The 52,422-nt window shown below is 67.7% G+C and carries 56 protein-coding genes and 1 tRNA gene; 29 read left to right on the top strand and 28 right to left on the bottom strand.

Annotation, left to right across the window (positions count from 1 at the left end; translation table 11 throughout):
- Positions 1 to 204: 204 nt before the first annotated feature.
- Positions 205 to 696 (top strand): hypothetical protein, encoded by a 492-nt coding sequence (locus tag ACFVVI_RS35135; RefSeq protein WP_387449250.1) that lies wholly within the window; start codon positions 205 to 207, stop codon positions 694 to 696.
- Positions 697 to 762: 66 nt separating this feature from the next.
- On the opposite strand, the gene pabB is transcribed toward ACFVVI_RS35135, so the two are convergent.
- Positions 763 to 2,823 (bottom strand): aminodeoxychorismate synthase component I, encoded by a 2,061-nt coding sequence (gene pabB / locus ACFVVI_RS35130; RefSeq protein WP_387449247.1) that lies wholly within the window; start codon positions 2,821 to 2,823, stop codon positions 763 to 765.
- Positions 2,824 to 2,893: 70 nt separating this feature from the next.
- Here pabB and ACFVVI_RS35125 point away from each other — a divergent pair, with 70 nt between their 5' ends.
- The 3 genes from ACFVVI_RS35125 (at position 2,894) to ACFVVI_RS35115 (ending at position 5,788) form a co-directional block, all read left to right on the top strand.
- Entirely contained in the window at positions 2,894 to 3,958 is a 1,065-nt protein-coding gene (locus tag ACFVVI_RS35125; RefSeq protein WP_387449244.1) for a phosphotransferase family protein, read from the top strand.
- Between the two features lie 70 nt (positions 3,959 to 4,028).
- A complete protein-coding gene (locus ACFVVI_RS35120; RefSeq protein WP_387449241.1) occupies positions 4,029 to 4,553 on the top strand; it encodes a DinB family protein in 525 nt (174 codons plus the stop codon).
- Between the two features lie 104 nt (positions 4,554 to 4,657).
- A complete protein-coding gene (locus ACFVVI_RS35115) occupies positions 4,658 to 5,788 on the top strand; it encodes an NDMA-dependent alcohol dehydrogenase (RefSeq protein WP_378996349.1) in 1,131 nt (376 codons plus the stop codon).
- On the opposite strand, the gene ACFVVI_RS35110 is transcribed toward ACFVVI_RS35115, so the two are convergent.
- The gene (locus tag ACFVVI_RS35110; protein WP_387449237.1) at positions 5,789 to 6,145 is read right to left on the bottom strand and encodes an iron chaperone; all 357 of its coding nucleotides are present in this window, start codon (positions 6,143 to 6,145) and stop codon (positions 5,789 to 5,791) included.
- A 10-nt stretch (positions 6,146 to 6,155) separates the two neighbouring features.
- Positions 6,156 to 6,833, bottom strand: a complete 678-nt coding sequence (gene aztA, locus ACFVVI_RS35105; RefSeq protein WP_387449234.1) for a zinc ABC transporter ATP-binding protein AztA — start codon at positions 6,831 to 6,833, stop codon at positions 6,156 to 6,158.
- Between aztA and aztB the strand changes: the two genes are divergently transcribed.
- The 3 genes from aztB (at position 6,825) to aztD (ending at position 11,196) form a co-directional block, all read left to right on the top strand.
- The gene (gene aztB, locus ACFVVI_RS35100) at positions 6,825 to 8,984 is read left to right on the top strand and encodes a zinc ABC transporter permease AztB (RefSeq protein ID WP_387449231.1); all 2,160 of its coding nucleotides are present in this window, start codon (positions 6,825 to 6,827) and stop codon (positions 8,982 to 8,984) included. The genes aztA and aztB overlap by 9 nt on opposite strands.
- Before the next feature lie 152 nt (positions 8,985 to 9,136).
- On the top strand, positions 9,137 to 10,009 hold the full coding sequence (gene aztC, locus ACFVVI_RS35095; protein ID WP_387449256.1) for a zinc ABC transporter substrate-binding protein AztC: 873 nt from the start codon (positions 9,137 to 9,139) through the stop codon (positions 10,007 to 10,009).
- Between the two features lie 26 nt (positions 10,010 to 10,035).
- Positions 10,036 to 11,196 (top strand): zinc metallochaperone AztD, encoded by a 1,161-nt coding sequence (aztD, locus tag ACFVVI_RS35090; protein WP_387449228.1) that lies wholly within the window; start codon positions 10,036 to 10,038, stop codon positions 11,194 to 11,196.
- A gap of 77 nt (positions 11,197 to 11,273) precedes the next feature.
- Here aztD and ACFVVI_RS35085 read toward each other — a convergent pair whose 3' ends face one another.
- On the bottom strand, positions 11,274 to 12,470 hold the full coding sequence (locus ACFVVI_RS35085; protein ID WP_387449225.1) for a serine hydrolase domain-containing protein: 1,197 nt from the start codon (positions 12,468 to 12,470) through the stop codon (positions 11,274 to 11,276).
- Between the two features lie 39 nt (positions 12,471 to 12,509).
- On the opposite strand from ACFVVI_RS35085, the gene ACFVVI_RS35080 reads away from it, so the two are divergent.
- Together ACFVVI_RS35080 and ACFVVI_RS35075 are read left to right on the top strand one after the other, a co-directional pair.
- Positions 12,510 to 13,325 carry a serine hydrolase domain-containing protein gene (locus ACFVVI_RS35080; RefSeq protein WP_378996333.1) on the top strand — a complete coding sequence of 272 codons (816 nt, stop codon included), beginning with the start codon at positions 12,510 to 12,512 and terminating at the stop codon, positions 13,323 to 13,325.
- 103 nt (positions 13,326 to 13,428) lie between these two features.
- Complete coding sequence (locus tag ACFVVI_RS35075) at positions 13,429 to 13,965, top strand: DUF3145 domain-containing protein (RefSeq protein ID WP_378996331.1); 537 nt, start codon at positions 13,429 to 13,431, stop codon at positions 13,963 to 13,965.
- A gap of 47 nt (positions 13,966 to 14,012) precedes the next feature.
- On the opposite strand, the gene ACFVVI_RS35070 is transcribed toward ACFVVI_RS35075, so the two are convergent.
- A complete protein-coding gene (locus ACFVVI_RS35070; protein ID WP_387449221.1) occupies positions 14,013 to 14,384 on the bottom strand; it encodes a nitroreductase family deazaflavin-dependent oxidoreductase in 372 nt (123 codons plus the stop codon).
- Between the two features lie 93 nt (positions 14,385 to 14,477).
- Here ACFVVI_RS35070 and ACFVVI_RS35065 point away from each other — a divergent pair, with 93 nt between their 5' ends.
- The gene (locus tag ACFVVI_RS35065; RefSeq protein WP_387449218.1) at positions 14,478 to 15,131 is read left to right on the top strand and encodes a TetR/AcrR family transcriptional regulator; all 654 of its coding nucleotides are present in this window, start codon (positions 14,478 to 14,480) and stop codon (positions 15,129 to 15,131) included.
- 74 nt (positions 15,132 to 15,205) lie between these two features.
- Positions 15,206 to 15,616, top strand: coding sequence for a hypothetical protein (locus ACFVVI_RS35060; RefSeq protein WP_387449215.1), 411 nt, complete (start codon positions 15,206 to 15,208; stop codon positions 15,614 to 15,616).
- 38 nt (positions 15,617 to 15,654) lie between these two features.
- Here the strand turns inward: ACFVVI_RS35060 and ACFVVI_RS35055 are convergent, their stop codons facing one another.
- Positions 15,655 to 16,545, bottom strand: coding sequence for a ribonuclease Z (locus ACFVVI_RS35055; RefSeq protein WP_387449212.1), 891 nt, complete (start codon positions 16,543 to 16,545; stop codon positions 15,655 to 15,657).
- 153 nt (positions 16,546 to 16,698) lie between these two features.
- Here ACFVVI_RS35055 and ACFVVI_RS35050 point away from each other — a divergent pair, with 153 nt between their 5' ends.
- From ACFVVI_RS35050 to ACFVVI_RS35040, 3 genes are all read left to right on the top strand, one after another.
- Positions 16,699 to 17,460, top strand: coding sequence for a class I SAM-dependent methyltransferase (locus ACFVVI_RS35050; RefSeq protein ID WP_387449210.1), 762 nt, complete (start codon positions 16,699 to 16,701; stop codon positions 17,458 to 17,460).
- Positions 17,461 to 17,758: 298 nt separating this feature from the next.
- Entirely contained in the window at positions 17,759 to 18,325 is a 567-nt protein-coding gene (locus tag ACFVVI_RS35045) for an RNA polymerase sigma factor (RefSeq protein WP_387449207.1), read from the top strand.
- Complete coding sequence (locus ACFVVI_RS35040; RefSeq protein WP_378996315.1) at positions 18,315 to 18,587, top strand: hypothetical protein; 273 nt, start codon at positions 18,315 to 18,317, stop codon at positions 18,585 to 18,587. The genes ACFVVI_RS35045 and ACFVVI_RS35040 overlap by 11 nt, the downstream gene beginning before the upstream one ends.
- Before the next feature lie 50 nt (positions 18,588 to 18,637).
- Here ACFVVI_RS35040 and ACFVVI_RS35035 read toward each other — a convergent pair whose 3' ends face one another.
- Entirely contained in the window at positions 18,638 to 19,282 is a 645-nt protein-coding gene (locus tag ACFVVI_RS35035) for a GNAT family N-acetyltransferase (RefSeq protein WP_387449204.1), read from the bottom strand.
- Positions 19,283 to 19,469: 187 nt separating this feature from the next.
- On the opposite strand from ACFVVI_RS35035, the gene ACFVVI_RS35030 reads away from it, so the two are divergent.
- Positions 19,470 to 20,612 (top strand): serine hydrolase domain-containing protein, encoded by a 1,143-nt coding sequence (locus ACFVVI_RS35030; RefSeq protein ID WP_387449201.1) that lies wholly within the window; start codon positions 19,470 to 19,472, stop codon positions 20,610 to 20,612.
- 5 nt (positions 20,613 to 20,617) lie between these two features.
- Here the strand turns inward: ACFVVI_RS35030 and ACFVVI_RS35025 are convergent, their stop codons facing one another.
- The 5 genes from ACFVVI_RS35025 to ACFVVI_RS35005 all read right to left on the bottom strand — a co-directional run bounded on the left by ACFVVI_RS35025 (position 20,618) and on the right by ACFVVI_RS35005 (position 24,829).
- Positions 20,618 to 21,946, bottom strand: coding sequence for a hypothetical protein (locus tag ACFVVI_RS35025; protein ID WP_387449198.1), 1,329 nt, complete (start codon positions 21,944 to 21,946; stop codon positions 20,618 to 20,620).
- Positions 21,943 to 22,320 (bottom strand): hypothetical protein, encoded by a 378-nt coding sequence (locus ACFVVI_RS35020; protein WP_387449196.1) that lies wholly within the window; start codon positions 22,318 to 22,320, stop codon positions 21,943 to 21,945. Before ACFVVI_RS35020 ends, ACFVVI_RS35025 begins: the two co-directional genes overlap by 4 nt.
- The gene (locus ACFVVI_RS35015) at positions 22,317 to 22,511 is read right to left on the bottom strand and encodes a hypothetical protein (RefSeq protein ID WP_387449193.1); all 195 of its coding nucleotides are present in this window, start codon (positions 22,509 to 22,511) and stop codon (positions 22,317 to 22,319) included. The genes ACFVVI_RS35020 and ACFVVI_RS35015 overlap by 4 nt, the downstream gene beginning before the upstream one ends.
- Positions 22,508 to 24,280: a hypothetical protein gene (locus tag ACFVVI_RS35010; RefSeq protein WP_387449253.1), complete on the bottom strand. Its 1,773-nt coding sequence runs from the start codon at positions 24,278 to 24,280 to the stop codon at positions 22,508 to 22,510. Before ACFVVI_RS35010 ends, ACFVVI_RS35015 begins: the two co-directional genes overlap by 4 nt.
- Positions 24,281 to 24,487: 207 nt before the next feature.
- Positions 24,488 to 24,829: a winged helix-turn-helix transcriptional regulator gene (locus ACFVVI_RS35005; RefSeq protein WP_378996302.1), complete on the bottom strand. Its 342-nt coding sequence runs from the start codon at positions 24,827 to 24,829 to the stop codon at positions 24,488 to 24,490.
- Between the two features lie 133 nt (positions 24,830 to 24,962).
- Between ACFVVI_RS35005 and ACFVVI_RS35000 the strand changes: the two genes are divergently transcribed.
- On the top strand, positions 24,963 to 25,616 hold the full coding sequence (locus ACFVVI_RS35000) for an FMN-dependent NADH-azoreductase (protein WP_387449188.1): 654 nt from the start codon (positions 24,963 to 24,965) through the stop codon (positions 25,614 to 25,616).
- 69 nt (positions 25,617 to 25,685) lie between these two features.
- Here ACFVVI_RS35000 and ACFVVI_RS34995 read toward each other — a convergent pair whose 3' ends face one another.
- Both ACFVVI_RS34995 and ACFVVI_RS34990 read right to left on the bottom strand, forming a co-directional pair.
- A complete protein-coding gene (locus ACFVVI_RS34995; RefSeq protein WP_387449185.1) occupies positions 25,686 to 26,888 on the bottom strand; it encodes a lipid-transfer protein in 1,203 nt (400 codons plus the stop codon).
- A complete protein-coding gene (locus tag ACFVVI_RS34990) occupies positions 26,881 to 27,327 on the bottom strand; it encodes a Zn-ribbon domain-containing OB-fold protein (protein WP_378996296.1) in 447 nt (148 codons plus the stop codon). The genes ACFVVI_RS34995 and ACFVVI_RS34990 overlap by 8 nt, the downstream gene beginning before the upstream one ends.
- Before the next feature lie 119 nt (positions 27,328 to 27,446).
- On the opposite strand from ACFVVI_RS34990, the gene ACFVVI_RS34985 reads away from it, so the two are divergent.
- On the top strand, positions 27,447 to 28,196 hold the full coding sequence (locus ACFVVI_RS34985) for a GTP-binding protein (protein ID WP_387449182.1): 750 nt from the start codon (positions 27,447 to 27,449) through the stop codon (positions 28,194 to 28,196).
- A gap of 86 nt (positions 28,197 to 28,282) precedes the next feature.
- Complete coding sequence (locus tag ACFVVI_RS34980; RefSeq protein ID WP_378996292.1) at positions 28,283 to 28,495, top strand: hypothetical protein; 213 nt, start codon at positions 28,283 to 28,285, stop codon at positions 28,493 to 28,495.
- A gap of 103 nt (positions 28,496 to 28,598) precedes the next feature.
- On the opposite strand, the gene ACFVVI_RS34975 is transcribed toward ACFVVI_RS34980, so the two are convergent.
- The 5 genes from ACFVVI_RS34975 to ACFVVI_RS34955 form a co-directional block, all read right to left on the bottom strand.
- Positions 28,599 to 28,817 (bottom strand): hypothetical protein, encoded by a 219-nt coding sequence (locus ACFVVI_RS34975; protein ID WP_378996290.1) that lies wholly within the window; start codon positions 28,815 to 28,817, stop codon positions 28,599 to 28,601.
- A gap of 98 nt (positions 28,818 to 28,915) precedes the next feature.
- Positions 28,916 to 28,987: transfer RNA gene (locus ACFVVI_RS34970), tRNA-Val, on the bottom strand.
- 32 nt (positions 28,988 to 29,019) lie between these two features.
- Positions 29,020 to 29,484 (bottom strand): peroxiredoxin, encoded by a 465-nt coding sequence (locus tag ACFVVI_RS34965; protein ID WP_067456651.1) that lies wholly within the window; start codon positions 29,482 to 29,484, stop codon positions 29,020 to 29,022.
- Between the two features lie 73 nt (positions 29,485 to 29,557).
- Positions 29,558 to 29,980, bottom strand: a complete 423-nt coding sequence (locus ACFVVI_RS34960) for a DUF3052 domain-containing protein (protein ID WP_101469203.1) — start codon at positions 29,978 to 29,980, stop codon at positions 29,558 to 29,560.
- A 127-nt stretch (positions 29,981 to 30,107) separates the two neighbouring features.
- Entirely contained in the window at positions 30,108 to 30,656 is a 549-nt protein-coding gene (locus tag ACFVVI_RS34955) for a hypothetical protein (protein WP_378996285.1), read from the bottom strand.
- Between the two features lie 216 nt (positions 30,657 to 30,872).
- On the opposite strand from ACFVVI_RS34955, the gene aceE reads away from it, so the two are divergent.
- The 6 genes from aceE to ACFVVI_RS34925 all read left to right on the top strand — a co-directional run bounded on the left by aceE (position 30,873) and on the right by ACFVVI_RS34925 (position 39,343).
- Positions 30,873 to 33,755, top strand: coding sequence for a pyruvate dehydrogenase (acetyl-transferring), homodimeric type (gene aceE, locus ACFVVI_RS34950; protein ID WP_378996283.1), 2,883 nt, complete (start codon positions 30,873 to 30,875; stop codon positions 33,753 to 33,755).
- Between the two features lie 44 nt (positions 33,756 to 33,799).
- Positions 33,800 to 35,101, top strand: coding sequence for a PucR family transcriptional regulator (locus tag ACFVVI_RS34945; protein WP_378996361.1), 1,302 nt, complete (start codon positions 33,800 to 33,802; stop codon positions 35,099 to 35,101).
- A 127-nt stretch (positions 35,102 to 35,228) separates the two neighbouring features.
- Positions 35,229 to 36,143, top strand: coding sequence for an ACP S-malonyltransferase (locus ACFVVI_RS34940; protein ID WP_387449178.1), 915 nt, complete (start codon positions 35,229 to 35,231; stop codon positions 36,141 to 36,143).
- A gap of 80 nt (positions 36,144 to 36,223) precedes the next feature.
- Complete coding sequence (acpM, locus tag ACFVVI_RS34935) at positions 36,224 to 36,529, top strand: meromycolate extension acyl carrier protein AcpM (protein WP_056821158.1); 306 nt, start codon at positions 36,224 to 36,226, stop codon at positions 36,527 to 36,529.
- 9 nt (positions 36,530 to 36,538) lie between these two features.
- Positions 36,539 to 37,795: a KasA/KasB family beta-ketoacyl-ACP synthase gene (locus ACFVVI_RS34930; RefSeq protein ID WP_266299014.1), complete on the top strand. Its 1,257-nt coding sequence runs from the start codon at positions 36,539 to 36,541 to the stop codon at positions 37,793 to 37,795.
- A 117-nt stretch (positions 37,796 to 37,912) separates the two neighbouring features.
- On the top strand, positions 37,913 to 39,343 hold the full coding sequence (locus ACFVVI_RS34925) for an acyl-CoA carboxylase subunit beta (protein WP_378996281.1): 1,431 nt from the start codon (positions 37,913 to 37,915) through the stop codon (positions 39,341 to 39,343).
- 44 nt (positions 39,344 to 39,387) lie between these two features.
- Here ACFVVI_RS34925 and ACFVVI_RS34920 read toward each other — a convergent pair whose 3' ends face one another.
- Positions 39,388 to 39,864 (bottom strand): DUF4279 domain-containing protein, encoded by a 477-nt coding sequence (locus ACFVVI_RS34920; RefSeq protein WP_378996279.1) that lies wholly within the window; start codon positions 39,862 to 39,864, stop codon positions 39,388 to 39,390.
- A gap of 198 nt (positions 39,865 to 40,062) precedes the next feature.
- Between ACFVVI_RS34920 and ACFVVI_RS34915 the strand changes: the two genes are divergently transcribed.
- Positions 40,063 to 40,527, top strand: coding sequence for a winged helix-turn-helix transcriptional regulator (locus tag ACFVVI_RS34915; protein ID WP_379318687.1), 465 nt, complete (start codon positions 40,063 to 40,065; stop codon positions 40,525 to 40,527).
- A gap of 76 nt (positions 40,528 to 40,603) precedes the next feature.
- On the opposite strand, the gene ACFVVI_RS34910 is transcribed toward ACFVVI_RS34915, so the two are convergent.
- The gene (locus tag ACFVVI_RS34910; protein ID WP_387449173.1) at positions 40,604 to 41,299 is read right to left on the bottom strand and encodes a nitroreductase; all 696 of its coding nucleotides are present in this window, start codon (positions 41,297 to 41,299) and stop codon (positions 40,604 to 40,606) included.
- A gap of 114 nt (positions 41,300 to 41,413) precedes the next feature.
- Positions 41,414 to 43,237: a VWA domain-containing protein gene (locus ACFVVI_RS34905; RefSeq protein WP_387449170.1), complete on the bottom strand. Its 1,824-nt coding sequence runs from the start codon at positions 43,235 to 43,237 to the stop codon at positions 41,414 to 41,416.
- A gap of 193 nt (positions 43,238 to 43,430) precedes the next feature.
- On the opposite strand from ACFVVI_RS34905, the gene ACFVVI_RS34900 reads away from it, so the two are divergent.
- On the top strand, positions 43,431 to 45,233 hold the full coding sequence (locus ACFVVI_RS34900) for an Eco57I restriction-modification methylase domain-containing protein (protein WP_387449168.1): 1,803 nt from the start codon (positions 43,431 to 43,433) through the stop codon (positions 45,231 to 45,233).
- Here ACFVVI_RS34900 and ACFVVI_RS34895 read toward each other — a convergent pair.
- The 4 genes from ACFVVI_RS34895 to ACFVVI_RS34880 all read right to left on the bottom strand — a co-directional run bounded on the left by ACFVVI_RS34895 (position 45,201) and on the right by ACFVVI_RS34880 (position 47,616).
- On the bottom strand, positions 45,201 to 45,824 hold the full coding sequence (locus ACFVVI_RS34895) for a TetR/AcrR family transcriptional regulator (protein WP_379313214.1): 624 nt from the start codon (positions 45,822 to 45,824) through the stop codon (positions 45,201 to 45,203). The genes ACFVVI_RS34900 and ACFVVI_RS34895 overlap by 33 nt on opposite strands.
- A 7-nt stretch (positions 45,825 to 45,831) precedes the next feature.
- A complete protein-coding gene (locus ACFVVI_RS34890) occupies positions 45,832 to 46,020 on the bottom strand; it encodes a hypothetical protein (RefSeq protein ID WP_378639113.1) in 189 nt (62 codons plus the stop codon).
- Positions 46,021 to 46,135: 115 nt separating this feature from the next.
- Positions 46,136 to 46,651, bottom strand: a complete 516-nt coding sequence (locus tag ACFVVI_RS34885) for a gamma carbonic anhydrase family protein (RefSeq protein WP_101469311.1) — start codon at positions 46,649 to 46,651, stop codon at positions 46,136 to 46,138.
- Between the two features lie 8 nt (positions 46,652 to 46,659).
- The gene (locus ACFVVI_RS34880) at positions 46,660 to 47,616 is read right to left on the bottom strand and encodes a GlxA family transcriptional regulator (RefSeq protein WP_378996267.1); all 957 of its coding nucleotides are present in this window, start codon (positions 47,614 to 47,616) and stop codon (positions 46,660 to 46,662) included.
- 71 nt (positions 47,617 to 47,687) lie between these two features.
- On the opposite strand from ACFVVI_RS34880, the gene ACFVVI_RS34875 reads away from it, so the two are divergent.
- Positions 47,688 to 48,458: an MBL fold metallo-hydrolase gene (locus tag ACFVVI_RS34875; RefSeq protein ID WP_379313215.1), complete on the top strand. Its 771-nt coding sequence runs from the start codon at positions 47,688 to 47,690 to the stop codon at positions 48,456 to 48,458.
- An 8-nt stretch (positions 48,459 to 48,466) separates the two neighbouring features.
- Here ACFVVI_RS34875 and ACFVVI_RS34870 read toward each other — a convergent pair whose 3' ends face one another.
- Positions 48,467 to 48,745, bottom strand: a complete 279-nt coding sequence (locus ACFVVI_RS34870) for a hypothetical protein (RefSeq protein WP_387449161.1) — start codon at positions 48,743 to 48,745, stop codon at positions 48,467 to 48,469.
- Positions 48,746 to 49,202: 457 nt separating this feature from the next.
- Here ACFVVI_RS34870 and ald point away from each other — a divergent pair, with 457 nt between their 5' ends.
- Positions 49,203 to 50,315 carry an alanine dehydrogenase gene (gene ald / locus ACFVVI_RS34865; protein WP_379313216.1) on the top strand — a complete coding sequence of 371 codons (1,113 nt, stop codon included), beginning with the start codon at positions 49,203 to 49,205 and terminating at the stop codon, positions 50,313 to 50,315.
- 16 nt (positions 50,316 to 50,331) lie between these two features.
- On the opposite strand, the gene sigJ is transcribed toward ald, so the two are convergent.
- Positions 50,332 to 51,258 (bottom strand): RNA polymerase sigma factor SigJ, encoded by a 927-nt coding sequence (gene sigJ, locus ACFVVI_RS34860; RefSeq protein ID WP_378996260.1) that lies wholly within the window; start codon positions 51,256 to 51,258, stop codon positions 50,332 to 50,334.
- A gap of 117 nt (positions 51,259 to 51,375) precedes the next feature.
- On the opposite strand from sigJ, the gene ACFVVI_RS34855 reads away from it, so the two are divergent.
- Positions 51,376 to 52,326 (top strand): cobalamin biosynthesis protein, encoded by a 951-nt coding sequence (locus ACFVVI_RS34855; RefSeq protein ID WP_387449158.1) that lies wholly within the window; start codon positions 51,376 to 51,378, stop codon positions 52,324 to 52,326.
- The last annotated feature ends 96 nt before the right edge of the window (positions 52,327 to 52,422 follow it).

Below are 52,422 nucleotides of genomic sequence, written 5' to 3'. Positions count from 1 at the left end.
CCCGGGTTTCCGGGGGCGTTTGTTTGCCCTTTCGCCCCATACGCAACGGCACCTGAACAGCGGGACGGCCGCGAACCGCCGCTGCGCGGCGGACCCTCCTCGAGGTCGGGTCGTGCGGGGCTGGGAGTGTTCTGCCGCCGGACACGGAGGTGAGCGAGGGTGCGGTTCCCTGCGTCTGTGGCGTCCTTGGGGCACAGTGGTGTCATGACGAACCCGAGGAAGCGGGGGCGCGCGGAGGAGCCTGCTCCGGCGCAGGCGCGGAAGGTGCCGGGGGCGGAACTGCTGTCGGCGGCGCAGGCGGCGGTGGGGGCGGCGCAGACTGCGGCGGGACAGGCTATCGATGCTGCTCAGCAGACTGCGGGGTACGCCTTCGATGCGGCGGTTCGGTTGCCGCCCGCGTCGGCGCAGCTGGCCGCGCAGTTGCCGGATCTGGTGGAGAACCTGTCGATCGCGGTCGATCGGCTCAACAGCACGATCGATCGGCTCGATCGGACGTTGGCGCTGGCCGATCCGGTGTTCGCGACCTATGACCGGCTGTTGCCACGGCTCGAGGCGATGATCTCCCTGGGCGAGGACGTGTTCGGCGCGGTGGCGAAGCTGCCCGGTGTCGGATTGCTCGGGCGGATCACGGGGCGTGGGGGCGAGGAACCCGCACCGGAACCGGAGTCGGACAAGCGCGGCCGTCGGCGGCGCTGATTCCTCGAACGCCGTCCGCTCCGGCGGCGAGGTGGCCCGACCGGTGTTGCCGCGTGCGCGTCGAACTCACCTTTCGGGAGTCAGCGCCCGGAATGTCGCCGCCGCCTTGAGTACCATCTCCGCGTACTCGTCCTCGGGATCGGAATCGAGGACGATCGCGCCGCCCGCGCCGATCCGCCACTCGTCGTCGTAGCGGACGGCGGTGCGGATGACGATGTTGAGGTCGGCGGTGCCGTTCAGGCCGAGGAAACCGATGGTGCCCGAATAGATGCCGCGCGCTTGGGTTTCCAGTTCGTCGAGGATTTCCATGGTCCGCAGCTTCGGCGCGCCGGTCATCGAACCGCCGGGGAAGCACGCGCGCAGGCAGTCGATCACCCCGGCGTCGGGGAGCAGCGTGCCACGCACGGTCGACACCAATTGGTGCAGGGTGGAGTAGGTTTCGGTGTCCATCAGCTTCGGGACGTGCACCGAACCCACTTCGCAGACGCGGCCGAGGTCGTTGCGCAGCAGGTCGACGATCATCAGGTTCTCGGCCCGGGTCTTCGGGTCGTCGGCCAGCGCGCGACGCAGGCGCTCGTCCTCGTCGGTGGTCCGTCCGCGCGGGGCGGTGCCCTTGATCGGCTTGCTCTCGACCACCCGATCCCGGTCGATCTTCAGGAACCGTTCCGGCGAGGAACACGCCACGTCCAGACCGTCGAAGCGCAGGTAGGCGGCGTACGGTGCCGGATTGCAGCGGCGTAGTCGCCGGTAGAAGGCGAATCCGTCCCCGGGCGCCGCGGCGACGGCGACCGCGTCGGTCAGGCAGATCTCGTAGGACTCGCCCGCGTGCAGCCGGTCCTGACACACCGCGATGTCGGCGAGGTAGCGGTCGCGGCCACGTACCAGATGCGCCTGCACGGCGCCGGGATCGGCGGCCACGGGCAGGTCGGCGGGATTGACCCAGGTGGGGAGATCGTCGAGGGAGTCGGAAGTCTCGCGCAGCCACTGCTCGGCGTCGCTCGCGGTGGCGGGTTCGCACAGGGCGAGCAGGTGGGTTCGCCCGGCCTCGTGGTCGACGACGATCAGCCGGTCGGCGAAGATCCACTGGGCATCGGGGGTGGGGGAGCGGTGCGCGATGTTCGCACCACAGTCGGCCTTCACCTCGTAACCGAGATAGCCGACGTAGCCGCCCGCGAAATCGAAAGGCAGCGGCGGGGTTTCGCAGTGCCGCGCCCGGAGTTCGCGATCGAGATAGTCCAGGACCGTGCCCGCGACGGTACGGGTGCCTTCGATGTCCGTCACGGTGACGCGGGCGTCGCCGACCCGATAGCCGACGATTTCGGCATGCGGCCCGCTCGCGTCGCCGAGGAAGGAGAACCGGTCCAGGCCGGGTTCGACGTGCTCGCTGTCGAGCCAGAACGCGTTCGGAGCGTCGGCGCAACGGCGCAGGAAGATCGCTTCGGTGTCGATCGCGCGTTCGATCACCTTGTGCCGCAGGCTGAATGAGCGTTCATGGGAAACGGGCGCCACGACACTGGGTCCGCGCACGACCACCGGTGCGGCTACCCGCGTACGCGCTTTGGTGAGATCGGCGAAGTTGCGCAGCAGCGCGGCGCCGAATTCGCTCGACACCGACTCGGGGTGGAACTGCACACCCCACTGTGGCCGCTCGCGATGGCGCACCCCCATGATCACCCCATCGCTGGTCGACGCGGTCACCTCGAGCGAGGCGGGCAGCGGCTCCCGCGCCGCGAGCGAGTGGTAGCGCACCACGGTGAAGCCCTGCGGTAGACCGGCGAACAGATCCCGATCGTCGTGGGTCACCTGATCGAGGAAACCGTGCCTGGCCTGTGGCGCGCGCTCCACCGTTCCGCCCGCGCCGAGCACGATTCCCTGATGGCCCAGGCATACGCCCAGCAGCGGCAGATCGGTCTGCGCGATCAGCGCTGTCGACGCCCCCATGTCGCGGGCGCGGTCCGGGCGGCCGGGTCCGGGCGAGATCACCACATTGTCGAACTGATCGAGGTCGAGGGAGCTGTCGGCCTCGTCGTTGTGCACGACGGTCGGCTCGCTCCCGTTGACCTCGCTGATCAGCTGATAGAGGTTGTAGGTGAACGAGTCGTAGTTGTCGATCAAGAGCGTGCGCATCGTGGCAGAAACATTACGCCGGGCGTGCGCGTGCGCATTCCCGCGCAGTCCCCGCCGATCTCCGGGCACAATGTGCGGCATGGCTGTTTCTCAACCTGTCGATGTTGACCCGGCGATCGCCGATTTCGCGGCGATCGGGCGGTGGATGGACGAACAGGGCTTGCCCGGGACGGAATTCGATGCGGTCACCGCTCTGGGCGGCGGCACGCAGAACGTGATGCTGCGCTTCACCCGGGGCGAGCGCGAGTACGTGCTGCGGCGCGGGCCCAAGCATCTGCGTGCCAAGAGCAATGAGGTGATCGGCCGGGAATCACGACTGCTGCGCGCGATCGCCGGCACCGAGGTGCGCTCGCCCCGGGTGATCGCGGCCTGCGACGACGAGTCGGTGATCGGTGCGGTGTTCTATCTGATGGAGCCCATCCGCGGCTTCAACCCGCAGACGGAACTGCCTGAACTGCACGCCGGTGATCCCGAGGTCCGGCGCCAGATGGGTCTGTCCGCGGTCGAGGCCATCGCCCGGCTCGGCTCCCTCGACTATCAGGCGCTCGGCCTCGGCGACTACGGACGTCCCGCGGGTTTCCTCGAGCGGCAGGTCCCGCGCTGGCTGCGCGAACTCGACTCCTACAACGCCAACGAGGGCTACCCCGGCCCGCAGATCCCCGGTCTCGAGCGGATCGGTGACTGGCTCGAGCGGCACCGGCCGGCGGACTGGCTGCCCGGCATCATGCACGGCGACTGTCACCTGGCGAACATGATGTTCGACTACGACGGCCCCGAGGTGGCGGCGATGGTCGACTGGGAGATGTCGACGATCGGCGATCCGCTGCTCGACCTGGGCTGGCAGCTGGCGACCAGGCCCGAGCCCGGCACCGTCGGGGCGGGTCTGATGGGCACCCTCGGCACCGTCGGCGGTCTGCCGACCGAGGCGGAGATGATCGAGCACTACGGCAAGTTCTCCGATCGCGATCTCAGTGCCGTCACCTGGTACACCGTGCTGGCCTGCTTCAAGCTGGGCATCGTCCTCGAGGGCACGTACGCGCGGGCCTTCGCGGGCAAGGCGCCCAAGCCGGTCGGCGACTTCCTGCACGCGGTGACGCTGGAACTCTTCGAGCAAGCGAATCAGCTCGCCGAATAATGCCGGATCTCGCCGATAGTTGGCTGAATATTGATGGAGCATAAAAAGAGGACAATTTAGGCTGACTTCCATGATCGTCCCCGACACCAAGAACTGGACCTGGGTCCTCGAACGCGCCTGCTCCGAGTGCGGATTCGATGCCGAGGCCACCGCGTACTCGGCCGTCCCCGAGCTCGTGCTCGACAGTGCCACCCGCATCGGTGCGGCGCTCGAACGCGACGACGCACGAGTGCGTCCCGACGAGCTGACCTGGTCGGTCCTCGAATACGGCGCTCACGTGCGCGATGTGTGCCGGATCTTCGATACCAGGCTCGCGCTGATGCTCGACGGTGACGGGGTCGAGGCGCCGCGGTTCGAGAACTGGGATCAGGACGCGACCGCCGTCGCCGATCGCTACGACCGGCAGGACCCCGCCGTAGTGGCCCGGGGGCTGGCGCTCGCCGCCGATCGGGTGGCTGCCGCGTTCGGCGCGGTGCCCGCCGATCGGCTCGATCTGCGGGGCGCGCGCAGTGACGGTTCACTGTTCACGGTCACCTCGCTGGGCCGGTACTTCGTGCACGACGTCGTGCACCACGTCCATGACGTGCGCGGATAGAAATCTCTCGAATATTTTCTAGAACGTGTTTCAGAAACCGGTGATTTGTGGCTAGGGTGAGTGCAGTCACAACGAGGCACGAGCTTGGCGAGAGGTCTACCGGCATGAAGACGAAGGGCGCGATCCTGTGGGGCACCGACCAGGAATGGTCGGTCGAGGAGATCGAGGTCGGCGACCCCGTCGCCGGTGAAGTGCAGATCCGGATGGAAACGGCGGGCATGTGCCACTCCGACCATCACATCGTCACCGGCGCGACGCCGATGCCGGCCTACCCGGTGATGGGTGGGCACGAGGGCGCGGGTGTGATCACCAAGCTCGGCCCGAACTGTCCGGCCGACCTGGCCGTGGGTGACCACGTCATCCTGTCGTTCATCCCCGCGTGCGGCCGCTGTCCCTCGTGCGTCGCCGGCAACATGGCGCTGTGCGACCTGGGCGCCGGACTGCTGATGGGGCAGGCCATTTCGGACGGCACGTACCGCATCCAGGCGCGTGGCGAGAATGTCATCCCGATGTGCCTGCTCGGCACGTTCTCCCCGTACATGACGGTGCACCACACGTCCGTGGTGAAGATCGATCCCACCATCCCGTTCGAGGTGGCGTGCCTCGTCGGCTGCGGCGTGCCGACCGGGTTCGGATCGTCGACCCACGTGGCACAGGTGCAGCCGGGTGAGACCGTGGTGATCGCGGGTATCGGCGGCGTCGGCATGAGCGCGCTGCAAGGGGCTGTGCTCTCCGGTGCGTCGAAGGTCATCGCCATCGACCCGAATCCGTGGAAGCGTGAACAGGCGCAGAAGTTCGGCGCCACCCACACCTACGAGAGCATGGCCGCCGCGATCATGCCGATGATCGAGGCCACCGAGGGTCGGATGGCCGAGAAGGTCATCCTCACCATGGGTGAGATGCACGGCGACTACGTCGAGGAGGGCCTGATCCTCACCGGCAAGGCGGGCACTCTCGTCGTCACCTCGATGGGGCGCATGGACGCCGGCGACGTCAAGATGAACAGCTTCCTGCTGTCGATGTTGCAGAAGACGGTGAAGGGCACGATCTTCGGCGGCGGCAACGCTCGCCAGGACGCGCCGCGCCTGCTCTCGCTCTACAAGGCGGGCCAGCTCAATCTCGACGACATGGTCACGCGCACCTACTCGCTCGAAGAGATCAACCAGGGCTACCAGGACATGCTGGACGGCAAGAACATCCGCGGCATCATCCGCTTCACCGAAGCCGACTGGTAGTCAGCTCTTGCCCGCCCGCTCGGCGAGGCGGACCGCGACCTGGGCGATCAGGTCGTACGGAATCGGTTCGCCGAGTGGGAATTTCAAGGTGCCACGGCCCGAGTTGTAGGGCTCGACGGCTTTCTCGAGCGCCTCGTCCCCCTCGGGGACGGGGTACACGCTCACGTGGGACTTCCAGCCCGCGAAGAAGATGAACACCCGGCCGTCGATGGTGGCGGCCGGGATGGCGTAGCTGATCTTTTCGCCCGTGTCGGGCACCGCGCGGTGGATCGTTTCGCGGATCCGCTGCAGGACAGCGCGCTCCGACGGCGGTTGGGCCGCCAGATAGGCGTCGACGGAGTCGGGTTTCTCGGTCATGTCCTCGACTCTAGGCTCTGACCAGCACTTTCTCCGGATGACCCGCGGCCTTCAGTCGCCCGTCCCGCAGCAGCAGACAGTGGTCTGCCCGGCTCGCCTCGTCCAGGTCGTGGGTGGCCTGGACGACAGTCACGCCTTCCGTGCTGATCTGCGCCAGAACCCGGGAGATCTCGGTCTGAGACGCCTCGTCCAAGCCTGCCGCCGGCTCGTCCAGCAGTAGTAGATCGGACTCCTGCGCCAAAGCCTGTGCGAGCAAGGCGCGTTGGCGCTGACCGCCCGAGAGGGTGTCGAGCCGCCGGGTCGCCAGGTCGGCGAGCTCCATTCGTTCCAGGCAGGTGCGCGCGATCTCGCGATCCGCACGGGTCAGACGCCGCCACGGTCCGCGGTGTGCCCAGCGCCCCATCGCGACCACTTCTCGCACCGTGATCGGCAGCGTCGGCGGAATGGCCGTGTGTTGCACCACGAAGGCGGGTCGCCGGGTGGTGGACCGGTGCACCGTCCCCTCCTGTGCCGCCACGGTGCCGGCGAGAACGCCGAGCAGGGTCGATTTCCCCGAGCCGTTGGGTCCGACGATCGCGGTCACCTGCCCCCGCGGGATCGTGGCCGTCACCTCGTGGAGTACGGGCCGCCGGGCGTAACCGGCGGTCAGCCGCTCGATCCGGATTGCTGCGTCATCTGTGTGCTGCATCTCACCTCAATTGAAACGATAATCATTTTCAGTATATCGTCTCGCGCTATGGATTGGCTGTTCGCCCCGTTCGAGGTGGCTTTCGTGCAACGCGCGCTGTGGGGTGGGCTGCTCGTGTCGTGCGTGTGCGCCCTCGCCGGGACCTGGGTGGTGGTGCGCGGCATGGCATTTCTCGGCGACGCGATGGCGCACGGGATGCTGCCCGGCGTCGCGGTCGCCGCCTTGCTCGGCGGGAACCTGATGATCGGCGCCGCGATCAGTTGCACCGCGATGGCCGCCGGAGTGTCGCTGCTCAGCCGTGGCAAGCGGTTCGCGCCGGATACCGCGATCGGGCTGTTGTTCGTCGGGATGCTCGCGACCGGGGTGATCATCGTGTCGCGGTCGCAGTCCTTCGCGGTGGATCTGACCGGGTTCCTGTTCGGTGATGTGCTCGCCGTGCGTGCCGTCGACCTGTGGTATCTCGTTGCGGCCCTTGGCGTCGCGCTGGTGGTGGCGGTGCTCGGACATCGCGCGTTCGTCGCGCTGACCTTCGATGCACGTAAGGCACACACCCTCGGCCTGCGTCCGAAGCCGGCGCACGCGGCGCTGGTGGGGTTGGTGACCCTGGCGATCGTGGCGTCGTTTCATGTCGTGGGGACGCTGCTGGTCTTCGGATTGCTGATCGCACCGCCCGCCGCCGCGGTGTTCTGGTCGAACCGGGTGCCGGTGGTGATGGCGATTGCCGCGTTGATCGGTGGGCTGTCCACCGTGGGGGGACTGGTCATTTCGTGGCACGCGGGAACCGCGGCGGGGGCCACCATCGCGGCGGTGGCCGTCGGCGCGTTCTTCGTGTCCGCGCTCGTTTCCGCGGTGCGGGAACGGGTCGGTCGGGTGGGCGTGGTCGCGCTCGCCGCTGTGCCGTTGGTCGGCTGCGGGGCAACGGAGGTGCCGATCGTCGAGGAGACGGCGCCGCACGGGTTCGTCGCGGGCGCGGAGGAGATGAGCGAGGCTCAGACACGCGTGGTTGTCACCGACGGGGCCGGGGCTGTACGGGTGATCGATCTGTCGAGTGGGGAGGTCACGACAGTTGCCGTCGGTTCATCGGAAAGTGCTCGAGCGCAACCGCATTCGAGCGCACCAGGTGGTGCTGCGCCGTCACCGAGCAGTGGCGACCAGAAGGCGTCGACCGTGGGAGTGGTGGGGGATGGGCGTTTCGCGTACCTGAGTTCAGGTGGGTCTATCCAGGTCGTGGACAGCGGGGCGTGGACCGTCGACCACGGTGACCACCGGCACTACTACAAGGCCCCCGTGCGGGAGATCGGTGCGATTGCCGCGACCGACAGTGGTGCGACTACCGGGCCTGGCGCCGCAAGTGTTTCTCCCGCACCGGAAGGCGCCCGCGGGGTTGTCGGGGCGTACAGCGATGCTGCCGTCGCGTCGGTGGTGCTGGACTCCGGCGCGTCGATCTTGTTCGACCGTCCGGCGCTGGACGGCGGCGTCGTCCAGACGCAACGCCGCATCGAGGGCATCGCGGTGCCGTATGCCGAGCGGATCGTGGTGGCTGACAGCTCGGGTCGAGTCGAGGTGCGCGGGCGTGACGGCGCGGCCGGGCGAGTGCAGGCTGCCACGTGTCCGCAGCTGAGAGGGCAGGCCGTAACCAGGCGCGGAGTAGTTTTCGGCTGTGCCGACGGCGCGGTCGTGGTGGCACAGCGCGAGGGCGAGGTCGTCGCCGAGAAGATTCCCTATCCGGCCCAGACCTCGGACCGGGCGAGCGCCTTCACCCACCGCCCCGGCAGCACCACCCTGACCGCGCTCGCGGGCCGCGATGGTGTGTGGACGCTCGACATCAGGAAGAAGACCTGGGCTCGTGTCGCGATCTCCGGCGCGGTCGCGGTGAACACCGCCGGTGAGGGATCGCCGCTGCTGGTGCTCACCCGCGATGGCGTGCTGCACGGCATCGACCCCGGCACCGGCACGGAGACGACGCGGACCGCGCTCATCGCCGGACCCGTCGAAGGAGACCCGGTGATCAGTGTCGACCCGGAGCGCGCCTACATCAACGACTCTCGGGCGCGCACCGTCCACGAGATCGCCTACAACGACAATCTTCGCGTCGCGCGCACGTTCTCGCTGGACATCGCGCCCTCGCTGATGGTGGAGACCGGCCTGTGAAGCGCGCGCACATCTCTCACGTTCTGCCCTCGAGCCGACGGCGGGCAACTGCCGTGCCGTCGATACCGCTTCGCCGCTACGACATTGGTCGAATCACGGGGACGATCCGCCGCGCAGTCCCGCTCCTGTTCGCGGCTGCGCTGCTCGTGCCGCTGGTGAGTGCGTGCAGCAGCGCGACCGAGCGGTCCGGGATCGTGGTGACCACCAACATCCTCGGCGATCTGACCCGGGCCGTCGTCGGTGACACGGTGCCGGTGACGGTGCTGATGCAGGCGGGGGCCGATCCGCATTCGTTCGGTATTTCCGCACGTCAAGCAGCCGAGATCGAGCGAGCGGCGCTGGTGGTGCACAACGGGCTCGGGCTCGAGGAAGGTGTGGCCCGGCACGTGGGGGCTGCCGCCGGTGCCGGGGTTCCCACCCTCGCCGTGGCCGAGCGGGTGGATCCGATCACCTACACCTCCGATGAGTCGGCGGGACAACCCGATCCGCACTTCTGGACCGATCCGCGCCGGGTGCGCACGGCTGTCGAGGTGATCAGTACCGAGGTGCTCGCCCGGGTCGACGGCATCGACGCCGACGCGGTGCGGGCGAACACGCAGCGCTACCTCGGCGAGGTCGACGAGCTGGACCGGTGGATGACCGATCGGTTCGCCGCCGTCCCGGCCGAGCGCAGGCAGCTGGTGACCGACCATCACGTCTTCGGGTATCTCGCACAGCGATTCGGATTCCGGGTGATCGGCGCGGTGATCCCCAGCGGCACCACCCTGGCCTCGCCGAGCGCCTCCGATCTCGACGACCTCGCGACCGCGATCAGGACCGCGGGTGTGCGCGCGATCTTCGCCGACTCCGCACAGCCCGATCGGCTGTCGCGCGTCCTCGCCGAACACACCGGGCTACAGGTGCAGGTGATCGCCCTGCACACCGAGTCGCTCACCGCGCCCGGTGACGGCGCGGCCACCTATCTGGAGATGGCTCGCGCCAACACCGAGGCCATCGCCCGTGGTCTATCCGGGCCAAGCACGTAATGCACGCACAAGAGATGGAGCACTACATGAACAGGTCACGGACCACCACCATGGTGGCCCTGTCCGCGGCACTCGCCTCGGCGATGGCGCTGAGCGGTTGCGGCACAGCGGATTCCGGTCACGACCACCCGCACACGCCCGGTGCCGAACCGATCGCCCTCACCTATGACGGCGGCATCTACGTCCTCGACGGCGCGTCACTGGCCCAGCGGGGCGAGGTGAAGATCGACGGCTACAACCGGCTCAACCCGGTCGGGGACGACGACCATCTGATGGTGTCGACCAAGGACGGCTTCCGCGTCCTCGACGCCTATGAGGCCGCGTTCACCGGAACCCAGTTCCCGGCAGCCAAGCCGGGCCACGTCGTCCGGCACGCGGGTAAGACGGTGCTGTTCGCCGACGGCTCCGGTGAGGTCACCGTCCTCGACACCGCGCAGGTCGACAGCGGTAAGCCGACGGAGGTCTACAAGGCCGCCGCCCCGCACCACGGTGTCGCGATCGAGTTGAGCAACGGGAACATGGTGCTCACCCTCGGCACCGAGGACAAGCGGGTCGGCGTCGTCGCGCTCGACAAGGACCGCAAGGAGCTCACCCGCAACGAGGACTGCCCCGGCGTACACGGCGAAGCGGCGGCCCAGGGCGAGGCGGTCGTGATCGGCTGCCAGACCGGCGCCCTCGTCTACCGCGACGGCAAGATCACCAAGGTCACCAGCCCCACCGCTTACGGGCGGATCGGCAACATGTCCGGCAGCGACGCGTCGCCGATCGTGCTCGGTGACTACAAGCAGGACAAAGACGCCGAACTCGAACGCCCGCAGCAGATTTCGCTGGTGAACACCGTCGACGGCACGCTGCGACTGGTCGACATCGGCACCAGCTACACCTTCCGTTCGCTGGCCCGCGGCCCGCAGGGTGAGGCGCTGGTGCTGGGCACCGACGGCAAGATCCACGTCATCGACCCCGTCGCGGGTGCGGTGGTTCGCACCATTCCCGTGATCGGCAGCTGGCAGGAGCCGCTCGACTGGCAGGTCGCCCGCCCGAACCTGTTCGTTCGCGACGGCGTCGCCTACGTGAGCGACCCCGCGTCCAAGCAGGTGCACCGTGTCGACCTGGCCGCCGGAAACATCACCGCCAGCGCCACTCTGGCCGCCACGCCGAACGAGCTGACCGGCGTCACCGCGCACTGATCGAGGTCACCACGCTCGCCCGTGTTCGTTTCGGGGACACCGGGCGAGCGTGGTGCTCGTCGGTTCGGATCGTGGACTCAGGCGGCGCACCGCACGACGACCTCGCGCAGGTTGCGGCTGCGCACATCGTCGAGAATCGCCATACCGAGGCGATTCATGCTGTAGCCGAAGCCCACTCCGGTTGCCGGGTCGGCGAATCCGAAGGAGCCGCCCAAACCGGTGGTGCCGTACGCGCGCTTGTCCGAGCCGAAGCGGAACGTGCCGCGCGACTTGCGGAAACCGAGGTGGTAGCGGCTCTTGGTGTGCAGCACCAGATCGTCGGCGGGCACATCGTCGGCGGTGTCGGCGGCGGCCAGCAGGTCGAGAACGTCCTCGCTGATCGGCAGCACACCGGTGCGGCCCGCGGCGGCGCCGTAGACCTTCGCCAGCGCGCGGGCATTACCGACGCCGTTCATGCCGGGCCATTCGATGTCTAGGAACTCCCGTCGCGCGGCGCGGGCGGGAGCGCCGGGGCGCGGATTGGTCAGGGCCGCGTAGGAGTATCCGCGCTTGGCATAGACCTCACCGCCGATGCGCAGCGGCAGATCGCGCCACTCATAGCGCCAGATGTCCCAGCCCTTGGTCGCCGAGAGCTGGGCGACCCGGTCCATCGACTCGGTCTCGGGCAGTCCGATGAACAGATCGGCGCCGACCGGGGCGGCGATCTCCTCGGCGAAGAATCGCCCGAGACTTCGGCCCGCCGGATCCACCCGCCGCAGCAGTTCGCTCTGATACAGCCCCAGCGTGAGCGCGTGATAACCGTGCCGAGTGCCCGGCTCCCAGGCCGGCTTCTGCGCGGCCAGCAGCTCGCCGAGGGCATCGCGGTCGACCAGTTCGCGCAGTTTCACGATCCGGTCCAGTCCCGACAGCCCGGCCTGATGGTCGATCAGCTGACGCACCGTGATGCGCTCTTTGCCGTGCGCGGCGAACTCCGGCCAGTACTTCGCCACCGGGGCCTCGTAGTCGAGCAGCCCCCGCGATACCGCCGTCGCGAGGGTGAACGCCGACATTCCCTTCGACGAGGAGAACACCGGCACGATCGTGTCGCGCTCCCAGGCCACCTCGCGCTTGCGGTCGCGATGGCCTGCCCACAGGTCGACCAGGGGTTGGTCACCGGAGTAGACGGCGACGGCGGCGCCGATCTCGCCGTGCTCGGTGAAGTTGCGGCGGAAGGCGTCGGCGACGGGGCCGAAACCGGCCGCCACGTCGCCGTGGATCGATGGTGCGGGACTCATGGTGTCCACGATCGTAGCCGCGTCTCGTACGCTGCCGATATGCGATCGTTGCAGCAGGTTCAGCACTGGCCGGTCGAGAACGCCGCCGCCGCCGTCGTCACCGCAGGCACGGTGTCGAGCATCGGCGACACCGAACGGGTGTTCCGGCTGGCCTCGGTCACCAAACCGCTCGTCGCCTACGCCACCCTCGTGGCGCTCGAGGAAGGCGCGGTCGAACTCGACCAACCGGCGGGTCCGCCCGGTTCGACCGTGCGGCATCTGCTGGCCCACACCTCGGGCGTCGCGTTCGCCACTCCCGAAGTTCTCGCCGCACCAGGGGCCCGGCGTATCTACTCGAGCGCGGGCTTCGAACTGCTCGCCGATTTCCTCACCGAGCACACCGGGATCGAATTCCCGCAGTATCTGCGCGAGGCGGTTTTCGAGCCGCTCGGTATGCGCACGGCGGTCCTCGACGGTTCCGCCGGCCATGCGGGCAGTGCTTCCCTCGCCGACCTCACGCTATTCGCCGCCGAGTTGCTGACACCTCAATTGATATCTCAGCAAACTCTGGACGACGCGACCTCGGTGCAATTCCCCGACCGCAACGGAGTCCTGCCCGGATACGGCTCCCAGCGCCCCAACGACTGGGGATTGGGATTCGAAATCCGCGACGGGAAAACCCCGCATTGGACGGGGGCAACCAATTCCGCCCGTACCTACGGGCACTTCGGGCAGTCCGGCACGTTCCTCTGGGTCGATCCGGAAATCGGAGTGGCGACAATCGCGTTGAGCGACGAGAATTTCGGGGACTGGGCCAGAGCGGCGTGGCCGAAATTCAGCGATTCCGTTATCGCAGAGACACATAACACGCAGTAAAGTAACACGCGCAACACCGCACACTTCAGTACACTCGTGCCACGCCAGACCACGACGGGCCGTTGGGGAAGACGTTCCTTGTCGAGGCTGGAGGTGTTGGTAAGTGCGCGCATCGAGTCAGTTCGCTGACGCGACGGCGGGTGTGGTCTACATCCACTCATCGCCCGCCGCGTTGTGCCCTCACGTGGAATGGGCGCTGTCCACCGCGCTGTCGTCCCCCGCGAAATTGCGCTGGAACACCCAACCGGCCGACGGACAACTCCGCGCCAGCAGCGACTGGGTCGGCCCCGTCGGCACCGCGGCCCGGATAGCCCAATCATTGCGCACCTGGCCTGTACTCCGTTTCGAAGTCACCGAGGACCCCAGCGAAGGCGTCGACGGCGAACGCTACAGCTTCGTGCCCGCCCTCGGCCTCTGGCACGGATCCACCGGCGCCAACGGTGACGTGATGCTGGGCGAGATGCGATTACGCGCCTTACTCCAAGCCGCCAAAGAACTGGACGTCCACGGAACCTTCGACCTCTCCACCGAACTCGACCGAGCGCTGGGCGCACCCTGGGACGAGGATCTCGAGGCGTTCCGTCAAGGGACCGACAACGTCGGCGCAGAAGTCACCTGGCTGCGACGGGATGTGGGCTGAACCCTGAACCGTGTGCCGCGGCGTTCATCGTGACCGGCCGGTCGAGGTCAGTCGGCGAGGTCCATGCGGAGGAACTCGGTGATGCGGAGGAGTTTCGGTGGGCGGGGGATTTCCGGGGGAAGTGCCTGGAACGCTTCGTCTCTGCCGACGACGCGGGGTGCGGTGAGGGCTACTTCCCGGCCGTCCTTGCGGAGTTGCGCGGTGCCGGCGGCCAGGATGTTCTGCACCCAGTCCGAGGCTGATCCGTAGACGAGGACGAACAAGTAGCCGCCGTCGACGGGGTGGGCGTCGAGTGGGGTGCGGTAGGTCTTTCCCGAGGAGCGGCCGGTGTGGGTGAGGACCGGCCATTTTCCGCCTGCGACAGCGCGGGGGTTGAAGACGCGCTTGTTGATGTGGCCCCACCAAATCGGAATAGGCATGAGGTGCTCCCTTGTTCGGGTCGGTGTGACTTACACCTGTAAGGCTGACTTACACCTGTAAGGTTGTCAACACTTCGTCACCGAGGAGGTCCCATGCCTGTACGGCAACCGCTCAGCCGCGATCGTGTGCTGGAGGCCGCGATCCGGGTCGCCGACCGTGGGGGAGTGGAGGCCATCACGATGCGGCGGGTGGCGCAGGAGTTGGGCGTGGAGGCGATGTCGCTCTACAACCACGTGCCGAACAAGGACGCGATGCTCGACGGGGTCGTCGACGCGGTGTTCGCGGCGATCGAGTTGCCGAAGGCGGACAGTGCGCAGTGGCGGGAGGCGATCCGCGACAGGGCCTGTTCGGCGCGTTCGGTACTGGCGCGACACAGCTGGGCGCTCGGGCTGATGGATTCCCGCCGGAATCCCGGATCGGCGACGCTGCGGCATCACGACGCTGTTCTCGGAGTTCTTCGCGAGGCCGGGTTCTCGCTGCCGATGGCCGCGCACGCGGTCTCGCTGATCGACAGCTACGTCGGCGGGTTCGTCCTGCAGGAGGCGAACCTGCCCGTGTCTGTGCCTGCCGACGTCGAGGAAGTCGCGGGCGGCATCCTCGCGAACCTTCCGGCAGGCGAGTTGCCGTATCTCACCGAGATGATCGTCGACCACGCACTGCGACCGGGGTACGACTACTCGAGCGAGTTCGGGTTCGGTCTGGATCTGATCCTGGATGGGCTCGAAGCGCGCCGAGCTTCGCGCTGAGGCGCCAGCCCCCGATTGCTGGGGCACCGCCGTCCTTGTTTCGAAATCCTCTGTGGTGCAGCATCAAACGTGTGATGAACAGACGAATTTCTGGAGCCATCCTCGCCGCGTCAGCCGCGGCGGTCGCCTTCGGTCCCGGCGCGCCCGCAAGCGCGGCGACCCCGTTCGTAGCGCCCGAGATCAGCTTCGCCGGTACCGCGGCGGGCACCGTCACCGCCACCCTGCGCAACCCGAACGACCGGGGCCAGTGCTGGGCCGAAGCGGGCGTCGGTCCCGAGAACAACCACGTGTTCTTCGGTGACAGCGCCCCGGAATCGCTGGCCGACCCCGGCAAGACGGTCGTGACCTCGCTCGACGGTCTCGAGCCCGGCAGCACGATCACCGCCCGCGGTGGCTGCGTCAACGGCGCCGAGTTCGCGTTCTCCGAGTTGGTCACGGTCACCGTACCGGCCGCGACGCCCTCGACCGGAAGTTTCGGCTTCTAGGTTCGCTGACAGCCGCGGCCGGTGTGCCGCGGCTGTCCTCACTCGCCTGTGCGTCGCGGCGGGAGGGCGACACGGTCGAGATCGTGGGCGAGGACGGCGCCGGGGAAGTCGGCCTGCTCGATGAACAGGTGGTCCTCGCTTTCGGTGTAGCGCTCCGAGAAATGCGTCAGAACAAGGGTTTTCACACCGCAGGAACGCGCGACCTCGCCCGCCTGACGCGCCGTGAGATGGCCGCGTTCGTGCGCCTGATCCGTCTCCGAGTCGAGGAAGGTGGACTCGATGATCAGCATGTCGACGCCATCGGCGAGCTCGAAGACGTTGTCGCACAGGCGCGTATCCATGACGAACGCGACCTTCTGGCCCGGCCTCGGCGCCGAGCATTCCTCCAGCAGCGGTCCGGACAGCTCGCGGATCGCGGCGCCGGAAATGCCGTGCTCACGCAACTTCTCGGGCAGAAACGTTCGGCTGTCCGGTTCGGCGAGGCGATAGCCGTACGTGGGGATGCTGTGGGCGAGGGAAAGCGCGGTGAGGGTGAAACCGTTGCCCTGCAGGGTTTCGCCGGGGCCGCTCACCGGGTGCTCGATCAGCGTGGGAGAGCCGTAGTAGCTTGTCGCGTACCGCAGTCGTTCCCAGTACTCGGCGTTCTCGCCGGGGTAGACGGCATGCACGCCGTGGGGCACCCCGTCGCGTCCGAGCCGCTGCACGATGCCTGGAACACCCAGCGAGTGGTCACCGTGAAAATGGGTGATACACAACCAATTCAGTTCGGTCGCGGAGGCGCCCGCGTGCGCCATCTGACGTTGCGTGCCTTCGCCGGGATCGAACAGCACACCCTGCCCGTCCCAGCGCAGCAGGTAGCCGTTGTGGTTGCGACGGCGGGTGGGCACAGCCCCGGCTGTGCCGAGGACGACGAGTTCTCGTGTCGACATCGACCCATCCTGGCGGGTCGCCGTGTCGGTGTCACGTCGATTCGAATGACGGACGCGACGACCGGGTGCGCGGAGGAAGGTGATGGTGAGATGGACCGAGTGCGTGCCGCCCGCCGAGGCCCGTACCGATGACACAGCTTCCGGAGGACGACGATGGATCTGTTCGACTACGACGCCGAACTACGTCTGCACACTGCTCACTTCTTCGCGGCCGCGCGCGTCGGAGCCGGTGATCGCGTGCTCGACATCGGTTGCGGCACAGGACAGACCACGCGCGAGGCGGCTCGCGCGGCCGTCGACGGGAGTGCGGTGGGGGTCGACATCTCGGAGGTGATGCTCGAACAGGCCCGTCGCATCAGCGCCGACGAAGGGCCGTCGAATGTCAGTTTCGAGCTGGCCGATGCGCAGGAGAACACCTTTCCGCCCCTGTACTTCGACCTCTGTATCAGCAGGTTCGGGGTGATGTTCTTCGCCGATCCGGTCGCCGCGTTCACCAACATCGCACGCGCATTGCGTCCGGGCGGTCGTCTCGCGTGGCTGGTCTGGCAAAGCCACGACCGCAACGAATGGGCGACGGTGTTCAGCGACGTCCTCGCCGCGTCGATCGCCACGCCCGGCCGCGGACCCTTCTCGCTGGCCGACCGGACCGCGACCGAATCCATGCTGACGACAGCGGGTTTCACCGACATCGACTTCACCGAGATCGACGACCCCGTCTACTACGGTCCCGACAGCGCGGCCGCCTACGACAACCTCATCCGCCTGACAGGTTTCACAGCCTTCCTCACCGCGCTCGAGCCCACGAAAGCCGACCGAGCCCGCACACGGTTGCGCGAGATCCTGGCCGACCATGAGACAGAAACCGGTGTGTATTTCGACTCACGCTCGTGGCTCATCACCGCTCGTCGTCCTTGAGGGGGCCTTCGGGGATCTTTGCTCGCAGGTCCGCGGCGGCTGCAGCGGCGACGGACGAACCGCAGCCCGAGGAAGGAGCCGGACAGCACGAAATTCGAACGATGCCGAGGGGCGTGTCGATTGCCGACGAGTTTCGGGACGGGTGAATCCTTTCGGGGAGCCGGTGCCTCTTATGTGTGTCGCGACGGACGTCGGGACAGGACACGGAGGTTTGTTGTGGTCATCGGTATCGGTGTTGTCGTCGGTCTGGTGTTGCTCTGCACGTGCATGGTGGTCGTGAAGCGCAAACGAGCTGGGCGTGGGTGAGTCGCGGTGGCCCGATGAGCGATTGATCGTCGCCGCGCAGGGTGGTGACGTGGATTCGATCGCGGCGCTGGTGGCGGGTTCGCATCCACATATCCAGCGCTTCGCCCATTCCCTGTGTGCCACACCGGAAGACGCTGAGGATGCGGCGCAGGAGGCGCTGATCATCCTGTATCGCAAGATCGGGATGTTGCGGGCCTCGGGTGCGCTGGCGTCGTGGATGTTCCGGATCGTTCGCAACGAGTGCCTGCGTCGGGCGCGGGCGGGTCTGCCGGGACGAGTCCTCGTGCAGGACACCATCGCGGCTGCTTCGGCCGAGGACGAAGTACTGCGACGTCTGGAAGCGGGCAGGGTGGCGGCCGCGGTCGCCGATCTGCCCGCCGACCAACGCAGCGTGCTGATCATGCGCGACATCCAGGGCTACAGCGGGCGGATGGTCGCCGATGCGCTCGGGCTCAGTACGGCGGCGATGAAGTCACGGCTGCACCGGGCCCGGGCGACAGTTCAACACGCGCTACAGGCCACGCCTGATGAGGCTGCCGGAGGAAATGATGAGCGATGATTTCGCGAGTAAGTCCATGGTCGAGCACCTGGTGCGCGGCGGGGTGGGGTTCGGCGCGCTGATCGGGTCGGTGGCGTTGATCCCGGTGGTCGGGCCGATCAGCTTGTTGCTGCTGCCCGTGGGTTTGATCGCACTGCGCGGGTGTCCGACGTGCTGGGCGATCGGACTGATGCAGACCCTCTCGCGGGGTCGGCTCCAGCGCTCCTGCGACGGCGGCCAGTGCACGCTGACCGTCAGCGACACCCACCGAGTCGCTTCCTAGGAGCTGACGGCTTCGAGCGGTCGCCGATCCGGCCGACCGCTCGAAGCAGCTCACACCGCGCCGAGCAGGGGCAGGCACGGTGCGAGTCCATCGATCTCGACGGTTGTTCGCTGCAGGCTCTCCCATTTCGCGCGCGAGAGACGAACTCGGCGCTGGACGGTGGCCTTCCCGCGCACAGTGAGGCGCCGGATCCCGTCCGGCTCGTAGCCGAGCTTCTCGGAGACTCGCAACGATGGCGAGTTGTCGGCGAAGGCGCCGGACGTTGCGTCGGTGGCTTCGAGCCCTGCGAAGGCCAGGTGGAGGACCGCTGCGCGCATTTCGGTGCCGATGCCTCGCCCTTGATGTCGAAGACCGATCCAGGAGCCGGTGTCGACCTCACGCAACGTCGCGTAGTCGCGGGCGGCGATCGCCTGCTGTCCGACGATCCGGCCGTGCTCGAAGACCGCGAGGTTCAGCGTCCAGTTGCCGGGGGACCAGTTGCCGAGTCGGAGCCAGTGGTATTGGACCACCGAGCGTGCTCGGTCGCGGGGAGGAAGGTCGGTCCACGGGACGGCGAACGGCATGCGGTCAGGGGCGTGGACGCCGTCGGCCGCGAGCTCGGCCAGCTCGGCGAGCTCGGCATCCGAGGGCAAGCGCAGTTCCAGGCGGGGTGTGGACAGTCGCAGTCCGAACAGCGGCCAGTGATCGGTGAGCATGAGTCATTCTGCGGGGCGGACCCGACCCTTCTCACCTCATTTTCAATGGCAGTGAATCCCCAGCGCCGCAATTGAACCGAGGGTGCGAACCCGCTGTCCGGACCGAGCGCGGCTTCCGCGTGATCTCCGGGTGTGGTCCAGGGTTGTTCCGGATGTGTGGACGGTGGGGGATTCCTAGGGTTGGATGATGCGCAGATTCTCGATCGTTGCCACGATGGCGGTTGTCGTCTCCTTGGTGGGGTGTGCGAGTCCGGCGGACGGTCCCGAGGTCTCGCCCTCCGAGAACCGCGCGGAATCCTCCGGCCGGGTGCAGCGGGTGCGCGACGACATCGACGCGGCAGTGGCCTCGGGGGTGTCGGGGGTGATCGCGACACTCACCGAGAACGGCAAGACCACCACGTTGGCCGCCGGTGTCGGCGATCAGGCCACCGGGGTGCCGATTCCGGTCGAGCCGCCGCAGCGGGTTCGGGTCGGCAGCGTGTCGAAATCCTTTGTCGCGGCGATCGTGCTGCAACTCGTGGCCGAGGGGCGAATACAACTCGACGAGCCGATCGATACCTATCTGCCCGGCTCGATCGTCGGTGACGGCGTCGACGGACGGGCCATCACGGTGCGTCAGATCCTGCAGCACCGCAGCGGGTTACCGGAGTTCGCCGACGCACCGGAGATCGACGAATACCGCGCCGCTCTCGACCATCGGACGTTCACACCCGCCGAACAGCTCGCCATCGCCTTGCGGCGGCCGGCGAAGTTCGCACCGGGTGCCCGCTTCACCTATACGAACACGAACTATCTGGTTGCCGCGATGCTCGTCGAGCGCGTCACCGGACGCCCCTATGCGGATGCCTTGCAGGACAGGATCATTCGCCCGCTGGGTTTGACCGGCACGTACCTGCCCGCTACCGGCGAGCACGATATCCGCGGTCCGCACCCGCACGGCTACGCGCCGATCGACGGCACCCGCACCGATGTGACCCGGATCGAGCCCTCGGTGCCGTGGGCGGCAGGCGCCCTGGTCTCCACCGGCGAGGACCTGAACCGATACTTCCTCGACCTGGTGGCGGGAAAGGTGGTGGCGGAACCGGAACTGCAGCAGATGCTCGCCACCTTGCCGACCGGCGTGGACAGCATGCCCGAATACGGTCTCGGCGTGATGTCGGCCGAACTGTCCTGCGGCACCCGCTATATCGGGCACACCGGCGGAATCACCGGGTACGCCACCTTCGCGGGCGCCACCACCGACGGGCGGGCCGCCACGATCGTCTGGACCGAGCCGCCCAGCGAACAGCCGGACCTGATGGCGATCCTGACCCGCGCCCTGTGCCCCTGACTCGGCTATCCCCCGAACAGCAGATACAGCCCGGTGAACGTGAAGCCGACCATGGTCAGCATCAATGCCAGCTGGCCGGTCAGCCGGTGACGCGGTGGGAGAAGAACTAGGCAGCGATCGTGCGCGGCGGCGACGCCGAGGATGTGGCCGATCAGGACAGCGAGCACTTTGCAGGTGGCGAGCACGCTCGGATGACTCGACAGCACGTAGGCGACGTCTCGATCGGCCAGGCCCGCGATGTTCCATCCACGGTCGAGTGGGTCCGCGAACAGCAGTACTGTCGCCTGCCCCTTCTCGAGGAGGAACGTGAGGTAGTGGGCGATCAGATAGCCCGCCACGATCGGGGTGAGGCTGAGTGCCAGCCGCCGCGGCAGCAGCGCTCGATCGGCGGGGGAGAGGCCGCCGGTGGCGCGCGCGGCGACGGAGAACAACCCGCCCACCGCCCCGATGAAGACCAGCAGTCCGGCCGTGCGCACCAGTGTCGCGTCGACGACCGGAGCCAGATCGTCGACCAGTTCGCGCCACCGCGGAAAAGCGGAGAAGCTGTCGAAGGCGGTGGATCCGAGCAGCGTCGCCGCGACCGCGACAGATCCGGCGAGTCCGGGAGTCCCCGCGAGATTGTTCAGCGGCATCCGCAACACCGGCTGCCCGGCGTGGTCGCGGCCGTAGGCGCTCAGGTGCGCCAGCAGCGTGCTGTACACCTCGAGCGGATCGGCCCGCTCTGCCCAGACGGTGCCGAACAGCGTGAGACCGATCGTGGTCACGACCAGATAGCCGAGCAGCCAGGTGAGCACCGAGCTCACCGACCCCGGTGCGCGCCAAGCCAATTCCAGCCACACGAAGGAGAACAGGCCCGCAGCGGCCGGGAGGTAGCCCCACTCCTCGCGATAGCGGAGAAGTCCCTGCTCCGGCGGGCGCCGCAGCAGGAGGCAGCCGAATCGATGGATCGCCCGGACCGGCGAAGCGACCTTCCAGACCGGTCCGATCAGCAGGGACGCCACCATCACCCCGACCCAGACGCCGATGTACAGCACTCCCGGCACCGGATTCAGGGCCGGATCCGAGGAGCCGAACACCGCGATGACGAGCACGCAGCCGGTGACCACCACGCTCGCCACGGCGATGACCGTCCGCGTCGCGCGGGCGTCGATCATCCGGCGAACCGGCATGGGCAGTGGGAATCCCGGTGAGTCGGGGTCGAGCCGGGGTCGACGCCAGGCGAGGAACAGCAGGGCGAACGAGAAGGTGAGCGCCCACGCCGCGCCGATCAACGCGTAGGTGAGCGGAATCGGCAGGTCAGCGGCGCCGTTGAGGCCGTGGGCGAGGGAGTTCACTGCCGGACCAGCAGCGTCGTCACCGTCCGTCCGAGGTGGTGCAGCTCGATCTCCACCCGGCCCGGCACCGTCACGGTGAAGTCGAACCGCTGGCCCGACGCCGCGGCGACGGGAAAGGTGTGCGCGGGGGCCGAGTGGACATGCAGTTCGTCGGTGGCGTCACTGTCGACCCGCAGCACGATGCGTTGCCCGGCCGTGGTTTCGGTGCGCGTATTGGCCGGGGACACCGCGCCGTTCGCGATCCGGATGTCGATGATGCGGGCCGTGCTCGCGGGCTCGCCGGCCGGCTCGGACTCCGCACCCGATGAGCAGCCCACCAGCAGCGAACCCGCGGCGACCGTGACAAAGCCGTACCGGAGCCGACGAGGGGTCACGGATTCTCCTCGGTGCGGTCGATCGGCACGGATTGTGCTCGTGCGTCCTCGTTTTCGCGCTTCTCCGCGCGCCGGTCACGCATCGCGATGAACAGCACCAGGCCGACCAGTGCCACCGCGGGCAGGAAGGCCGGGATCGCCAGCAGGAGGGAGTGGTCGGCGAGGATGTCGACGTGCTCCTGGCCGATCATGGTCCGACCGTCGCCCGCTGGTCCGGTGTGCTGCCCGCCGCCAGATACCGGTCGTTGACGCGGGCCGCACCCCACGCCATCGCCGCGATCAAGGCCAGGCTGCACGCCAGCACCACCAGGCCCGCCAGCCCGATCAGCCAGGACGGATGATCGAAGGACCGCTCGCGTTGCAGGACCGAGATCTCCTCGACGAACGGCCGCGTGAAGCTCGCGGGCGCGGGCACCTCCGCGGCGCCGATGCCGCGATCGAGCGGCATGAAGATCGGGAGCGCGGATTGCATGCGCCCGTCCTGCAGTCGCAGCAGTGTCTTCCAGGTGCCGTGCACGGGTACGGGCCGGGTGGAGACGAAGCGGTCGTCGGCGACGCGACGCAGCTTGTCCACGACTAGGCCGTGGCCGGGGCTGTCGTCGCCGGTACCGCCCTGCCAGGCCAGGATCTCCACCCACTCCGGATCGGAACCGATCAGATCGCCGGGGGAGAGCCGGATGTCGGCGGTGACCATCCGCCCACCCTGCTCGGGATCGGCGTCGGTCAGCGCGACTGTCGCCGACGCGTTCTCCGGTACCCGGATGATCAGCCCGTTCGCGGTCGCCGCTGCCGCGATCACCACCGCGGCGACCACGAGTCCACGCCGCACCGCACGTCTGGGCAGTGCCTCGCCGCGCAAGACGGTGCCGAGCATCGCGCCGATCACACCGCCCGCCACACCGACCGGCACCGCCATCGCGAGCAGTTCCAGCCACATCCCGCCGACCCAGGGATTGACGAACATCCGCTCGATCCACAGCGATTCGAGCCAGATGCCCACCGTCGCCACACCGAGCCCGGTGAGCGCACCCCACCAGAGCGGTCGGCGAATCAGCGGAACAAGGGCGAGCAGTTCGACCACGATCGCGGCACCGAGGTAGAGCGGGAACACATTGCGTGGCGCCTCGAATCCGGTGCCGACGAGGACCGCCACGATGGACCGCACGCAGAAGGCGAAGGCCACGAGCAGCAGTGTGCTGAGTGGGCCGAGCGTCAACCGCGCCGAGATCAGCGCGATCGTGGCGGCGAAGACGATCAACATCGGTTGCAGCACCAGCCGGAACTGTTCGACGCCGAAGTCGAACTCCACCTGGAACACCGACAGCCCGATCACCAGGCCGCCGAAAGCGAAGGCCTGGATCGCCCACAGCATCCGCCCGTCGGTCCGTTCGGGGTCGGGCCGGTTGTAGCGGCCTTCGAGTTCGAGCAGGAGCACCCCGATCAGCGACAGACCGGCGCCGCCGATGAGCATGAGGTGGGTGGGTCCCCAGAGCGTGACGTCCTGGCCGAACAGCCGGTGCCAGATGTCGTCGAGCGGGAAACCGATCAGCGCGTACAGGCCGGCACCGGCGATCAAGATGCCGCCCACAGGGGCGTACCAGTCGCGGGTGATCTTCACCGCGGCCCTGCCCGGCTTCTCGTCGAGCGGCAGGATGATCGCGAGCATGCCCGCCATGAAGAGGAAGAACAGGCCGACGAGGATGAAATAGTGCGCCGGGTTGGCCAGCGGCCCGTCGTCGCGGCCCTTGCCGACATGCAGGCTCACGTCCCAGATGAAGCCGAGAAACGCGGTCAGGATGGTCGCGAGGAACATCGCGATCGGCAGCGCCACCCAGCCGGGACGGTTCATGAGGCGGCCGCTGAAGTCGGCCAGCCGTTGCAGCCAGGTGATGCGTCGCGTCCGATGTAGGTAGGCCACCCACAGCAGCACCGCGCCGACCACCGCGGCAGCTCCGGTCATCAGCGCCACCTGATCGAGGGCAGCGCCACCACCCTCGGTGCCCGGGGCGGCCAGGATCGTCGACGGATCGCTCAACACTGTGGCCACGGCAGTCCTCCGATATGTCGAAGCGCCCGGTCTGCGGGGTAACGAACAGTATCCCGAATTCCGCGCTACACCGATACCCCGCGCGCGGGTCGCGGTCGAGCGCTCAGCCGCGCCAGGTGTCTACCCGGCCGGACGCAGCTGCTCCCGGTACTGCTCGCCCCAGGTCTCCATCAGCTCGATGATCGGGACGAGACCGCGGCCGAACTCGGTCAGCTCGTACTCGACCCGGGGTGGGACCTCCGGATACACGGTGCGGGTGAGCACGCCGTCGCGCTCGAGTTCGCGCAGCTGCGCGGTCAGCATTCGCTGGGTCACGTGCGTCATGGCGCGGCGCATCTCGGTGAACCGGGCCGTACCCTCGCTCAGCTGGAAGACGATCATGCCCTTCCATTTGCCGCCGATCACATCGAGGGTGACCTCGACCGGGCAGTCGAAATCGAGATCCTGCTTACGTTTGGCCATACACATCCTCGTCTCACCGGCAAAGGTATGAAAAAGGGTACTGGGTAACAGAAATGTGCGTTCTTACGCGGATATTCCCCGTCGGGCAGGCTCGATCCAGCAAGCAGATTCGGTCCCGACAGGAGTTTCAGAGATGGCCCAGCTACTTCAGCTCGATGCCAGCCCGCGCCGATCGCGCTCCCACACCCGCACGCTGGTCGGGGAGTTCGTCGCGCGCTGGAGCGAGGGCAGGCCCGGTGACACGGTGATCCGCCGCGACCTCGGCCATGAACCGCCTCCGCACCTCACCGAGGAGTGGATCGCCGCCGCTTTCACCCCACCGGGGGCGCGCACCCCGCAGATGCGCGACACCCTCGCCTACAGCGACCAGCTGGTGGACGAGCTGTTCGCCTCCGACGTGCTGGTACTCGGAGTCCCCATGTACAACTTCGGGGTACCGGCCATGCTGAAGGCCTACATCGACCAGATCGTCCGGGTCGGGCGCACCTTCTCCTTCGATCCCGAGGCCGCGGCTCCGTACACACCACTCACCTCCGGAAAGCGCGCCTTCGTCATCGTCGGCACCGGCGACGCCGGCTACGAGACGGGCGGTCCGCTGGCGAGCATGAACCACGTGGAGCCGTACCTGCGCACGGCTCTGGGTTTCATCGGCATCGACGAGGTCGAGTTCGTGTACACCGGCAACGACGAATTCGGCGGGGAGCGCCTCCAACGGTCCCTCGAACGCGCCCGCGACCGGGTAGCCGACCTGACTCTCGAGCGTGAAGTTGTCGATCTGGCGGGCTGAGCAGCGGCTATCACGCCGAAACCCCGGACATGGCCCGGGGTTTCGGTAACCGACCTGAGTGATTCAGGGTCAGCGAGTGGCGATGATCGCCGAACCATGGCCGAAGAGACCTTGATTCACCGCGATGCCCGCGCGGGCGTTGTCCACCTGGCGGCCGTCGGCCTGGCCGCGCAACTGCCAGGTGAGCTCGCAGACCTGGGAGATGGCCTGTGCGGGGATGGCCTCGCCGAAGCAGGCGAGTCCGCCGCTGGGGTTCACCGGTACCCGTCCGCCCAATGTCGTTGCGCCACTGCGCAGCAGAGCCTCCGCTGCACCCGTCTCGCAGAGCCCGATGTCCTCGTACCAGTCCAGTTCCAGCGCGGTGGAGAGGTCGTAGACTTCCGCGAAGGACAGGTCGGCGGGACCGATTCCGGCCTCCTCGTAGGCGGCGTGCGCGATGGCGGACCGGAAGGTGCGTGACGGGGGCTCGACGGCCACGGCGGAATCCGTCGAGAAATCCGGCAGATCGAGCACGGTCTTCGGGAACGTCGGCGTCACCGTCGACAGCGCGGAGATGCGCACCGGATCGGCGATGCCGTGGCGGCGTGCGTAGTCCATCGACGTCAGCACCAGCGCGGCCCCGCCGTCGCTGGTCGCGCAGATGTCGAGCAGCCGCAACGGATCCGACACGATCGCCGAAGCGGAGATCTCCTCGACCGAGACTTCCTTGCGGTAGCGGGCATTCGGGTTGTTCAGGCCGTGCCGGGAGTTCTTCACCTTCACCGCGGCGAAGTCGTCGAGAGTGGCGCCGTGCAACGCCATGCGGCGGCGGGCGTAGAGCGCGAAATAGATCGGGTTGGTGGCGCCGAGCAGATGGAAGCGCAACCAATCGGGGTCGTCGCGGCGCTCGCCACCGACCGGCTGGAAGAAGCCCTTCGGCGTGGTATCCGCGCCGACCACCAGCGCCACCTCGCACAGCCCGGCCAGGATCTGGGCGCGCGCGTTGGCGATGGCCTGCGCACCGGAGGCGCAGGCGGCGTAGCTGCTCGAGATCTGCGCACCCGACCAGCCGAGCGCCTGCGCGAAAGTCGCGCCCGAGACGAAGCCGGGATAGCCGTTGCGGATGGTGTCGGCGCCGGCGATGTAGCCGACATCGCGGTGGTTCAGCCCGGCATCGGCCAGCGCCGCACGCGCGGCCACCAGACCGTATTCGACGAAGTTGCGCCCCCACTTGCCCCACGGGTGCATGCCCGCGCCGAGGACGGCGATGTCGCGATCATTCGTATCAGTCATTGACCGGCCTCCACATCCACACCGTGTGTTCTGCGTCCTCGTCCTCGTACAGCGTCCCGACGGTCAATTCGACCGGCATGCCGACGGCCAGATCATCGACGGTGAGACCGCGCACGACCTGCCCGAGAATCACCATCTGCTCGACCTCGAGCTCCACGGCCGCGACGACATAGGGCACGAAGGGATCGGCCGAGACGTAGGGCGCGGGCGGCTTGTACCGGGCGTCGGCGTACGACCAGATCCGGCCGCGCGTGGAGAACAGGTACTCGACGAGCTCGGAGCCGTCGTGGGTACCTGTGCACTGGGGGTTGCGGCAGGCGAGTGTGTTCTTCGGGAAGTACGGCGTGCCGCAGTCGTTGCAGCGAGTTCCTTTGAGGCGTACCTGGCCGTCGTCCGCAGTGAACCAGTCAGCCACGGCGGGGCGTTGTTCTTTCTGCACGTGGCCGACGGTATAGGAACACGTTCTACTTTGGGGCGGAATTCCGTTCCAGCGCTGCTCGGGCGCGGGTACGGTGAGCGGATCGAGGATGCGATGACATCGATCTGGAGTACCGCGCGATGGGCACCAAAGCTATTGACCCGCAGTCGATCCGCAACGTCACGATCATCGGCGATGCCGACGAGACGGCGCGAGTGGTTCATCGCCTGCGCCGATGTTTCGGCGACACCGAGAACACGGTCCACTGGTCGATGGACGGTATCGAGCACACGATTCGCGTCACCGAGCTGTCGAGCGACGCGCTCATCGCCGACTTGGAGCGATCCATTCGCGTCGCCGACGGGGTCATCGTGGTCGTGAACGCCGCCGCGCACGCCACCCCGCGACTCGAAACCATGTTGCGCGTCGCCGACGATCATCAGGTCGCCCGCCTGTGCTTGGTCGGCGGCCTCGATCAACCCACCGCCGACTTCGACCGCTGTGTCCGCACGATCGCCGACGCTCGCGGGGCGGTGCCGTTGGCCCTCCAGGTCCCCGTCGGCGCCGGTGTCGGCTTCGACGTCATCGACCTGGTCTCGCTACCGGCCCTCGAACATGCGGCAACCGAAACCCTGGGAAGCCGAAGGCAACTCGCTGAGCGGTGGTATCGCGTACTCAGGGCGACCCTGACCGAACACCACGCGGACTCGCTCACCGTTGGAGACCTGCACACCCGCATCCGGCGCCGCACCCGCAACGGCGACATCGTGCCCATTCTGTGCGCCACACCCCTCGCACGCGACGACATCGCCCCCCTCCTGGACGCCGTCGTCCGCTACCTGCCATCGCCCCTGTACGTCTGTCAGCCGGAGCATGCCCTCGACTACTGACCGCCGCGTTCGGGCCTGATCGGGACTCGCTCGGCGGTGGTGTGCCCAATCGTGTCGTCCAGCCGACGAAGTGCATAATCGAACGTATGTGCGACTCGATTCGGCTCTACCTGCGCAATGGACGCTGGACGGAACCTGCGCCGCGCTTCTGCCCCAACGGCCACCGGCTCGGAGCAGGCCGGTCGCTCGTCAGCGTGTTGCCCTGTGTCCGGATCGGCGGACACCACCGAACGCACACCTGCCTGGCCTGCGCCACGACCATCTACTGCCCGCCGATCCACAACGACTGCGAGCACTAGGTCCGCACCGGCCGAAATCCCCCGCCGCCGAAGCCTGACAAGGCCGTGTCCCATCATCACTCGACGAGAAGGCCCCTTGCCGCTACGCGGTGATCTCGCCGATCTACAGAGGGATGACAATGGGCCCGCAGGAGTTGGCGCCGACGGCACATCCGATCGCGGTGAGCACGGACTGCACCAGGGAGGAAGAGCCGGTGCCCGACGAGTCGCTCCCCGAACCCAGCGGGGCTTCCGCAGCGGCGGGCCCGGCGGCGGTGACCAGTCCGGCGGTGATGGCGAGGGCCGCGGCGCCGGTGCGCAAGGCCCGACTGGTGAGAGTCATGCCGGAATCGTACGGTCGATCAACAGATTCCAACCGCCCCCGAATCCTGGGGCAGCAGTGGTGCAAGGGCGATTGCCTTCCACCTGCAACGTGAAATGTGGGCGCAGAGGGGATCGAACCCCCGACCGCTGGTGTGTAAAACCAGTGCTCTACCGCTGAGCTATACGCCCTGGCACCGCCGGGGAGTACCGGCGGTGTCGGGTTATGAATCTAGCGCGGCGAGGGCTTTCTCCCAAGCCGCCTGGTCACGGGCTTGTCCGGGGCCGTTCATCTCCGCGAAAGTGATGTAGCCGGACTTGTCGACGACGAAGGTTCCGCGGTTGGGGTAGCCGGATTTCTCGTTGAAGACGTCGTAGGACTGGGTGACGGCGCCGTGCGGCCAGAAGTCCGACAGCAGGGGGAACAGGTAGCCCTGTTCCGCGGCCCAGATCTTGTGGGTGGGTGGCGGTCCGACGGAGATCGCGATGATCTCGGCGTCGTCGTTCTGGAATTTGGGCAGCTCGTCGCGGACCTTGCACAGCTCGCCTTGGCAGATGCCGGTGAAGGCGAGCGGATAGAACACCAGCAGCACGTTCTTCTTGCCGCGGAAATCCGACAGGGTGACGGGCTGGTTGTTCTGGTCCTTGAGCGTGAAATCCGGCGCGAGAGTGCCAACCTCTAGCGGCATACTACGAATCCTCCGTCGTGTCGGGTCCCAGCCGGGCATGCGAGCCCAACTGAGACCCTAGCGAACGGCGGATTCAGCGCTGTTTGGACGGTGCCTTCGGCTGAACGAGGCGTGAGCCCGTCCAACTGCCGAGGCTGATGGTGGATGTCTGGGTCAGGCCGGCCGTGGGTGCGGCTTCGGCGATCTCGCTCGGATCGACATGGCCTTGTTGACCGGTTTTGGGGGTGAGGACCCAGATGAAGCCTTCATCGGCCAGCGGGCTGATGGCATCCATCAGCTCGTCGGCCAGATCGCCGTCACCTTCTCGCCACCACAGCAGGACGGCGTCAACGACCTCATCGGAGTCTTCGTCGACCATTTCGCCGCCGCTGACCTCCTCGATCTCGGCGCGCAATGCGTCGTCGGTGTCCTCGTCCCAGCCCAATTCCTGAACAACCAAGCCGTGAGAAATGCCAAGCTTCTGAGCGTAGTTCTGCGCGTCCGCCGCGGCGACCACGGTGGTGTCCTCCCTAAACTTCCGACAGTAAGATAGGTGCAAGCGAACATGGTTATCGGCCGCAGCGCAAGCTGATCGGATGAATTGGGACCGTATGCCGCGTGTCGGGAGGGCGAAATCGGCCGTCTCAACAGGCGTCGTGGACGGCGGTGCGTGCCTGGTTGATGGTGCGGCTGGCCTCGTTGAGCTTGCCGACAGGTGAGTTGTAGGTCATCTTTCTGGTCTGCACGGCCAGCTCGCGTGCCGCGACGACATACGCGGTGAATTTGTCGGCCAGTTCGGTCGGCAACGCGCCCGCCGCGGCGACGACGCCGGACTCCACTTTGGTCGCCGCGTTGTCGAGGGTGGTGGCCGCGGACTCGCGCTTGGCGGCGTAGTCGGGAGCGTTGGTGTCGTGGGCGGAGACGAAGTCGTTGTACGCGGTGACGCCGGCGCCGGTGGTGGTGGCGAACTGGCCGCAGTTGTCGGTGATCGCGCGCTCTCGCGCGGCCGCGGCGCGCGAGGACGCGGCGGCCGAGGACGACGCCGCGGCGGTGGTCTTGTAGGCGGCCACTTCGGCCGCGTCGGTCGTCGGTGTGCCGGGGATCTGCTCGGCACAACCCGCCACCACCGAACCCGCGGTCACGGCGACAAAGGCACAGATCAGCCCCAGTCGGCGCGCGTGCAGCTCCCTCATCGTCCGGCGTTCCCTCTCACTCACGTGCGTGACTCGTATTTCCCCGCAGAACCTACCTAATGGTATTCGCGCCGAGGTGATGACCTCGGCAGCCGTTTCGGTAAGGATGGGGGGTGCACCCGAACCTTTCGCAACGGGTGGTCCGCACACCAAGCGGGCAGGCCCGGGGATAGCGACGCCGACCAAGCAGTTCAGCCCCCATCACGAGGAGCAGATTTGACCGACCTGATCCACTCTGCAGCTTCCAACGATCCAGTAGCGACCTCCACCGGGGGCGGTGAATCCACCACCAAACCCACCGGTGAACGGGTACGGGTCATCCGCGAAGGAGTGGCGTCGTATCTACCGGATATCGACCCCGAAGAGACCAGTGAATGGCTGGAATCCTTCGACGACATGCTCGACCGGGAAGGTCCGGGTCGCGCCCGCTACCTGATGTTGCGCCTGCTCGAGCGAGCGGGCGAACGCCGTGTCTCGATTCCGGCGCTCACCTCCACCGATTACGTCAACACCATTCCCACCGAGAACGAACCGTGGTTCCCCGGTGACGAGGAAGTCGAGCGCCGCTTCCGCGCCTGGATCCGGTGGAACGCCGCGATCATGGTGCATCGCGCGCAGCGCCCCGGAATCGGTGTCGGCGGCCATATTTCGACCTACGCGTCCTCGGCGGCGCTCTACGAGGTGGGCTTCAACCACTTCTTCCGCGGCAAGGATCACCCCGGCGGCGGCGACCACGTCTACATCCAGGGCCACGCCTCGCCGGGCATCTACGCGCGCGGTTTCCTCGAGGGCCGCCTCAGCACGGACCGGCTCGACGGATTCCGTCAGGAATACAGCCACGGCGGCCTGGGCAAGGGCCTGCCGTCCTACCCGCATCCGCGGCTGATGCCGGACTTCTGGGAGTTCCCGACGGTCTCGATGGGCCTGGGCCCGATGAACGCGATCTACCAGGCCAGGTTCAACCACTACCTCACCGATCGCGGCATCAAGGACACCTCCGACCAGCACGTGTGGGCGTTCCTCGGCGACGGCGAGATGGACGAGCCCGAGTCGCGCGGCCTGATCCAGGTGGCCGCCAACGAGGCGCTCGACAACCTGACCTTCGTGATCAACTGCAACCTGCAGCGGCTCGACGGCCCGGTGCGCGGCAACGGCAAGATCATCCAGGAACTGGAGTCGTTCTTCCGTGGCGCGGGCTGGAACGTGATCAAGGTGGTCTGGGGTCGCGAGTGGGACGCGCTGCTCGGCGCCGACCGCGACGGCGCACTCGTGAACCTGATGAACTCCACCCCCGACGGTGACTACCAGACCTACAAGGCCAATGACGGCGCGTACGTGCGCGACCACTTCTTCGGCCGCGACCCGCGCACCAAAGCGCTGGTGCAGAACATGTCCGACAGCGAGATCTGGAATCTCAAGCGCGGCGGACACGACTACCGCAAGGTCTACGCGGCGTATTCGGCGGCGATGGCGCACAAGGGCCAGCCGACGGTGATCCTGGCCAAGACGATCAAGGGCTACACCCTCGGCAAGCACTTCGAGGGCCGCAACGCCACCCACCAGATGAAGAAGCTGGCGCTGCAGGACCTCAAGGACTTCCGCGATCTGCAGCGCATCCCGATCAGCGACGCCGAGCTGGAGAAGGACCCGTACCTGCCGCCGTACTACCACCCCGGCATGGACGATCCGGCCATCGAGTACATGCTGGCCCGGCGCACGTCGCTCGGCGGTTTCGTGCCGGAGCGTCGCTCGCCCGCCAAGGCGCTGAAGCTGCCGGGCGACGAGGCCTACCGCTCGGTGCGCAAGGGTTCGGGCAAGCAGAAGGTCGCCACGACGATGGCGCTGGTGCGCCTGGTCAAGGAACTGTTGCGCGACAAGGAGATCGGCAAGCGCATCGTGCCGATCATCCCGGACGAGGCCCGCACCTTCGGCATGGACTCGTGGTTCCCGACGCTGAAGATCTACAACCGCAACGGCCAGCTCTACACCTCGGTCGACGCGGAACTGATGCTCGCCTACAAGGAGAGCGCGGTCGGCCAGATCCTGCACGAGGGCATCAACGAAGCCGGTTCCACCGCCTCGTTCACCGCGGTCGCCACTTCCTACGCCACCCACGGCGAGCCGATGATCCCGCTCTACATCTTCTATTCGATGTTCGGATTCCAGCGCACCGGCGACAGCTTCTGGGCCGCGGCCGACCAGCTCGCGCGCGGATTCGTCCTCGGCGCCACCGCGGGCCGCACCACCCTCACCGGTGAGGGTCTGCAGCACAACGACGGGCAGTCGCTGCTGCTGGCATCGTCGAATCCCGCCGTGGTGACCTACGATCCGGCGTTCTCGTTCGAGATCGCGCACATCGTGCGCGACGGTCTGCGCCGGATGTACGGCGGCGGCGAGGCCCCGGCCAGTCAGCTACCCGGCACCGAGGTGCCCGCGGTCGGCACGTTCGGCGGGGAGAACATCTTCTACTACATCACCTTGTACAACGAGCCCTATCAGCAGCCGGCCGAGCCCGACGACCTCGACGTCGCGGGTCTGCTCAAAGGCCTGTATCTGTACCAGGGCGGCGGTGAGAGCGAGGTTCGCGCCCAGATCCTCGTCTCCGGCGTGACCGTGCCCGACGGGTTGCGCGCGCAGGAGATCCTGGCGCAGGAGTGGGGTGTGGCCGCGGACGTGTGGTCGGTGACCTCGTTCGGCGAGCTGCGCCGGGAGGCGCTCGACAAGGAGATCGCGGCGCTCAAGCACCCCGATGCGGATTCGGGCTCGCCGTATGTCACCCAGGCGCTCTCGGCCGCGCGGGGACCGGTGGTCGCCGCGACGGATTGGATGCGCGCGGTGCCCGATCAGATCCGGCAGTGGGTGCCCGGCGACTACATCACCCTCGGCACCGACGGGTTCGGCTTCTCCGACACCCGCACGGCCGCGCGCCGGGTGTTCAACGTCGACGCGCAGTCGATCGTGGTCGCCGTGCTCGAGGGTCTCGTCCGGGACGGCACGTTCGACAAGGCCAAGGCGGTGGAAGCGGCCGCGAAATACGGCATCGACAGCGTGGCCGCCGCGCCGAAGCCGAGTGCGGACGCGGCAGAGGAACTCGCGTAGCGGACTATTGGACTGTGGAGCGCAAACCGCCGCGGCCCCGTCGGATCACCGAGGGCACCAGCGAACACGAGGTCTATCTGCCGACGGGGGCTCTGTCCCCGAATCGGCAGACCCGTGATCCGCTGCCCGACACGCTGCTCAAGCGGGTCAAGCAGTTCTCGGGCCGGCTGTCCACCGAGGCGGTGGGGTCGATGCAGGATCGGCTGCCGTTCTTCGCCGATCTGGACGCCGCGCAGCGAGCGGGCGTGCAGATGCTGGTGCAGACGGCGGTCGTGAACTTCCTGGAGTGGTTGCAGGATCCCGATTCCGATATCCGCTTCAGCCTGGACGCGTTCCAGGTGATTCCACAGGATCTGGCGCGGCGGCTCACGCTGCGCCAGACCGTGGACATGGTGCGGGTGGCCATGGACTTCTTCGAGCAGTGGCTGCCCGCGCTGGCGCGCAACGATCGGCAGCTGGTGGCGCTCACCGAGGCGGTGCTGCGGTACGGGCGTGAGCTCGGCTTCGCGGCCGCCTCGGTGTACGCCAGCGCCGCCGAGTCGCGTGGTGCGTGGGATACCCGCCTGGAGGCCCTGGTGGTCGACGCGGTGGTCCGCGGCGACACGGGTCCCGACATGCTTTCCCGGGCCGCCACGTTGAACTGGGACGCCACGGCGCCCGCCACGGTGCTGGTCGGCACACCGCCGCTGGACCAGGGCGTGTCGACGGTCGGCGCGGTGCACACCATCGCGACCAAACACGGCAGGGCCGCGCTGGCGGTGGTGCAGGGTGCGCGGCTGGTGATGGTGGTCAGCGGGCACCTGGGGGAGTCGGGCATGGGCTCGCCGTTCCTCACCGATCTGCTGGCCGAGGTGTTCTCCGACGGCCCGGTGGTGATCGGTCCGACGATGCGTACCCTCGGGGCGGCGCACGCGTCGGCGATCGAGGCGCTGGCGGGAATGGAGGCCGTGGTGGGCTGGCGCGCGGCGCCAAGGCCCGTTCACGCCACGGAGTTGTTGCCCGAGCGCGCGTTGCTGGGCGATAGAGCTGCGATAGAGGCGTTGAACGAGTATCTTGTGCTCCCGTTGGCTGCTGCCGGATCTTCGTTATCCGACACACTCGACGCCTACCTGGATTGTGGCGGAGCAGTAGAAACTTGCGCTCGGCAGCTGTACGTCCATCCAAATACCGTTCGGTACCGACTCAAACGAATCGGCGAGGTCACCGGCCGCGATCCGATGAATCCCCGGGACGCCTATGTGCTCCGAATCGCAGCAACAGTGGGCCGTTTGACACGAACGCATAACGAATCGTCTCCTTCTGTCACAGAAACCCCGTCTGCCCCATTGGCTCACGACCCCCTGTAACGGGATCGGGGAATCGGTCGATCCCGACACCCCACCTCGGATTTTGTGGGACCCCTACAAAAGCGATCGGAAAGCTTCATTCGCGCCGACATCTCATGCGGCGGGGGTCACAGTGTTGTCTTAGGGGGTGATCGCGTTGCTCACCCCTGGACAGGGGTCCCAGACACCCGGCATGCTCACGCCGTGGCTCGCACTTCCCGGTGCGACTGATCGCCTCGAGCTCTGGTCGAAGGCCGCAGGCCTCGATCTGGTCCGTCTCGGTACCACCGCGACGGCCGAGGAGATCGTCGACACCGCGGTGACGCAGCCGCTCGTGGTCGCCGCCGCCCTCCTCGCGTTCGCCGAAATCGCCCCCGGGTCGATTCCGGCGGATACAGTCGTCGCCGGACACTCGGTCGGCGAATTCGCCGCAGCCGCTGTCGCCGGTGTCATCACCGCCGACGAGGCAGTCGCCCTCGCCGCCATCCGCGGCCGGGAGATGGCCAAGGCCTGTGCGCTGGAGCCGACCGGCATGTCCGCAGTGCTCGGTGGCGATGAGGCCACCGTGCTCGCACGGCTCGCCGAACTCGATCTCGTCCCGGCCAACCGCAACGCGGTAGGCCAGATCGTCGCAGCGGGCCGCCTGGAAGCTCTGGCGGAGCTCGCCGCGAACCCGCCGGAGAAGGCACGGGTCCGCGCGTTGCCCGTCGCCGGTGCGTTCCACACCGTCTTCATGGCCCCGGCACAAGAAGCTGTCGCCGATGCCATCGCCCAGATCTCGCCGAGCGACCCGATCCGGACGCTGCTGTCGAACTTCGACGGACGACCGGTCACCTCGGGCGCCGACGCGATCGAAAAACTTGCCGCTCAGGTCACTCGCCCGGTGCGCTGGGACCTGTGCAACGAGACCATTCGCGCCGCGGCCGTCTCGGCCGTGGTCGAGTTGCCGCCGGCGGGCACGCTGGTCGGCATCGCCAAACGGGAACTGAAGGGCACGCCCAATCTGGCCCTGAAGACCCCAGAAGACCTCCCCGCGTTGGCCGAACTGACCACCTCGGGCTAGCTTTCCCCCGGCGGTTGTGCACAGCGAAGTGCAGGCCGTTCACGAACCCTACAAATAGCAACAAGAAGGGAGCCACCAAAGTGGCCGCTCTGACCCAGGAACAGATCGTCGAAGAACTCGGCAAGATCATCGAAGAGGTTACGGGTATCGAACCCTCCGAGGTGACCCTCGAGAAGTCCTTCGTCGACGACCTGGACATCGACTCGCTGTCCATGGTCGAGATCGCTGTGCAGATGGAAGACAAGTACGGCGTCAAGATCCCCGATGAGGATCTGGCCAGCCTGAAGACTGTCGGTGACTCCGTCGCTTACGTCCAGAAGCTCGAGGCCGAGAACGCCGACGTCGCCGCCGAGCTCAAGGCCAAGTTCGACAGCGCCGGCGAGTAGGGCCGAACTTTGACCACTCCTGCTCCCAGTACTTTGAACGGGAACTTCCCCAACGTCGTCGTCACGTCGATGGCGGCGACCACGTCGATCGCTGGTGATGTCGATGCGACGTGGAAGGGACTCCTCAACGGTGAGAGCGGAATCGACGTTCTCGAGGATTCCTTCATCGAGGAATACGACCTGCCGGTGCGAATCGGTGGTCACCTGAAGGTCAGCCCCGACACCCTGTTGAGCCGGGTCGAGATCCGCCGTATGGCGTATGTCGAGCGCCTGGCGACCGTTCTCGGTCGTGAGGTGTGGAAGAACGCGGGCAGCCCGGAGGTCGACAACGACCGTCTCGGCGTCGCGATCGGCACCGGACTCGGCGGCGGCGACGCCCTGATCGACTCGGTCGACAAGCTGAAGAACGGCGGCTATCGCAAGATCTCGCCGCTGGCTGTTCAGATGGTCATGCCGAACGGTCCGTCGGCGGTCGTCGGTCTCGAGCTGAAGGCCAGGGCGGGAGTGGTCACTCCGGTCTCGGCGTGCTCGTCGGGTTCGGAGGCCATCGCCAACGCGTGGCGGATGATCGTGATGGGTGACGCCGACATCGTCGTCACCGGTGGTGTCGAGGGCTTCATCGACTCGGTGCCGATCGCGGCGTTCTCCATGATGCGCGCGATGAGTACCCGCAACGACGATCCGAAGGGTGCTTCGCGTCCCTTCGACAAGGATCGCGACGGTTTCGTCTTCGGTGAGGCCGGCGCGCTCATGGTCATCGAGACCGAAGAGCACGCCAAGGCGCGCGGTGCCACCATCCACGCTCGTCTGCTGGGTGCCGGTATCACCTCCGACGGGTTCCACCTGGTCGCTCCCGATCCCGAGGGCACCGGTGCGGCCAGGGCGATGACTCGCGCGATGCAGACCGCTGGTCTGACCAAGAGCGACATCACCCACATCAACGCCCACGCGACCGCGACGCCCATCGGTGACTCCGCCGAGGCGAACGCGATCCACAAGGCGATCGGTAAGCACGCTTCGGTGTACGCGCCGAAGTCGGCACTGGGTCACTCGATCGGCGCCGTGGGCGCCCTGGAGTCGATCCTCACCGTGCTCGCGATCCGGGACGGCATTGTTCCGCCGACACTGAACCTGGACAACCAGGATCCGGAGATCGATCTCGATGTGGTGCACGGGGAAGCCCGTCGCCAGGAAATCGAGTACGCGATCAACAATTCCTTCGGTTTCGGTGGGCACAACGTCGCGCTCGCCTTCGGTCGGGCATAAGCCGCCGACTGCATTCCGATCCCCGGTGGGGGTCGTGCCAACTGAATGGTTCGACTCCCACCGGCGGTTCGCCACAGCAGCCGCCGCCGCGGCAATCTTTACGAAGGAGTGAGCGCGATGACCATCATTGCTCCCGCGTTTCAAGACACCACCACCGATCCGCGCGACCCACTGGGTCGGCTCCAGCGCTTCTTCGACCCCGGCACCGTCCTGCCGCTGCATCCGCGTGACCGCTCCGGCGTGCTCGCCGCGATCGGCGAGGTCGACGGGGTCCGCACCGTGGCCTATTGCTCCGACGCGACCGTCATGGGCGGCGCGATGGGCGTCGAGGGCTGCAAGCACATCGTCGACGCGATCGACACCGCGATCGAATCCTCCATCCCCGTCGTCGGGCTGTGGCACTCCGGTGGTGCCCGCCTGGCCGAGGGTGTCGAGGCGCTGCACGCGGTAGGCCTGGTCTTCGAGGCCATGGTTCGCGCGTCCGGTCTCGTTCCCCAGATTTCGGTGGTCCTCGGCTTCGCCGCCGGTGGTGCCGCCTATGGTCCCGCGCTGACCGATGTGGTGATCATGGCGCCGGAGGGCCGCGTGTTCGTCACCGGACCCGACGTGGTGCGCTCGGTGACCGGCGAGAACGTCGACATGGCGACCCTCGGTGGTCCCACCACACACTTCAAGAAGTCCGGCGTCTGCCATATCGCCGCCGATGACGAGGCCGACGCCATGCACCGCGCGCGCCGGCTGGTGTCGATGTTCGCCGAGCAGGGCGAGTTCGACCTGGTCGCGGCCGAGCACGGCGATGTCGATCTCAAGGCGATGCTGCCGGAGTCGGCCAAGCGCGCCTACGACGTGAAGCCGATCGTGCACGAGCTGCTCGACAACGTCGACGGTGAGTCCTCCTTCGAGGAACTCCAGGGTGGTTACGCCCGCAGTATGGTCACCGGTCTCGGTCGTCTCGGCGGTCGTACCGTCGGCGTCCTGGCCAACAACCCGCTGCGCCTCGGTGGCTGCCTCAACTCCGAAAGTGCCGAGAAGGCTTCACGTTTCGTGCGACTGTGCGACGCGTTCGGCATCCCGCTGGTCGTGGTCACCGACGTTCCCGGCTACCTTCCCGGTGTCGGCCAGGAACTCGAGGGCGTGGTTCGTCGCGGCGCGAAGCTGCTGCACGCTTTCGCCGAAGCCCGCGTTCCGCGCGTCACCCTGGTGACCCGCAAGATCTACGGCGGCGCCTATATCGCGATGAACGCCCGCGCCCTCGGCGCCACCGCCGTCTACGCCTGGCCCGGCTCCGAAGTCGCCGTCATGGGCGCCAAGGCCGCCGTCGGCATCCTGCACAAGAAGGCACTCGCCGCCGCCCCTGAATCCGAGCGCGAAGCCCTCCACGAGCGCCTCACCGCCGAGCACGAGCAGCTCGCGGGCGGCGTCGAACGCGCCGTCGCCATCGGCGTCGTCGACGAGGTCATCGACCCCGCCAAGACCCGCAGCATCATCGCCGCGGCCCTCGCGGCGGCTCCGGCCCGCAAGAGCCACCACAAGAACATCCCCCTGTGATCTGACCGCGGTAACACTTCCACGGCCGTCGCCCTCCTCCTGATTCAGGAAGTGGCGGCGGCCGTTTCGCTTGCGCCCGAGTCGTATTCGTCAATATCGAGTTCCGCACCGGTCGCGAGCAGGAACTCGAGTACGGGCGCCGAGAGGTGCCACCCGAGCGGACGTGGCCAGGTGCGCGCCTGCGCCCATGGTGTTCCGCCGGGTGCCCCGTGCACACCATCTGGATCGTCGTAGTAGCGCACGACATTCATGCCCGCACTCACGTCGGGTTGCTTTGTCAGCAAAATGACCTGGGAGAGTACGGGATCCAGCCTCGCGATCAGATGCTCGATCTGTTCATCGATGCTCTCGGTGCTCCGCCGGACGATTTCCCAGCGGTGGGCGCGGGGAATGCGATGCTGCGCGGATTTGCTGCCCAGCACCACGGCTTCGTCTGGATCCATCTGTAGCTGGGCGGCCATCTCGACCGCTGACATCGTTGCGCTGTACAACGCGAAATAGGAATACTGACGGATCTTCATCACCGCGAGATCCCACCACGAACCCGTCAGTTCCGTCAGCTGGATTTCGCCGCGAGGACGGCGGAAGTGCGATCGAAAGTGGCAGACGGCGTGCTGGCGGAAGAGGACAGGGAAGTGGCCTGGGACCGGAGACCGTCACGGTACGCCGGGGACCACTAGCCCGGTCGCTTTCAGCGCGCCCACGCGCATAATGGCAGGGTGCGCTATGAGGAACTCGCAGATGTCCCGTGCTCGATCACGCGGCCGCTGGTGATCTTCGGTGATCGCTGGACCTTGCTGATCCTGAAGTACAGCTTCGCCGGTGTGCGCCGTTTCAATGCGTTCCAGAGCGCGCTCGGTATTTCGCGAAGCCGGCTGCGTGACCGCCTCGATCGTCTGGTCGAACACGAGATCCTGGTGAAACGTCCGGCCGATGACGGCGTCTACGAGGAATACCGCCTCACCGAGAAAGGCCACGCCATCTATCCGATCCTGATGGCTGTCCGCGACTGGGGCGACACATACATGGCACCAGACGGACCACCGGTGGAATACCGGCACCGAGGGTGCGCCGGCGAAGCCCACACCCACCTGACCTGCGACACCTGCGCGGCCGACGTCACCGCCCGCGACATCGAGCCCGAAGCGGGCCCCGGAATGACCGCGCGCACGCTGGACAATTGATCACCACGCTCTGACGTGAGTATCGGTCGAGAGCCGGCCGCCACCAGCGCGTGGTGATCTTGATCCGCGGGGTGGGTCAGGAGGTGTGCCAGGTGACCTGGTCGTCGAGGGGGGCGCGGGCGGTGCGGAAGGTGTTGATCGGGTGGGTGGTGTCGGGGTGGCCGAAGGAGATGCCGAAGACGACCTTGCGGGTGTCGGGGATGGCGAAGTAGTCGCGGATGAAGGGGGCGTAGGAGGCCAGGGCGGCTTGGGGGGCGGCGCCGAGGCCGAGGGCTTGGGCGCCGAGGAGGAAGTTCTCGAGCCAGAGGCCGCAGTCGACGGCGCCGTAGATGCCCAGGTCGGCTTCGGAGGTGACGATGGCGACGTGCGGGGCGTCGAAGAACTCGAAGTTGCGCACCATCTGGCGCATGGTCTTCTCGTGGTCGCCCTTGACGATGCCGACGCTGTCGTAGAGCTGGAACCCGCAGGCACGGCGACGGTCCCGGTAGATGCCCTCGTAGGCGGCGGGGAACTCGAAATCGGGTGTGTTGCCTGCGGTTTGGATGTGGTCGAGGAGTTCCTTGCGGAACCGCTGGGTGCCCTCGCCCGCGGTGACCACGACCTGCCAGGGCTGGGTATTGCACCACGACGGCGTGCGCTGGGCGAGGGTCAGCAGCTGTTCGATGGTCGCGCGGTCGACCTGTTCGGCGGTGAACTGACGGCAGCTCCAGCGTTCGTCGGCCAGCCGCTGGAGGGTGGCGAAATCGCTGCTGTCGTGGTCGGTCTGCGCCATCGCGTGGCTCCCTCGGGTACGGAGAACTGGTCTCATTTCGAGACTGAATCTAGCAGTTCCGCCGCTGCCGCGGAACCCGCCGGCACCACGAGTTCGGGTGCCGGCGGGCGCGGATCAGCCGCGTCGGCGGCCGACGACCAGGATCGCGATACCGATGCCGGCGACCAGCGCTACACCCGCCCCGATCAGGACGTACCAGGCCCACGGCCGGGCGATCGTCGCCGGACCGCTCACGGCGACAGGCTGTTCCGCTGCCTGCTGCGCACTGGCACCGATATAGGTCGGGCCGGGCTCCGCCGCACCGGCCACGGTGACGTCGAGCTGTACCGGCGTCGGCGGCAGAGCGTCGGCGCCGGTCGGGATGCCGACCTTCACCGCGAGGTAATACCAACCTGCCACCGACTGCGCGCGAACGTCGTAGCTGTCGCGGTTGGCGTAGCGGACCGGCACCGATGCCAGGCGAAGTTCGGCGCCCGATCGGCCGGTATAGGCATTGGTGTCGGAGCCGATTTCGGTGCCGAGCGGGGAGTACAGCGTGGTCGTCACGTTCGAGGCCGCGATGCGGTTGGCGCCGCCGGTCTCGGCGAAACGCACCCGGTAGGCCAGGCCCTGTCCCCACTCGAGCCGAACACGGTAGAAGACGTACTCGCCCGACTGCACGGTGTCGGTGTAGCTGCCGCCGCCGGGCAGCGTGGCGGCGGTCGTGAACGAGCCACTGCCGCCGACCGGCCGGGCAGGCGACGTCGGTTCGGCGAACGCGGTCTTGGTGGTCGAGGCCGCCGGGCCGGGATCGGTGACGCCGGGTTCGATGCCGACGAGAATCTCCACGGGCAACCGATCGGAGGAGCCCTCCGACACCAGATCCCAGGTCAGCTCGAAGGTGTAGCGACCGGCGCCGGTGCACTTGTCGGACTCGAACAGCGGTTTGGCCGCGCCGTCGAAGGCCTTGGCGATGGTGAGGGTGGCGCCGTCGCTCGATCTGGTCTCGAGTTCACGCTCGCGAATGCCGCACTCCACGCTCTCGCGTCCGAAGAGGCGAAGGTCGAGTGCGTTCATGTCTTCGGTCGTCGAGGTGCTTCGCCCGCGGGGGAACGAGACGATCCCGGTGAAGTAGGCCGTGGCGCCCTCGGGCACGTCGACCGCGTAGTACCGCTTCTCCCGCTGGCCGAGGGTGTCGAGGTACTGGCCGGGCTTCGCGACCGGTGCGGTGCCGATGCTGCCGGTGCCGGTGATGGGCGTGCCGGTGGCCTGGTAATCGCGCAGTGCGGCCGTACTCACCCGCGGCAGAATGCGTTCCAGCGCGGCGCCGTCGGCCGCATCGCTGTAGGTGCCGCCGGTGGCCTGCGCCGTACAGGTGAGCTGGGCGCGCGCCTTGTCGTCGACGGCGAAGCCGATCGAATGCACGATCAGGTCGACGCCCTGCTGCTTCAACTCCTTGGCGACCTCACACGGGTCGGGCGGGGAGCAGGTGTCGTCACCGTCGGAGACGAGCACGATCGAGCGCGGACCGGAATCGGGCAGTGCGTCGGCGGCTCGGCGCAGCGCGGTGCCCATCGGGGTCCAGCCGCGCGCGTGGATGCTGTCGACAGCGGTGGTGAGGGCGGGCTTGTCGATGATCTTCGGCTGCTGCAGCACTTGGACGTCGCGGCAACCGGCCGCCTTGTCCGCCTCGGAATTGCTCGTGCCGGTGCCGTAGGTCGTGAGTCCGACCGAGGATTCGGTGGGTGCGGAGGCGACGAACGAGCGGACGGCCCGCTTCGCGGAGTCCATCATGGTGCCGCCCTGATCGGGCCGTTCCATCGAGCCGGAAGCATCGAGGATGAGCATGGTCGGCGCGTATTGTGCGGGGTCGGCCTGCGCCATGGCCGGTAACGATGCGGGCAGCACGGTGAGGGCTACTGCGGTGAGTGCGGCGGTCAGCGTGCTGATTCTCGGCATCGTCCTAGATTCGGTGTCGCGGGGTGAAACCGGACAGACGTTACCGATCGCTCGGTGGTCGCTCCACCCCTGCTGAAGTGGTGCAGCCCACCGTTTGAAAACATCGGTCACGTTTGGGCAGGTGAGGACGTTGCGCTCGGGGGCGGCTCGCGCCTGCGGCGAATCGGGGCAGTTCCGGGGCACAATCGACCGCATGGCTTCGCAGGCCCGCGACGCGCAGGAGCGCAAACGGCACGGCAGGCACTACACGCCACCGGAACTCGCGCGGTTCCTGGCGCGACGGGCGCTGCGCCACGCGCCACGCGCCACGACGTTGCGTGTGCTCGACCCGGCCTGCGGGGATGGCGAGCTGCTGCTGGCGGTGCATCGGGAAATCGCTTCGAACGCACCGGATGTGACGGTTCACCTCACCGGATATGACCTGGATCGACAGGCGGTCGCCGAAACCACTGGGCGGGCCGACGCGCTCGGCGTCGAAATAGACTGCCGTGCAGGTGATTTCCTGGCAGCCTCCGCTCAACTGGCCGACGGCTCCTTCGATTTGATCATCAGCAATCCGCCCTACGTCCGGACCCAGCAGCTGGGCGGAGCGACCGCTCAGCTGCTGAGCAAACAGTTCGGCCTGCGCGGGCGGATCGACCTCACCCACCCCTTCGTGGCCGTGGCGCCGCGGCTGCTGACTGCCGGGGGCGTGCTCGGATTACTCTGTGCCAACCGCTTTCTCACCACGCGGGCCGGATCGAACCTGCGCCGAATTCTCACCGATGAACTGACCCCGGTGGAGCTCTACGACCTCGGTGACACCAAACTCTTCGCCGCCGCGGTGCTGCCCGCGATCACCGTCGCCCTGCGTGCCACCGGACCACCCGACTGCCGCTATGTCTCGGTCTATGAGGAATCAGGGATCGAACCCGACTGCACCACCGAGCTTTTCGACGCGCTGGCGGGCGACGATGCCTGCCGCGTCGGCGCCGGGGGGCGGGTGTTCGCGGTGGAGGTCGGCGTGCTGGCGACCGGCGACGTGGTGGCCCGTGCGCCTGCGACAGACGTGCGGTCGCCGCAGCCGTCGGCCACGGTGACGGCCCCGCCGACGGCGGGTGCGGAGCCGGCAGGGCTGCTCGCCCCGCGAGGCGGGATCCGATCCGGCCGTCACGGTGACGCCGCGTGGCGCATGTCGCGCCCCGCTGTCGATCACTGGCTCGGCCGGATCGCCGATCGCACCTGGCGCTCGTTCGGGGAGGCCGCGCGGATCCGGGTGGGGATCAAGACGACGGCCGATCGGGTGTTCATCTCGGACCGCTGGGATCAGATGGACCCGACGCCGGAGCCGGAACTGCTGCGGGAGTTGATCACTCACCATGATCTGCAACCCTGGCGAGTCGCGATGGCACGCGGGACGAAGGTGCTCTATCCCTACGATCTGCTGCAGCCGCGCCGCACCCCGATCGACCTTTCCGAATTCCCTTGTGCGGCAGCATATTTACAATCACACGAACAAGCTCTGTCGGGCAGACGTTACGTACTCGACGGCGGCCGGAAGTGGTTCGAGATCTGGGTTCCACAGCGCCCGCATCTCTGGGGCGCACCGAAATTGGTGTTTCCCGACATCAGCGAACGTCCGCGATTCGCCCTCGACCGATCGGGTGCGGTGGTCAACGGTGACTGCTACTGGATCTCGCTCACCGATCTCGGCGCGGGCCGCGCGGCCATCGATCTGGCGTACCTGCTGATGGGCGTGGCGAATTCGGCACTGGGACTGCGGTTCTACGACGCCGTCTGTGGCAACCGGCTGTACTCGGGCAGGCGCCGCTGGATCACCCAGTACGTGGCGCGACTGCCGGTGCCCGATCCTGGCTGTCCGGCGGCGGGTGAGGTCGTGCGAAGGGTGCGCGCCCTGCTGGAAGACGGTGTACCGGTGGCTGATTCGGGTATCGACGAGGTGGTGGCGGCGGCCTTCGGCGTCTCAGTGGATGTCGCGCAGACCGACCATCGGTAGCAGCGTGCGCCGCGCGAACTCGCGCCCGGCTTCGGCGTCGTCGAGTGGAATGAGTCCGTCGGGGGTCAGCGCCAGCGACAGCGCGAGTCGCGCCATGATCTCGGCGACCAGATCGGGATCGAATTCGGGCACCGGCGCGCTGACCTGGAGCTCGCGCAGCTTCTCGGCCAGATACGCGCGCCCGACGGCGAGGATGGGCCCGGCGTCGGTGGTGAGCCGGGGCAGGATGATCTCCGGCTCGGTGCTGAGCAACCGGCGTAGCAGTTCATTGCCGGCGATGGTGGTGACGAAGGCGACGAAGATCTCGACGAGCTGCTCGCCGGGTTCGGTCACCGCGCGCACCCGCTCGTCGATCTCGGCCACATAGCGCTGCGCCTCGCGCACGCCGACGGCTTCGACCAGCTCGTTCTTGGATTCGTACCGCCGATAGAGGGTGGCCGGGCTGATGCCGGCCCGCCGCGCGATCTCGCCCATGCTCGTGCGCTTGATCCCGAAGTCCAGAAATGCCGACAGCGCGCTGTCGAGCAGCTTCTCCCCGTCGGTGACAGGCTTTTCGAGTATCCGCGCGAGGATCGACGTAACGGTAGGCATTACCCCATTATCCCCGCGGCGGCAGATCCAAGGCGGCCATCTCCTGCTCGATCGCATTGGCCGCGAAATGTACTCCGCGAGAACGGAGTTCGTGAACACGGGATTGGAGTGCCTCGACCCCGCCGGGCTGGGCCGCGATATCGGCCACGCTGAGCCGTCCCGCCGCTCGGCGCACACCGGAATGCACGTAAGCCACCGTGATACCTCCTGCCTCGCGTATCCGGTGCCGATCGTCACTCTTATGATCGGACGCAATACGCAGGACAAATGCTATCAGGGTTCCCTACTGGTCACTTGCTCAGTGTGACGGGTCACAACACCTCGGCGTCGCGATGGTTGGTCAGATTGTGTAGATACACCGCCGCGTTCAGCTTGATGCCGTCCTGCTGTGCCGGGGTGAGTTCGCGGCGCACCTTGCCCGGTACTCCTGCCACGAGTGAGCCGGGCGGAATCTGCGCGCCCTCGGGAATCAGGGCATTGGCCGCGATCAGGCTGCCCGCGCCGATCACCGCGCCGTTGAGCACGGTCGCGCCCATGCCGACGAGAACATCGTCGCCGATGGTGCAGCCGTGCAGAATCGCGTTGTGTCCCACCGAGACCCCGGTGCCGACGGTGAGCGCGAAACCGGGGTCGGCGTGCAGCACGCAGCCGTCCTGGATATTGGTGCGCGCGCCAATGCTGATCTGTTCGAGGTCGCCGCGCAGCACCGCCGAGTACCAGACGCCGACCTCGGCGCCCAGACGCACCCGCCCGATCACGGTCGCGTTCGGCGCGATCCAGGCAGTGTCGTCGATCTCGGGAGTGAACCCGCTCACCTTGATGATCATGAACGTCATTATTGCGCCGCACCGCGGAACTGCGCACGGTGGGCCGCCGGAGACGTGCCGAGCACCCGGTGGAAGTGGTGACGCAGACTCACCGTGCTGCCGAAGCCGGTGTCGCGGGCGACCCGGTCGACAGTGTCGTCGGTCGATTCCAGCAGCAGCCGGGCATGGTCGATGCGCTGCTGCAGGAGCCACTGCTGGGGACTGGTGCCGGTGCGATCGCGGAAGCGGCGGGTGAAGGTACGCCGCGACATCAGCGCCTCGCGTGACCAGTGGTCGAGGTCGACGGCGGTGTCGAGGCGGGCGCGAGCCCAGGCCATCGCGCATTCGATCGGATCGTCGGGATCGTCGTCGGGCACCGCGATCGGGATGTACTGCGCCTGCGAGCCGTGGCGGTGCGGTGCGGTGACCAGCGATCGCGCCAGTTCGGTGGCAGCGCGGACGCCGAGGTCGGTGCGGACGATGTGCAGGCAGCAGTCCAGCGCGGCGGCGACGCCCGCGGAGGTGATCACGTCGCCCAGGTCGCTCCACAGGGTGTCGGCGCGTACGTGGACGTCGGGGTAGGCCAGAGCCAGTGCGTCGGCGGCGGCCCAGTGGGTGGTGACCTCGCGGCCGTCGGCGAGCCCGGTCGCCGCGATCGCCCAGGAGCCGAGGCACAGGCCGACCAGCCGGGCGCCGTGGGCGTGGGCGGTGTGGACCGCCTCGTTCAGCGCGGGCGAAATCCCTTGGTCACGGACCCATCCGGGAAAGACCACCAGGTCGGCGGTGCGCACGGTATCGAGGCCATATCGGACGGTGATGTCGAAACCGGCTGCGGTGGACAGTGTTCCGGGTTCCTCGGCGCAGACCCGCACGTCATAGGGCGACGTGTCGTCGACGCCGGTACCGGATCGGCCGAACACCAGGCTCGGCACCGACAGGTGGAACGGGCTGATTCCGTCGAACGCGATCACGGCCACCGAGGTCATGGCCCGATCTTAGCGTTGTACGGCCTGCAGGCCACTGTCGGGCGGTGGCCCGCTCGGCGAAAGTTATCGGCATGACCGAGATGATCACCCGCCCCGCCCTGGCAGCCGCCCTGCACATCGGCGGCCCGACCCTGCGTTTCCGCTACGGCGGACTGACCTGGCTCACCGATCCGACGTTCGACGAGCCCGGCGACTACCCGGGTCCGATCACCCTGCACAAACTCAGCGGCCCGGCCGTACCCGTCGAGGAGATCGGGACGATCGACATCGTGCTCCTCTCGCACGACCAGCACGCCGACAACCTCGACACCGCGGGCCGTGCGCTTCTCGCCGAGGTCGACACGGTCCTCTCGACACCGGATGCCGCGAGCCGGATCGAGGGTGTGCGCGGCCTGGCGCCGTGGGAGACGGTGACCGTCGGCGCGGTGGAGGTCACCGCGGTGCCCGCACTGCACGGGCCGCCGGGATGCGAGCCGCTCAGCGGTGTGGTCACGGGATTCGTGCTGCGCGCGCCGGGCGAGCCCACGGTGTACGTGTCCGGCGACAACGCCTCGGTGGAGTTGGTGGAGCGGATCGTCGAGCGGGTCGGGCGCATCGATGCCGCGGTGCTGAACATCGGCGGGGCCAATGTGGGGCGGTTCGGCGACAGTGACGTCACGTTGAACGCCCGTACCGCCGTCGCGGCCGCCGCGGCGCTCGGCGATGCCGTGATCGTCGCCGTGCACGCGGAGGGATGGGGTCACTTCAGTGAGTCGCTGGACTATCTCGAGCGCACCTTCGCCTACGCCGATCGCGCGCATCAGCTGATCGTGCCGGTGCGAGGTGAAATGTTTTCCGTGTGAGCGGCGATTCAACGAATAGTTCTGCTATCTAACATCTTTCGTGCGACCCGCACCTGCTCCTGCAGGTGCGGGTCCGTGGGCTGAGGAGAAGACATGTTGCGGAAGTTACTGAGGGGCAACCTGTTCCGGATTGCGCTCGGTGTGCTGATGGCTGTGGTGGTGTTCGCTGTCGGTGCCTGTTCGTCGGACGGTGGTGACTCCGGTGATTCCGGATCGACTTCGGTATCGAAGACGTCGGTCACCGCGACGCCGTCGGTGCCGCCGACGAGTTCGCCCGCGGCATCCACTGTTCCGGGAGGTTCTGGTGGTGGATCGACGCCGGAGTCGTCGTATTACCACTCACCCACGCAGGCCGCGCCGGGGTCGCCCGCACAAGGCGAGATTCCGCCCGGGTACACCTGTGTACCGGGGCCTGAGTGTGGAACGGACTCCTGCGGTCACAACGAATGCGGTATCCCGCCCGGGTACAACTGTGTGCCCGGCCCGGATTGCGGAACAGACTCCTGCGGCCACAACGAGTGTGGTGAAACGGTCCCGCCGGTCACGACGACCCTCGCCCCGACCACCACGCCACCCGCGGTGACGACCACGCAGACAACAGCGCCGCCGACCACCACCACCGTTCCGGCGACCGCCCCGGAAACGACGTCCAGCCCGCCGGTTCCAGCCCCGGCGTAATCGGCGCTGCCGCGACACGCGATCGAGCCGACGGCTGAGCTCCGGCCCAGGTCCTAGGCTTGCCCGATGACGCGAACGGGCGTAGTCGTCGGGGTGCCGACGGAGGTCAAGCCGCAGGAGTTCCGGGTGGCGCTCACCCCGGCGGGCGCCGCCGAACTGGTCGCGCACGGGCACGAGGTGCTCGTGCAGGCCGGTTCGGGTGCCGGGTCCGGCTTCGCTGACGACGACTACCGCGCCACGGGTGCGTGGATCGTGGCCGACGCCGATCAGGTCTGGGCACGAGCGGATCTGGTGGTGAAGGTGAAAGAGCCTATCGCGCGGGAATACTCACTGATGCGCCGCGATCAGGTGCTGTTCACCTTCTTGCACCTGGCGGCATCGAAGGAGTGCACCGACGCGATCCTGTCCGCGGGAGTTGTCGCCATCGCGTACGAGACGGTGCGCGGGCCCGACGGGTCGCTGCCGTTGCTCGCACCGATGAGTGAGGTGGCGGGCAAGCTCAGCGCGCAAGTCGGGGCCTACCACCTGATGGCGCCGATGGGGGGCGGTGGCGTGCTGCTCGGCGGTGTGCCCGGGGTGCGACCGGCCGATGTGGTGGTGCTCGGCGGCGGTGTCGCGGGGACGAACGCCGCGAGTATCGCGGTCGGGATGGGTGCCGTGGTGAGCGTGCTCGATACGAACCTGGCGCGCCTGCGTGAGCTCGACGCTCGCTTCGCCGGTCGGGTCGGCACCCTCGCCTCGCATGCGCTCGAGATCGAAAAGGCCGTTGTCGCCGCGGATCTGGTGATCGGGTCGGTACTGGTGCCGGGGGCAAAAGCGCCGAAACTCGTGTCCGACGAACTCGTCGCGAGGATGCGGCCCGGCTCGGTGCTCGTCGATATCGCCGTCGACCAGGGCGGTTGCTTCGCCTCGACCCGGCCGACCACCCACGCGAATCCGACCTTCGCCGTGGCCGATTCCCTGTTCTACTGCGTGGCGAACATGCCGGGCGCGGTGCCGCACACCTCGACGGTGGCGCTCACCAACGCCACCCTGCCGTTCGCCTCGGTGATCGCCGACAAGGGCTGGCGCGGAGCCTGCGCCGCCGACCCCGGCCTGGCCGCTGGACTCACGGCCGTCGACGGCAAGCTGCTGTCCGCCGAAGTCGCGGCCGCGCACGGATATTCCCTCGGCGCGTAACCGGGCCGCGTCGCGGCTACCGGCCGCCGCCCAGGTACCAGTCCGGGTCGCCGTCGATGGGCAGGTCGCGCAGCTTGTCGGGATTGCGCACCACATTGATGGCGACGACGCGACCGGCGTCGATGACGAACGAGAAGACGCCCATATTGGTGCCGTCGAAGACGACCAAGCCCGGCATGCCGTTGACCAGCACCGCACGACCCCAGCCGTTCGCGGCGGTGTACCAGCCGAGCAGCATCTTCGCGATGAGCTCCGCGCCGCGCACCGGCTGGCGGATGGCGGGCACCTTGCCGCCGCCGTCGGCGGTGAGGACCACGTTCTCGTCGAGAATGCCGAGCAGCGAACTCAGATCACCCGAGCGCCAGGCCAGCGAGAACGCCGAGACGACCTTCTCCTGTTCGGCGGGCGAAGCGGGAAAACGTGGAGTGCCGTTCTCGACGTGCTTGCGGGCACGGGAGGCGAGCTGCCGGACCGCGGCAGGCGTACGCCCGACCACCTCGGCGACCTCGGGGCCGGTCATGCCGAACACGTCTTGCAGCACGAACGCGGTGCGTTCGGCGGGCGAGAGCGACTCGAGCACGACCAGCAGCGCGGTCGTGACGCGTTCGTCCTGGGAGATGCGGTCGGCCGGATCGTCCCAGGAAGTGACCTCGGGTTCGGGCAGCCACTCGCCGACGTACTGTTCGCGGCGAGCGCGCGCGGACCCGAGCTGATCCAGAGCGAGGCGGCCGATGACGGTGGTGAGCCAGGCACGCAGGTTGTCGATCTCGTCCGCCTTGCCCGCGTCGAACTGCCGTTGCAGGCGCAGCCACGCGTCCTGCACCACGTCTTCGGCGTCGCTGATGCTGCCGAGCGTGCTGTACGCGAGACGCCGCAGGTACGGGCGGTGTTCCTCGAAGCGGCGGGCCAGTTCGGCCTGATCGAGAGGCTGCGGTGCGGTCATGGTGTGCGCCCGTTCGGTTGATCTTGCTCGGTCCCGGCGAGTCTAGAAGTGCCGTCACAGTGATGACGAAGCAGTGGTCGCGGGTGTGACATTCCGGTCGAGGGTTACCCTCGGCCGGTGCGGAACGGGACACCGACGGCGGTCGGGCTGGTGCTGGGATTTGTGCTCGACCGGGTCTTCGGCGATCCACGGCGGTGGCATCCGGTAGCCGGGTTCGGTTCGGCGGCAGTGGCATTGGAAGCCGAGACCTATGCCGACGATCGACGTGCGGGGGTGGTGCACGAGGTGATCGCGGTCGGGTCGGTGGTCGGGATCGGTGCGCTCGCTATCCGCCGGAGAGGCGCGGGTGGTGCTGTGCTGCTGACCGCGGTGGCTACGTGGACCGCGTTGGGCGGTCGCAGCCTCGTGCGTGCTGGACACGCTATGGCCGATCGTCTCGACGCCGGCGATCTCGTCGGTGCCCGCGAACTGTTGCCTTCGCTGTGTGGGCGGGACCCGTCGGTGCTCGATGCCGAGGGGCTTGCGCGCGCCGCGCTCGAATCCATCGCCGAGAACACCTCGGATGCGGCGGTCGCGCCGTTGCTGTGGGGCGCGGTCGCGGGTGTGCCGGGGGTGCTGGGGTACCGCGCGGTCAACACACTCGACGCGATGGTCGGATACCGGAACGAGCGGTACGAGCGGTTCGGCTGGGCTGCTGCTCGTACCGACGATGTTGCCAATCTTGTTCCTGCCCGGGTCACCGGGCTGCTCACGGCGGCCCTCGCTCCGTTGGTCGGCGGGAGACCTTCGGGTGCGTTGCGCGCGTGGCGGCGTGATGCTGCCGGGCATCCGAGTCCCAATGCGGGGGTTGTCGAGGCGTCTATGGCGGGTGCGCTTGGTATCGGGTTGGGTGGACGCACGCAGTATCGGCACGGGACCGAACTTCGGCCGACGCTGGGTGACGGGCCGGCGCCCACTGCTGCGGATCTGCGGCGTGCGGTGCGGATGTCGGGGGCTGTGCAGGTTGGTGCGGTTGTGGTTGCGGGTGTGATCGCCTGGCTGCGGGGTGGTAGGCGTGTGGGGTGGTAGTGGTGGGGATGACAGGGGTGGGGATGACAGGGGTGGGGATGACAGGGGTGGGGATGACAGGGGTGGGGATGACAGGGGTGGGGATGACAGGGGTGG

The sequence above is a fragment of the Nocardia sp. NPDC058114 genome (assembly GCF_042884695.1).
GTDB lineage: Bacteria > Actinomycetota > Actinomycetes > Mycobacteriales > Mycobacteriaceae > Nocardia.
The sequence above is the reverse complement of the archived record's forward strand: the minus strand, read 5'-3'. Positions and strand labels throughout refer to the sequence as shown.

What these genes read in the sequence shown, in the direction of transcription:
- ACFVVI_RS34985 (WP_387449182.1), top strand. Translation starts at nt 27,447, where the DNA reads ATGGGCACCAAAGCTATTGACCCGCAGTCGATCCGCAACGTCACGATC.
- aztA (WP_387449234.1), bottom strand. Translation starts at nt 6,833, where the DNA reads ATGCAGCACACAGATGACGCAGCAATCCGGATCGAGCGGCTGACCGCC.
- ACFVVI_RS34895 (WP_379313214.1), bottom strand. Translation starts at nt 45,824, where the DNA reads ATGCCTACCGTTACGTCGATCCTCGCGCGGATACTCGAAAAGCCTGTC.
- ACFVVI_RS34925 (WP_378996281.1), top strand. Translation starts at nt 37,913, where the DNA reads ATGACCATCATTGCTCCCGCGTTTCAAGACACCACCACCGATCCGCGC.
- ACFVVI_RS35005 (WP_378996302.1), bottom strand. Translation starts at nt 24,829, where the DNA reads ATGGCCAAACGTAAGCAGGATCTCGATTTCGACTGCCCGGTCGAGGTC.
- ACFVVI_RS35000 (WP_387449188.1), top strand. Translation starts at nt 24,963, where the DNA reads ATGGCCCAGCTACTTCAGCTCGATGCCAGCCCGCGCCGATCGCGCTCC.
- ACFVVI_RS34875 (WP_379313215.1), top strand. Translation starts at nt 47,688, where the DNA reads ATGACCGAGATGATCACCCGCCCCGCCCTGGCAGCCGCCCTGCACATC.
- ACFVVI_RS35125 (WP_387449244.1), top strand. Translation starts at nt 2,894, where the DNA reads ATGTGCGGCATGGCTGTTTCTCAACCTGTCGATGTTGACCCGGCGATC.
- ACFVVI_RS35040 (WP_378996315.1), top strand. Translation starts at nt 18,315, where the DNA reads ATGAGCGATGATTTCGCGAGTAAGTCCATGGTCGAGCACCTGGTGCGC.
- ACFVVI_RS35055 (WP_387449212.1), bottom strand. Translation starts at nt 16,545, where the DNA reads ATGTCGACACGAGAACTCGTCGTCCTCGGCACAGCCGGGGCTGTGCCC.
- aztD (WP_387449228.1), top strand. Translation starts at nt 10,036, where the DNA reads ATGAACAGGTCACGGACCACCACCATGGTGGCCCTGTCCGCGGCACTC.
- ACFVVI_RS35070 (WP_387449221.1), bottom strand. Translation starts at nt 14,384, where the DNA reads ATGCCTATTCCGATTTGGTGGGGCCACATCAACAAGCGCGTCTTCAAC.
- ald (WP_379313216.1), top strand. Translation starts at nt 49,203, where the DNA reads ATGACGCGAACGGGCGTAGTCGTCGGGGTGCCGACGGAGGTCAAGCCG.
- ACFVVI_RS34965 (WP_067456651.1), bottom strand. Translation starts at nt 29,484, where the DNA reads ATGCCGCTAGAGGTTGGCACTCTCGCGCCGGATTTCACGCTCAAGGAC.
- ACFVVI_RS35110 (WP_387449237.1), bottom strand. Translation starts at nt 6,145, where the DNA reads ATGACCGAGAAACCCGACTCCGTCGACGCCTATCTGGCGGCCCAACCG.
- ACFVVI_RS35085 (WP_387449225.1), bottom strand. Translation starts at nt 12,470, where the DNA reads ATGAGTCCCGCACCATCGATCCACGGCGACGTGGCGGCCGGTTTCGGC.
- ACFVVI_RS34910 (WP_387449173.1), bottom strand. Translation starts at nt 41,299, where the DNA reads ATGGCGCAGACCGACCACGACAGCAGCGATTTCGCCACCCTCCAGCGG.
- ACFVVI_RS35115 (WP_378996349.1), top strand. Translation starts at nt 4,658, where the DNA reads ATGAAGACGAAGGGCGCGATCCTGTGGGGCACCGACCAGGAATGGTCG.
- ACFVVI_RS34955 (WP_378996285.1), bottom strand. Translation starts at nt 30,656, where the DNA reads ATGAGGGAGCTGCACGCGCGCCGACTGGGGCTGATCTGTGCCTTTGTC.
- ACFVVI_RS34995 (WP_387449185.1), bottom strand. Translation starts at nt 26,888, where the DNA reads ATGACTGATACGAATGATCGCGACATCGCCGTCCTCGGCGCGGGCATG.
- ACFVVI_RS35035 (WP_387449204.1), bottom strand. Translation starts at nt 19,282, where the DNA reads ATGCTCACCGATCACTGGCCGCTGTTCGGACTGCGACTGTCCACACCC.
- ACFVVI_RS35120 (WP_387449241.1), top strand. Translation starts at nt 4,029, where the DNA reads ATGATCGTCCCCGACACCAAGAACTGGACCTGGGTCCTCGAACGCGCC.
- ACFVVI_RS35015 (WP_387449193.1), bottom strand. Translation starts at nt 22,511, where the DNA reads ATGATCGGCCAGGAGCACGTCGACATCCTCGCCGACCACTCCCTCCTG.
- ACFVVI_RS34885 (WP_101469311.1), bottom strand. Translation starts at nt 46,651, where the DNA reads ATGATCATCAAGGTGAGCGGGTTCACTCCCGAGATCGACGACACTGCC.
- pabB (WP_387449247.1), bottom strand. Translation starts at nt 2,823, where the DNA reads ATGCGCACGCTCTTGATCGACAACTACGACTCGTTCACCTACAACCTC.
- ACFVVI_RS35080 (WP_378996333.1), top strand. Translation starts at nt 12,510, where the DNA reads ATGCGATCGTTGCAGCAGGTTCAGCACTGGCCGGTCGAGAACGCCGCC.
- sigJ (WP_378996260.1), bottom strand. Translation starts at nt 51,258, where the DNA reads ATGACCGCACCGCAGCCTCTCGATCAGGCCGAACTGGCCCGCCGCTTC.
- ACFVVI_RS35010 (WP_387449253.1), bottom strand. Translation starts at nt 24,280, where the DNA reads ATGACCGGAGCTGCCGCGGTGGTCGGCGCGGTGCTGCTGTGGGTGGCC.
- ACFVVI_RS34900 (WP_387449168.1), top strand. Translation starts at nt 43,431, where the DNA reads ATGGCTTCGCAGGCCCGCGACGCGCAGGAGCGCAAACGGCACGGCAGG.
- ACFVVI_RS34905 (WP_387449170.1), bottom strand. Translation starts at nt 43,237, where the DNA reads ATGCCGAGAATCAGCACGCTGACCGCCGCACTCACCGCAGTAGCCCTC.
- ACFVVI_RS35050 (WP_387449210.1), top strand. Translation starts at nt 16,699, where the DNA reads ATGGATCTGTTCGACTACGACGCCGAACTACGTCTGCACACTGCTCAC.
- ACFVVI_RS34920 (WP_378996279.1), bottom strand. Translation starts at nt 39,864, where the DNA reads ATGAAGATCCGTCAGTATTCCTATTTCGCGTTGTACAGCGCAACGATG.
- ACFVVI_RS35030 (WP_387449201.1), top strand. Translation starts at nt 19,470, where the DNA reads ATGCGCAGATTCTCGATCGTTGCCACGATGGCGGTTGTCGTCTCCTTG.
- ACFVVI_RS34980 (WP_378996292.1), top strand. Translation starts at nt 28,283, where the DNA reads ATGTGCGACTCGATTCGGCTCTACCTGCGCAATGGACGCTGGACGGAA.
- ACFVVI_RS35065 (WP_387449218.1), top strand. Translation starts at nt 14,478, where the DNA reads ATGCCTGTACGGCAACCGCTCAGCCGCGATCGTGTGCTGGAGGCCGCG.
- ACFVVI_RS34975 (WP_378996290.1), bottom strand. Translation starts at nt 28,817, where the DNA reads ATGACTCTCACCAGTCGGGCCTTGCGCACCGGCGCCGCGGCCCTCGCC.
- ACFVVI_RS35060 (WP_387449215.1), top strand. Translation starts at nt 15,206, where the DNA reads ATGAACAGACGAATTTCTGGAGCCATCCTCGCCGCGTCAGCCGCGGCG.
- ACFVVI_RS34880 (WP_378996267.1), bottom strand. Translation starts at nt 47,616, where the DNA reads ATGACCTCGGTGGCCGTGATCGCGTTCGACGGAATCAGCCCGTTCCAC.
- ACFVVI_RS35135 (WP_387449250.1), top strand. Translation starts at nt 205, where the DNA reads ATGACGAACCCGAGGAAGCGGGGGCGCGCGGAGGAGCCTGCTCCGGCG.